Annotated in this window: 41 protein-coding genes, 2 tRNA genes and 1 other RNA gene; 29 read left to right on the forward strand and 15 right to left on the reverse strand. The window is 75.2% G+C overall.

The genetic code is table 11. From position 1 onward, the window contains the following. The first annotated feature begins 107 nt into the window (after window positions 1–107). Both ACI79D_RS21260 and ACI79D_RS21265 read left to right on the forward strand, forming a co-directional pair. The gene (locus ACI79D_RS21260; RefSeq protein ID WP_456920491.1) at window positions 108–572 is read left to right on the forward strand and encodes a nucleoside deaminase; all 465 of its coding nucleotides are present in this window, start codon (window positions 108–110) and stop codon (window positions 570–572) included. Window positions 573–582: 10 nt separating this feature from the next. Beyond that, a tRNA-Ser gene (locus tag ACI79D_RS21265) sits at window positions 583–667 on the forward strand. Window positions 668–721: 54 nt separating this feature from the next. On the opposite strand, the gene ACI79D_RS21270 is transcribed toward ACI79D_RS21265, so the two are convergent. Next, window positions 722–2,323: a serine/threonine-protein kinase gene (locus ACI79D_RS21270; RefSeq protein WP_456920492.1), complete on the reverse strand. Its 1,602-nt coding sequence runs from the start codon at window positions 2,321–2,323 to the stop codon at window positions 722–724. A 35-nt stretch (window positions 2,324–2,358) separates the two neighbouring features. After that, window positions 2,359–2,706, reverse strand: a complete 348-nt coding sequence (locus ACI79D_RS21275) for a hypothetical protein (RefSeq protein ID WP_456920493.1) — start codon at window positions 2,704–2,706, stop codon at window positions 2,359–2,361. Between the two features lie 157 nt (window positions 2,707–2,863). Between ACI79D_RS21275 and ACI79D_RS21280 the strand changes: the two genes are divergently transcribed. Then, a tRNA-Ser gene (locus ACI79D_RS21280) sits at window positions 2,864–2,951 on the forward strand. Window positions 2,952–3,018: 67 nt separating this feature from the next. Here ACI79D_RS21280 and ACI79D_RS21285 read toward each other — a convergent pair. Continuing rightward, window positions 3,019–3,957 (reverse strand): DMT family transporter, encoded by a 939-nt coding sequence (locus ACI79D_RS21285; protein WP_456920494.1) that lies wholly within the window; start codon window positions 3,955–3,957, stop codon window positions 3,019–3,021. 197 nt (window positions 3,958–4,154) lie between these two features. On the opposite strand from ACI79D_RS21285, the gene ffs reads away from it, so the two are divergent. Together ffs and ACI79D_RS21295 are read left to right on the forward strand one after the other, a co-directional pair. Next, window positions 4,155–4,250, forward strand: an RNA gene (gene ffs, locus ACI79D_RS21290) — signal recognition particle sRNA small type. Window positions 4,251–4,325: 75 nt separating this feature from the next. Continuing rightward, the gene (locus ACI79D_RS21295) at window positions 4,326–6,671 is read left to right on the forward strand and encodes a DNA polymerase III subunit gamma and tau (protein WP_456920495.1); all 2,346 of its coding nucleotides are present in this window, start codon (window positions 4,326–4,328) and stop codon (window positions 6,669–6,671) included. A gap of 57 nt (window positions 6,672–6,728) precedes the next feature. Here the strand turns inward: ACI79D_RS21295 and ACI79D_RS21300 are convergent, their stop codons facing one another. Together ACI79D_RS21300 and ACI79D_RS21305 are read right to left on the reverse strand one after the other, a co-directional pair. Next, window positions 6,729–7,211, reverse strand: coding sequence for an SRPBCC family protein (locus tag ACI79D_RS21300; RefSeq protein WP_456920496.1), 483 nt, complete (start codon window positions 7,209–7,211; stop codon window positions 6,729–6,731). After that, the gene (locus tag ACI79D_RS21305; RefSeq protein WP_456920497.1) at window positions 7,208–7,585 is read right to left on the reverse strand and encodes a metalloregulator ArsR/SmtB family transcription factor; all 378 of its coding nucleotides are present in this window, start codon (window positions 7,583–7,585) and stop codon (window positions 7,208–7,210) included. Before ACI79D_RS21305 ends, ACI79D_RS21300 begins: the two co-directional genes overlap by 4 nt. 140 nt (window positions 7,586–7,725) lie before the next feature. Here ACI79D_RS21305 and ACI79D_RS21310 point away from each other — a divergent pair, with 140 nt between their 5' ends. The 6 genes from ACI79D_RS21310 (at window position 7,726) to ACI79D_RS21335 (ending at window position 14,467) form a co-directional block, all read left to right on the forward strand. Next, complete coding sequence (locus ACI79D_RS21310; RefSeq protein ID WP_456920498.1) at window positions 7,726–8,061, forward strand: YbaB/EbfC family nucleoid-associated protein; 336 nt, start codon at window positions 7,726–7,728, stop codon at window positions 8,059–8,061. A gap of 33 nt (window positions 8,062–8,094) precedes the next feature. Continuing rightward, on the forward strand, window positions 8,095–8,694 hold the full coding sequence (gene recR / locus ACI79D_RS21315) for a recombination mediator RecR (RefSeq protein ID WP_456920499.1): 600 nt from the start codon (window positions 8,095–8,097) through the stop codon (window positions 8,692–8,694). A 164-nt stretch (window positions 8,695–8,858) separates the two neighbouring features. After that, the gene (locus ACI79D_RS21320) at window positions 8,859–10,502 is read left to right on the forward strand and encodes an ABC transporter substrate-binding protein (protein ID WP_456920500.1); all 1,644 of its coding nucleotides are present in this window, start codon (window positions 8,859–8,861) and stop codon (window positions 10,500–10,502) included. 109 nt (window positions 10,503–10,611) lie between these two features. Further along, window positions 10,612–11,715, forward strand: a complete 1,104-nt coding sequence (locus ACI79D_RS21325) for an ABC transporter permease (RefSeq protein WP_456920501.1) — start codon at window positions 10,612–10,614, stop codon at window positions 11,713–11,715. Then, window positions 11,715–12,779, forward strand: coding sequence for an ABC transporter permease (locus ACI79D_RS21330; protein ID WP_456920502.1), 1,065 nt, complete (start codon window positions 11,715–11,717; stop codon window positions 12,777–12,779). The genes ACI79D_RS21325 and ACI79D_RS21330 overlap by 1 nt, the downstream gene beginning before the upstream one ends. Next, the gene (locus tag ACI79D_RS21335) at window positions 12,776–14,467 is read left to right on the forward strand and encodes an ABC transporter ATP-binding protein (protein ID WP_456920503.1); all 1,692 of its coding nucleotides are present in this window, start codon (window positions 12,776–12,778) and stop codon (window positions 14,465–14,467) included. The genes ACI79D_RS21330 and ACI79D_RS21335 overlap by 4 nt, the downstream gene beginning before the upstream one ends. A gap of 50 nt (window positions 14,468–14,517) precedes the next feature. On the opposite strand, the gene ACI79D_RS21340 is transcribed toward ACI79D_RS21335, so the two are convergent. Next, complete coding sequence (locus tag ACI79D_RS21340) at window positions 14,518–14,877, reverse strand: Rieske (2Fe-2S) protein (RefSeq protein ID WP_456920505.1); 360 nt, start codon at window positions 14,875–14,877, stop codon at window positions 14,518–14,520. 111 nt (window positions 14,878–14,988) lie between these two features. Between ACI79D_RS21340 and ACI79D_RS21345 the strand changes: the two genes are divergently transcribed. The 3 genes from ACI79D_RS21345 (at window position 14,989) to ACI79D_RS21355 (ending at window position 20,001) form a co-directional block, all read left to right on the forward strand. Beyond that, entirely contained in the window at window positions 14,989–17,031 is a 2,043-nt protein-coding gene (locus ACI79D_RS21345) for a TPM domain-containing protein (protein ID WP_456920506.1), read from the forward strand. Between the two features lie 86 nt (window positions 17,032–17,117). Beyond that, complete coding sequence (locus ACI79D_RS21350) at window positions 17,118–19,157, forward strand: TPM domain-containing protein (protein ID WP_456920508.1); 2,040 nt, start codon at window positions 17,118–17,120, stop codon at window positions 19,155–19,157. 76 nt (window positions 19,158–19,233) lie between these two features. Next, entirely contained in the window at window positions 19,234–20,001 is a 768-nt protein-coding gene (locus ACI79D_RS21355; protein ID WP_456920509.1) for a VOC family protein, read from the forward strand. 155 nt (window positions 20,002–20,156) lie between these two features. Here the strand turns inward: ACI79D_RS21355 and ACI79D_RS21360 are convergent, their stop codons facing one another. Beyond that, window positions 20,157–20,591: a PPOX class F420-dependent oxidoreductase gene (locus tag ACI79D_RS21360; protein ID WP_456920510.1), complete on the reverse strand. Its 435-nt coding sequence runs from the start codon at window positions 20,589–20,591 to the stop codon at window positions 20,157–20,159. Window positions 20,592–20,683: 92 nt separating this feature from the next. On the opposite strand from ACI79D_RS21360, the gene ACI79D_RS21365 reads away from it, so the two are divergent. After that, window positions 20,684–21,754, forward strand: a complete 1,071-nt coding sequence (locus ACI79D_RS21365) for an SDR family oxidoreductase (protein ID WP_456920511.1) — start codon at window positions 20,684–20,686, stop codon at window positions 21,752–21,754. A gap of 6 nt (window positions 21,755–21,760) precedes the next feature. On the opposite strand, the gene ACI79D_RS21370 is transcribed toward ACI79D_RS21365, so the two are convergent. From ACI79D_RS21370 to ACI79D_RS21380, 3 genes are all read right to left on the reverse strand, one after another. Further along, window positions 21,761–22,729, reverse strand: a complete 969-nt coding sequence (locus ACI79D_RS21370) for a pirin family protein (RefSeq protein ID WP_456920512.1) — start codon at window positions 22,727–22,729, stop codon at window positions 21,761–21,763. Between the two features lie 37 nt (window positions 22,730–22,766). Continuing rightward, on the reverse strand, window positions 22,767–23,678 hold the full coding sequence (locus ACI79D_RS21375) for a DUF5996 family protein (protein ID WP_456920513.1): 912 nt from the start codon (window positions 23,676–23,678) through the stop codon (window positions 22,767–22,769). A gap of 92 nt (window positions 23,679–23,770) precedes the next feature. After that, window positions 23,771–24,760 carry a pirin family protein gene (locus ACI79D_RS21380; RefSeq protein ID WP_456920514.1) on the reverse strand — a complete coding sequence of 330 codons (990 nt, stop codon included), beginning with the start codon at window positions 24,758–24,760 and terminating at the stop codon, window positions 23,771–23,773. A gap of 176 nt (window positions 24,761–24,936) precedes the next feature. Between ACI79D_RS21380 and ACI79D_RS21385 the strand changes: the two genes are divergently transcribed. From ACI79D_RS21385 to ACI79D_RS21405, 5 genes are all read left to right on the forward strand, one after another. Beyond that, window positions 24,937–25,959, forward strand: a complete 1,023-nt coding sequence (locus ACI79D_RS21385; protein ID WP_456920515.1) for a methylenetetrahydrofolate reductase C-terminal domain-containing protein — start codon at window positions 24,937–24,939, stop codon at window positions 25,957–25,959. Further along, complete coding sequence (locus ACI79D_RS21390) at window positions 25,956–26,720, forward strand: class I SAM-dependent methyltransferase (protein WP_456920516.1); 765 nt, start codon at window positions 25,956–25,958, stop codon at window positions 26,718–26,720. The genes ACI79D_RS21385 and ACI79D_RS21390 overlap by 4 nt, the downstream gene beginning before the upstream one ends. A gap of 69 nt (window positions 26,721–26,789) precedes the next feature. Continuing rightward, window positions 26,790–28,415 carry a circularly permuted type 2 ATP-grasp protein gene (locus tag ACI79D_RS21395; RefSeq protein ID WP_456920517.1) on the forward strand — a complete coding sequence of 542 codons (1,626 nt, stop codon included), beginning with the start codon at window positions 26,790–26,792 and terminating at the stop codon, window positions 28,413–28,415. Beyond that, window positions 28,409–29,359 carry an alpha-E domain-containing protein gene (locus ACI79D_RS21400; protein ID WP_456920518.1) on the forward strand — a complete coding sequence of 317 codons (951 nt, stop codon included), beginning with the start codon at window positions 28,409–28,411 and terminating at the stop codon, window positions 29,357–29,359. Before ACI79D_RS21395 ends, ACI79D_RS21400 begins: the two co-directional genes overlap by 7 nt. Next, entirely contained in the window at window positions 29,356–30,306 is a 951-nt protein-coding gene (locus tag ACI79D_RS21405) for a transglutaminase family protein (protein WP_456920519.1), read from the forward strand. The genes ACI79D_RS21400 and ACI79D_RS21405 overlap by 4 nt, the downstream gene beginning before the upstream one ends. On the opposite strand, the gene ACI79D_RS21410 is transcribed toward ACI79D_RS21405, so the two are convergent. Further along, window positions 30,303–31,085, reverse strand: a complete 783-nt coding sequence (locus tag ACI79D_RS21410) for a hypothetical protein (protein WP_456920520.1) — start codon at window positions 31,083–31,085, stop codon at window positions 30,303–30,305. The genes ACI79D_RS21405 and ACI79D_RS21410 overlap by 4 nt on opposite strands. A 197-nt stretch (window positions 31,086–31,282) precedes the next feature. On the opposite strand from ACI79D_RS21410, the gene ACI79D_RS21415 reads away from it, so the two are divergent. Next, window positions 31,283–33,100, forward strand: coding sequence for an ABC-F family ATP-binding cassette domain-containing protein (locus tag ACI79D_RS21415; protein WP_456920522.1), 1,818 nt, complete (start codon window positions 31,283–31,285; stop codon window positions 33,098–33,100). Window positions 33,101–33,319: 219 nt separating this feature from the next. Here the strand turns inward: ACI79D_RS21415 and ACI79D_RS21420 are convergent, their stop codons facing one another. Further along, on the reverse strand, window positions 33,320–34,018 hold the full coding sequence (locus ACI79D_RS21420) for a hypothetical protein (protein WP_456920523.1): 699 nt from the start codon (window positions 34,016–34,018) through the stop codon (window positions 33,320–33,322). Window positions 34,019–34,203: 185 nt separating this feature from the next. Between ACI79D_RS21420 and ACI79D_RS21425 the strand changes: the two genes are divergently transcribed. The 8 genes from ACI79D_RS21425 (at window position 34,204) to mnhG (ending at window position 42,600) form a co-directional block, all read left to right on the forward strand. Continuing rightward, entirely contained in the window at window positions 34,204–35,391 is a 1,188-nt protein-coding gene (locus ACI79D_RS21425) for a sensor histidine kinase (protein ID WP_456920524.1), read from the forward strand. Beyond that, a complete protein-coding gene (locus ACI79D_RS21430) occupies window positions 35,388–36,047 on the forward strand; it encodes a response regulator (RefSeq protein WP_456920525.1) in 660 nt (219 codons plus the stop codon). Before ACI79D_RS21425 ends, ACI79D_RS21430 begins: the two co-directional genes overlap by 4 nt. Window positions 36,048–36,203: 156 nt before the next feature. Then, complete coding sequence (locus ACI79D_RS21435) at window positions 36,204–39,080, forward strand: Na+/H+ antiporter subunit A (RefSeq protein ID WP_456920526.1); 2,877 nt, start codon at window positions 36,204–36,206, stop codon at window positions 39,078–39,080. Further along, window positions 39,077–39,565: a Na(+)/H(+) antiporter subunit C gene (locus ACI79D_RS21440; RefSeq protein ID WP_456920527.1), complete on the forward strand. Its 489-nt coding sequence runs from the start codon at window positions 39,077–39,079 to the stop codon at window positions 39,563–39,565. Before ACI79D_RS21435 ends, ACI79D_RS21440 begins: the two co-directional genes overlap by 4 nt. Continuing rightward, window positions 39,562–41,301 carry a Na+/H+ antiporter subunit D gene (locus ACI79D_RS21445; protein WP_456920528.1) on the forward strand — a complete coding sequence of 580 codons (1,740 nt, stop codon included), beginning with the start codon at window positions 39,562–39,564 and terminating at the stop codon, window positions 41,299–41,301. Before ACI79D_RS21440 ends, ACI79D_RS21445 begins: the two co-directional genes overlap by 4 nt. After that, window positions 41,298–41,882, forward strand: coding sequence for a Na+/H+ antiporter subunit E (locus tag ACI79D_RS21450; RefSeq protein WP_456920529.1), 585 nt, complete (start codon window positions 41,298–41,300; stop codon window positions 41,880–41,882). Before ACI79D_RS21445 ends, ACI79D_RS21450 begins: the two co-directional genes overlap by 4 nt. Beyond that, window positions 41,879–42,205, forward strand: coding sequence for a monovalent cation/H+ antiporter complex subunit F (locus ACI79D_RS21455; protein ID WP_456920530.1), 327 nt, complete (start codon window positions 41,879–41,881; stop codon window positions 42,203–42,205). Before ACI79D_RS21450 ends, ACI79D_RS21455 begins: the two co-directional genes overlap by 4 nt. Further along, complete coding sequence (mnhG, locus tag ACI79D_RS21460; RefSeq protein WP_456920531.1) at window positions 42,202–42,600, forward strand: monovalent cation/H(+) antiporter subunit G; 399 nt, start codon at window positions 42,202–42,204, stop codon at window positions 42,598–42,600. Before ACI79D_RS21455 ends, mnhG begins: the two co-directional genes overlap by 4 nt. A gap of 4 nt (window positions 42,601–42,604) precedes the next feature. Here the strand turns inward: mnhG and ACI79D_RS21465 are convergent, their stop codons facing one another. The 3 genes from ACI79D_RS21465 to ACI79D_RS21475 all read right to left on the reverse strand — a co-directional run bounded on the left by ACI79D_RS21465 (window position 42,605) and on the right by ACI79D_RS21475 (window position 46,011). After that, window positions 42,605–43,345: a VOC family protein gene (locus ACI79D_RS21465; RefSeq protein ID WP_456920532.1), complete on the reverse strand. Its 741-nt coding sequence runs from the start codon at window positions 43,343–43,345 to the stop codon at window positions 42,605–42,607. A 110-nt stretch (window positions 43,346–43,455) separates the two neighbouring features. Beyond that, on the reverse strand, window positions 43,456–45,201 hold the full coding sequence (leuA, locus tag ACI79D_RS21470; protein ID WP_456920533.1) for a 2-isopropylmalate synthase: 1,746 nt from the start codon (window positions 45,199–45,201) through the stop codon (window positions 43,456–43,458). A 174-nt stretch (window positions 45,202–45,375) separates the two neighbouring features. After that, window positions 45,376–46,011: a helix-turn-helix domain-containing protein gene (locus ACI79D_RS21475; protein WP_456920534.1), complete on the reverse strand. Its 636-nt coding sequence runs from the start codon at window positions 46,009–46,011 to the stop codon at window positions 45,376–45,378. Window positions 46,012–46,237: the final 226 nt, after the last annotated feature.

Below are 46,237 nucleotides of genomic sequence, written 5' to 3' on the forward strand. Positions count from 1 at the left end.
CCCCGGGGGCGCCGCCGCCCGGGGCGCGGGGGGCGCGGGGGGGGGGCGGGGCGTGGGGGGGGGCCCCGGGGGGGGGGCCCGCCCACGACCTTCCCGGAGACGACCCGGTGACCCCCGACGTGGACGCCGCCATGGGGCGCGCGCTCGAGCTCGCCGCCGCCGCGGTGGAGTGGGGCGACACGCCGATCGGCGCCGTCGTCCTCGGCCCGGACGGCGCCGTCCTCGCCGAGGCGGCCAACGAGCGGGAGAAGCGCGGCGACCCCACCGCGCACGCCGAGGTGCTCGCCCTCCGCGCGGCCGCGCAGGCGCACGGCGACGGCTGGCGGCTGACCGGGACGACCCTCGTCGTCACCCTCGAGCCCTGCACCATGTGCGCCGGCGCCAGCGTGCTGGCCCGGGTGGACCGGGTCGTCTACGGCGCCGACGACCCGAAGGCCGGCGCGGTCGGGTCGCTGTGGGACGTCGTCCGCGACCGCCGGCTCAACCACCGCCCGCAGGTCACCGGCGGTGTCCGTGCCGAGGAGTCCGCCGCGCTGCTACGCGCGTTCTTCCGCCGGAAACGGGACCTGTAGTCTCTTCGGCGGTGGCGTGTCCGAGCGGCCGAAGGAGCACGCCTCGAAAGCGTGTGAGGTGCAAGCCTCCGTGGGTTCAAATCCCACCGCCACCGCCCAGTGCGAAGCCGCCTCCGGGATCCGGAGGCGGCTTCGTCGTTCCCGGGCCCTCAACCGACGGTGTCGACGTACCGGTCGAGGTCGACCAGCCACCCGCCGTCGTCGGCCGGCACCAGCCGGACCTCGTGCCGCTCGACCTCCTCGCGCCCGTCGGTGCGGGTGAAGCGCACCTCGGTGGTCGCCGTGACCGTGCCGTCGTCCCCGGGCTCGGCGGCGCGCACGTCCTCGAGCTCCACCTCCGACCACGGCGCCCAGAAGTCCTCGTAGTAGGCGCGGTCGGCCGCGGCGCGCAGCGTCGGCCCGGTCATGGCGTACGCCGCCTCCGGGTCGTCGGGGAGGTGGCCGTAGTACTCGTCCAGGGTCTCCTCGACGACCGCGGTCGCGTCCTCGTCCACCGGCGCGCCGTCCTCCGCGGGGCCGGCCGTGTCCGGTGCCGCGGCACCGTCCCCACCGGCCGGGGAGGACGACGCCGGAGCGGGCTGCGCGCCGGTCCCGCCGGGGTCGTTGCGCGTGGTGAGCCAGAGGGTGGCGCCCCCGGCGAGCAGGACGGCGACCAGCAGGACGGCGACCAGCGGGGCTCTCCGCCGGCGCGCCGGGCTGTGGTACGACGGCGGCGCGGCGGGCGGCGGAGCGGCGGGCGGTGGAGCCGGTGGCGGCTGCGGGTGCCGGGCGGGCGCGGACGTCGGCGCACGGCGTGGAGGTGGCGGCCGGCGAGGTGTGGCCGCGGCGGCTGCCGGAGGGAGTTCGGCGGTCCGGGCCCGGTTGGTGGACGAGCGCAGCTTCGTGCGGGCCAGCAGGACGGTCGTCGGGTCGCCGTCCGGCCCGACGGCGAGCTGGGCGAGCTCGTCACGCACCTGCTCCATCGTCGGGCGCTGCGCCGGGTCGGTCGCGAGCATCCGCAGGAGCGGCCCGGTCATCCAACCGGCCCGCCGCGGGGACTCCGGCCGGCCGGCCGCGACGCGGTGCAGCAGCCGCAGGGCGTTGTCGTCCATCCCGAACGGGGGCTGGCCCTCCAGGCAGGTGAAGAGCGTCGCGCCGAGGGAGAAGACGTCCGAGGCCGGCGTCATCTCCGCACCCTGCGCGACCTCGGGGGCGAGGAACGCCGGCGTGCCGGTGATCTGACCGGTCTGGGTCAGCGTGACGTCGCCGCGGGCGTGCGAGATGCCGAAGTCGGTGATCTTCACCAGGCCGTCGACGTCCGGGCCCGAGCCGATGAGGACGTTGGCCGGCTTCACGTCGCGGTGGACGACCCCGGCCGCGTGCGTGGCGGCCAGCGCGTCGGCGATCTGGGCACCGATCTGGGCGACCACGTCCACCGGCAGGACGCCGTCCTCGTGCAGCACCTCCGCGAGGCTGCGCGAGGGCAGGTACTCCATGACCAGCCACGGCGACCCGTCCACCTCCGCGACGTCGAAGACACGGATGGCGTGGGGGTGGGTCAGCCGGGCGGCGATGCGGCCCTCGCGCAGCGCGCGCTGGTGCTGTTGCTCCACCGCGGCGTCGTCGGCCCCGCTGGGTGGCAGGACCTGCTTGAGCGCGACGTGCCGCCCGAGCCGGTCGTCGTGGGCCAGCCAGACCGCGCCCATGCCGCCGCCGCCGATCCGTGACACCAGGCGGTAGCGGCCGGCGACGAGGTCGTCGGGTGCGGTCATCTCCGGTCCCCGTCCCGCGGGGTGGCTGGCGCCGGTCAGACCCCGGAGGGGACGCCGTAGCGCCGGGCGTACTCCTCCTGGGCGCCCGCGGGCAGTGCGTCGTACAGCTCCCCGAGCTCGCGGGCGGCGTCGGGGGAGAGGTCGTCGAACAACCGCTCCCAGGTGGGTGGCTCGTCGTAGCTGCGGGTGAGCAGTAGCTCCCAGGCGCGGGTCTGCCGGTCCCGCTTGCTCCGCTCGGCGGCGAACTCCGACAGGTAGCGGTCCTTGGCGGTGTCCTTCTCGGCCTTGGTGGCCGACGGCGGCAGCCCCGAGGGGTCGGCGCCCTTGAGCACCGCGACGATGGCGTCCACGACCTCGGGCCGGGGCTGGTCGGGCTCGGTCATGGGTGGTGCCTCCTCGTGGTGCTGCGTGCCGGGGGAGCGGCTGGTTCCGACCAGCCTTCCCTACCCTGCCGACGGGAAACACCCCCGCCCGTCCCGCGCCGCTCGGGTGCCGCGGCGCACCTCCTCCCGGCCGCCCGGTATCCTGGGGCGCGCAGTTGGAGGATTCGCCTAGTGGCCTATGGCGCTCGCTTGGAAAGCGGGTTGGGGGCAACCCCTCGGGAGTTCGAATCTCCCATCCTCCGCCACCGGGAAGGCCTGCCTGCAGGGTGCCGCCGCGAGCTCGCGAGCGGTGGGGGCAGGCAGGTCCTGATCTCAGGCCGGCTCGGGGACGACGTCCGGCCGGGTGCGGACCCCGAGCCGTCGCAGGTAGAGGCCCGCGACCGCGCCGAGGACCAGCACGCCGCCGGCGAGCGCGCCGAGCGGCAGCCGTTCGCCCAGGAACGCGGTGGCCAGCACCGTCGCGGTGACCGGCTCGAGCAGGGTGACGATCGCCGCGACCGCCCCGGGCACGGTCCGCAGCCCGCGGAAGAACAGCGCGTAGGCCGCCGCGCTCGGTACCGCGCCCAGGTAGATCAGCGTGGCCAGGGCCACCGGCTCCGCCGTGAGGTGCAGTCCCCCGGCCAGCGCCACCGGCGTGAGCAGCAGCGCCCCGCCGACGAACCCGGCCAGGGTCACCGGGACGCCGGCCGGCAGGCCCCCGCTGGCGAGGGTGACCACCGCGTAGCCCAGCGCCGACCCGACTGCCAGCAGGGCGCCCAGCAGCACCGCCGTCCCGGTCGAGGCCCCGGCGGTCAGGCCGACCAGCAGGCCCAGCCCGGTCAGCGCGGCGGTCAGCGCGAGCATCGTGGCGCGGTCGGGCCGGCCGTGGCCGAGCAGCGCCGCGCCGACGGTGATGAGCAGCGGGGCCAGGCCGAGCGCGACCAGCGTGGCGATGCTCACCCCCGCCGACGCGACGGCGGCGAAGTAGGCCAGCTGGTAGGCGGCCAGCCCCGCCGCGACCAGCGCCAGCCGCAGGGCGACCGGCCCGGTCAGCGGGACGGCGACCGGGCGACGCCGGCGGGTGAGCAGGTGGGCGACGAGCAGGACGGCGGCGCCGACGGCCATGCGGTGCCAGGCGATGTCCAGCGGGCCGAGGTCGGTGCGGTCGGCGACGATGCGGCCGCTGACGCCCGAGGTGCCCCAGCAGAGGGCGGCGGCCACGACGAGGGGGAAACCGCGCGCGGCGGACGCGCGGGGAGTGGGGGTGGGCATGACGCTCCTGGTCGGATCCGGATCGGGGAGTCGGTCCGGAGCACGGCGCAGGGGCCGGGCGCGGTCGCGCCGGGCGGTCAGCAGCCCGCGGTGCTCCGGGTCAGGAGCGCGGCGGGGGCAGGACGAGCGTCTGCGGCATGGCTGGGAGCGTAGCGAGGGCACCCACGATCGGCCGACCGGTTTCCTCTACAGTGGAGGCCGACCCCCCGCGTGGCGTCATCCTGTGAACCTCCCCAGGGCCGGAAGGCAGCAAGGATAAGCAGGCTCTGGCGGGTGCGCGGGGGGTCCTCGCGTTCCCGGGGCCGGGCGTGACGCAGGGCGCGGCGGAGGTCCACGGTGTCGTCCGACCTGCCACGTAACCTCGTCGCGTGGCTCTGGCGCTCTACCGGAAGTACCGCCCGGCGACCTTCGCCGAGGTGGTCGGCCAGGAGCACGTGACGGCCCCGCTCGTCAACGCCGTCGACGGCGGGCGGATCAACCACGCGTACCTCTTCAGCGGGCCGCGCGGGTGCGGCAAGACCTCCTCGGCGCGGATCCTCGCCCGCTCGCTGAACTGCGAGCAGGGGCCGACGTCCACGCCGTGCGGGGTGTGCGCCTCGTGCGTGGCCCTGGCGCCGGACGGGCCGGGCTCGCTGGACGTCATCGAGATCGACGCGGCCAGCCACGGCGGTGTGGACGACGCCCGCGACCTCCGCGAGCGCGCCTTCTTCGCCCCGGTCAGCAGCCGCTACAAGGTCTACATCGTCGACGAGGCGCACATGGTGACCACGCAGGGCTTCAACGCCCTGCTCAAGGTCGTCGAGGAGCCGCCGGAGTTCCTCGTCTTCGTCTTCGCGACCACCGAGCCGGACAAGGTGCTGCCCACCATCCGCTCGCGCACCCACCACTACCCGTTCCGGCTGGTGCCGCCGACGACGCTGCGCGGCTTGCTGGAGCGGACCTGCGCCGCCGAGGGCGTCCAGGTCGAGGCAACGGTGTTCCCGCTGGTGGTGCGGGCCGGCGGCGGCTCGGTCCGCGACTCGCTGTCCATCCTCGACCAGCTGCTGGCCGGCGCCGGGTCGGAGGGGGTCACCTACAAGAGCGCGGTCGGCCTGCTCGGGGTCACCGACGACGCGCTGCTCGACGAGACGATCGACGCGCTGGCCGCCCACGACGCGCCCGCCGTGTTCCGCGCCGTCGACCGGGTGGTCGAGGCCGGGCACGACCCCCGCCGGTTCGCCACCGACCTGCTCGACCGGCTGCGCGACCTGATCGTGCTCGATGCCGTCCCGGACGCCGGGGGCAACGGCCTGCTCGACTGCCCGCCCGACCGGCTGGACCTGATGAGCTCGCAGGCGCAGGCCCTGGGCGCGGCGACCCTGTCGCGGATGGCCGACACCGTGCACGAGGGCCTGACCGAGATGCGCGGGACGACGGCGCCGCGGCTGCTGCTCGAGCTGGTGTGCGCCCGGATGCTGCTGCCCGGCACCGACGACTCAGCGGCGGCCACCCTCCAGCGGCTGGAGCGCCTCGAGCGGCGGCTGTCGATCGCCGGCGAGCACGCCGGGCGGCCGGTCGCCGACGCGCCGGTGCGCGAGGCCCGTCGGGAACCGGCGGAACCCGCTCCCGTGGCGCCCGAGCAGCCGGCCGGTCCCCGCCGGGAGTTCGTGCGCAGGTCCCAGGCGGCCGCACCCGCTCCGGCCGCTCCGGCGCCGGCCGCCGCTCGACCCCCGGCGCCGGCCGCCGCCGCAGGCCCGGACACCGCCGCTCCTGCGCCCGCCGCTCCGGCGCCGACCACTCCCGCACCCGCCGCCGTCCCGGAGCCGCCCCGCGCCGAGCCGGCCCGGACACCGGCTGCCGACGACTGGCCCGCGACCACCCCGCCCGGGTCCGGCGCGCCGTCCTCCCGCCCGGCTCCGGCCACCGACGACTGGCCGGCGACCACCCCGCCCGGGTGCGGCGCGCCGTCCCGTCCGGCGCCCGCGACCCCGCCGGCGCCCGCCGCGCAGCCGGCGCCCGCGGGGGAGCCCCGCCGGCCGCGGGTCGCCGCGGGCGACCCCGACATCCCGCTGCCCCCGGAGCCGACCGACGACGAGGACGGGTGGGCCGGCCCGGCCCGTCCCGCGGCGCCCGCCGCGGTGGTGCCCACCGAGCAGCCGCGCCCGGCCGCGCCCGCGGCGCCCCGGGCTGCCGCCAGCTCCTCGCCCGCGCCGCGCGGGGCCGAGCCGACGCCGGTGGTCTCGGCCGACCCGGCCCCGGCCTCGGCCGCCGGTGACGGCGAGCTGACCACCAGCGACGTCCGCCGGGTGTGGCCGGAGCTGCTCAAGGTGGTGCGCGGCCACAAGCGCACCACCGAGGCCCTGCTCAAGAGCGCGCAGGTGCAGGACCTCGCCGGCGGCGTGCTGACCCTGGCGGCGACCTCGCCGGCGCTGGCCAAGATGCTGGGCGACGACCTCAACAAGGACGTCGTCCGGCAGGCGCTGCAGGAGCTGCTCGGGGTGCGCTGGAAGGTGCAGGTCGTCGTCGAGGGAGCGGTCCGCAGCGCCGGGCCGGCGGCCTCGCCGGAGGTGGCTCGTGAGGCGGCGCGCGCCGCGGAGGCCGCCGAGGCCCGCGAGCTGATGGCCGAGCGGGCGGCCGAGGGCTCCGGCGACCGGGAGCCCGCGCCGGCGGTCGACCCCGAGCAGGCGGCCCTGGCCCTGCTGCGCGCCCAGCTCGGCGCGCGCCCCATCGACTGAGGACCCCCCCCCGCCCCCGCCGACCCCCAGATCGGCGGCGGGGGTGGGGCTCCACCCTCAGCTCCGGGCGAGGACCTCGTCGAGGCGCTCGTAGCCCTCGACGACGCCGACCTCCATGCCGCTGGCCACGAACGCGTCGCGGTCGGCGAAGGAGTCGACCAGCGAGGTCGTGGTCAGCCGGGTGCGGCCGTCGCCGAGGTCCTCGAGGACCAGCTTCTCCAGCGCCACGCCGTCCGGCATGCCCTCGAAGGTGAACGTCTGCACGATCAGCTCGTCCGGCCGCACCTCGTGGAAGCTGCCGTGGAAGGCGTACTCCTCGCCGTCCTGCCGGTGCACGTAGCGCCAGGAGCCGCCGGTGCGGCAGTCGTAGTGGTCGATCGACATCTCCAGGCCGCGCGGACCGAGCCACTGCACCAGCAGGTCGGGGTCGGTGTGCGCGCGGAACACCTTGGCCGGCGGGGCGTCGAACTCCCGGGTGATCCGGACCAGGGGCACCTCGGGGTCGAGGGCGATCTGGGTCTCGTGCGTGGTGGTGGTCATGACGGGGTTCCTCCCTCGGGTGGTGCAGTGCGGGTGGTGGGCGACGACGGCTCGTCGGGCATGTTCCGGAGGACGTCGTCCAGACGGCGGTAGCGCTCCTCGGCCTGGCGCCGGTAGCGCTCGAGCCACTTCGTCATGAGGTCGAAGACCTCGGCTTCCAGGTGGACCGGGCGGCGCTGGGCGTCCCTGCTGCGGCTGACCAGGCCGGCGTCCTCCAGCACCCGCAGGTGCTTGGAGACCGCCTGCACGCTCACGTCGTAGGGCTCGGCGAGCTCACCGACGGTCGCGTCGGCCACCGCGAGACGGGCGACCATGTCGCGCCGGGTGGGGTCGGCCAGGGCCGCGAAGACTCGGGAGAGCGGATCGGCGGCCACGTCGGTTCCTCCTCTCTTCGTCAACCGTTCGGTTGACGAAGAGAGTGGCCCGGTCCGCCCGCGTTGTCAACCTCTTGGTTGAGGAAGGTGGTCGGCCCGTCGTCCCGGCGGGTGTCGTACCCGCGGCCTACGCTCGGGTCATGTTCCCCGGAGGCCAGCCCGACATGGCACGCCTGCTCGAGCAGGCGCAGCAGATGCAGCAGCAGTTGGCTGCCGCGCAGGAGCAACTGGCCCAGGAGACGGTGACCGGCTCGGCCGGTGGCGGCCTGGTCACCGCGACCATGACCGGCCAGGGTGAGCTCAGCGCGGTCACCATCGCCCCCGAGGCGGTCGACCCCGACGACATCGAGACCCTGCAGGACCTCGTCGTCGCCGCCGTCCGCGACGCCTCGCGCCAGGCCAACGAACTCACCGCCAGCCGCATGGGTCCGCTCGCCGGCGGCCTGGGCGGCGGCCTGGGGCTGCCCGGCCTCTGAGCCGCGCCGCCCTGACCCGACGAGAGGAACACCGTGTACGAGGGGGCCGTCCAGGACCTCATCGACGAGCTCGGCCGGCTGCCCGGCGTCGGGCCCAAGAGCGCGCAGCGCATCGCGTTCCACCTGCTGGCCGCCGAGTCCGCCGACGTCGGCCGGCTGGTGGCCGCGCTGCAGCGGGTGCAGGCGGAGGTCCGCTTCTGCGTGACCTGCTACAACGTCGCCGAGGGCGAGCAGTGCCGCATCTGCCGCGACCCGCGGCGCAGTGACGACGTCATCTGCGTGGTCGAGGAGCCCAAGGACGTCGTCGCGATCGAGCGCACCCGCGAGTTCCGTGGGCGTTACCACGTGCTCGGCGGCGCGATCAGCCCGATCGAGGGGGTCGGCCCCGACGACCTGCGGGTCAAGGAGCTGATGACGCGGCTGATGAACGGCACGGTGACCGAGCTGATCATCGCCACCGACCCCAACCTCGAGGGCGAGGCGACCGCCGCCTACCTGGCGCGGCTGGTCGCCCCGATGGGACTGGCGGTCTCCCGGCTGGCCAGCGGCCTGCCCGTGGGTGGGGACCTGGAGTACGCCGACGAGGTCACGCTGGGCCGGGCGTTCGAAGGCCGCCGCCGCATCGACGCCTGAGCCTCCTCGGAGCGGTCGCAGTCACGAGCGGATAACAGTGCCGGCCGGGCCTTCGGGCTGGGCGGGCGCTGTGCTACGCATGAGTAACCAACACCCGTACCCCGCTGTGACCTGGAACATCTCCGGCGTCCGCGAGGGTTCCCAGGAAGAACGAAGGTAGGCGGATGAGTTCCGTTCTGACCGGCCGGCGGCGTGTGCGCGCCGCCACGGCAGGCCTCGCGGTGACCGCGCTGGCCCTGACGGCGTGCGGCGGCGGTGACGGCGACGGCGGCGGCTCCAGCGGCGGTGGCGGCGAGGCGCTGACGATCGGCACCAGCGACAAGATCACCACGATCGACCCCGCGGGTTCGTACGACAACGGCTCCTTCGCCGTCATGAACCAGGTGTTCCCGTTCCTCATGAACACCAACTACGGCAGCCCGGACGTCGAGCCCGACATCGCCGAGTCCGCCGACTTCACCTCGCCCACGCAGTACACGGTGACCCTCAAGCCCGGTCTGAAGTGGGCCAACGGCAACGACCTCACCTCGTCGGACGTGAAGTTCACCTTCGACCGGATGGTCGCCATCAACGACCCGAACGGCCCGGCCGCGCTGCTGGCCAACCTCGCCGGCGTCGACGCCCCCGACGACACGACGGTCGTGTTCAACCTGAAGAACGGCAACGACCAGACGTTCCCGCAGATCCTGTCGAGCCCGGCCGGCCCGATCGTCGACGAGGACGTCTTCTCGGCGACCGCGCTGACCCCGGACCAGGAGATCGTCGACGGCAACGCCTTCGCGGGCCCGTATGTGATCACCAACTACGACCAGAACAACCTGATCTCCTACGAGGCCAACCCCGAGTACCAGGGCCTCCTCGGGGCGCCGAAGACCTCGCAGGTCAACGTCAAGTACTACGCCGACTCCTCGAACCTGAAGCTGGACATCGAGGAGGGCAACATCGACGTCGCCTTCCGCAGCCTGTCGGCGACCGACATCGACGACCTGCGCGGCAACGACGAGGTCGAGGTCGTCGACGGCCCCGGTGGCGAGATCCGCTACATCGTCTTCAACTTCAACACCCAGCCCTTCGGCGCCACCCAGCCCGACGCCGACCCGGCCAAGGCGCTCGCCGTCCGCCAGGCGGTGGCCCACCTGCTCGACCGGCAGGAGATCGCCGACCAGGTCTACAAGGGCACCTACACCCCGCTGTACTCCTTCGTCCCCGAGGGCCTGACCGGCGCCACCACGCCGCTGAAGGACCTCTACGGCGACGGCAACGGCGCGGCCGACCCCGACAAGGCCGCCCAGGTGCTGCAGGCCGCCGGCGTGCAGACCCCCGTGCAGCTGTCCCTGCAGTACTCCAACGACCACTACGGCCCGTCCTCGGGTGACGAGTACGCGCTGATCAAGGACCAGCTGGAGTCCACCGGCCTGTTCCAGGTCGACCTGCAGACCACCGAGTGGGTGCAGTACTCCGAGGACCGCGTGGCCGACGTCTACCCGGCGTACCAGCTCGGCTGGTTCCCGGACTACTCCGACGCCGACAACTACCTCACGCCGTTCTTCCTCACGGAGAACTTCCTGGGCAACCACTACGAGAACCAGCAGGTCAACGACCTGATCCTGCAGCAGGTGACGACGCCGGACCCGGCGCAGCGCACCGGCCTCATCGAGCAGATCCAGCAGCTCGAGGCGCAGGACCTCTCGACGGTGCCCTACCTGCAGGGTGCCCAGGTGGCCGTCGTCCGTACCGGTGTGGCCGGCGCGGCGGACACGCTCGACGCGTCCTTCAAGTTCCGCTACGGGGCCCTGAGCAAGGGCTGATCCGACCAGAGGGACACTGGCGACACCGGCCCCGGGTGACCCCGCCACACGGCGCGGTCGCCCGGGGCCTCCCGTGTGCGGGGGAGCCGCACCGACGGAAGTGACATCCATGACCACAGCAGCGACGGAGCTGGCGGCCGGCGACCCGGTCCGGGAGGACGCGCCCGCGGAGCGACGACGCCGACGCGGCGGAGGCGGCCTGGGCAGCTACCTGCTGGTCCGCTTCCTGCTGATCTTCCCCACCGTCTTCATCCTGGTGACGACGGTCTTCTTCCTCATGCGGTCCACCGGTGACCCGATCACCGCGGCCCTCGGCGGCCGGCTCACCGCCGCCGAGCTCGCCCAGCGCGTGCACGAGGCCGGTTACGACCGCCCCCTCCTGGTCCAGTACCTGGAGTACCTGGGCAACGTCTTCACCGGCGACTTCGGGACGACGCTGTCCGACCGGCGCCCCGTCGTCGAGGTGCTCACCACCTTCGGGACGGCGACCCTCGAGCTGGCCTGCTACGCGCTGCTCGTCGCCTTCGTGGTCGGCATCCCGTTCGGCCGGCTGGCCGCCTACTCCCGGGACAGGTGGCCCGACGCCGTCCTGCGGGTCTTCGCGATCCTCTGCTACGCCACGCCGGTCTTCTTCGCCGGCCTGGTCCTCAAGCTGGTCTTCGCCAGCGGCCTGGGCTGGCTGCCCGTCGCCGGCCGGGCCTCGACCGGCGCGGAGATCCAGCTGCAGTTCCTCGACGACCCGACCGGGATCTACCTGATCGACGCGATCCGGACCGGCGACCCCGACGTGGTGCTCGACGTGCTCGAGCACGCGGTGCTGCCCGCCATCGCGCTCGGCCTGCTGACCGCCGGGGTGTTCCTCCGGCTGGTGCGCACCAACGTGATCGGCACGTTCGGCTCCGGCTACGTCGAGGCGGCCCGCTCCCGCGGCGTGGCCGAGCGGCGGCTGCTGCGCAAGCACGCCTACCGGCCGGCGCTCATCCCGATCATCACCGTCATCGGCCTGCAGATCGCCCTCCTCCTCGGCGGCGCCGTGCTCACCGAGACCACCTTCGAGTGGAAGGGCCTGGGCTTCCAGCTCGCCGAGTACCTGCAGGCCCGCGACTTCGTGGCGGTGCAGGGCATCGTCGCGCTGCTCGCCGTGATCGTCGCCGTCACCAACTTCATCGTCGACGTGATCGCCGCGCTCATCGACCCCCGGGTGAGGTACTGATGGCCACCGCCGTCGCTCCCGTCGAGGAGACCCCCGGCACCGACCCCGCCCGCCGCGGCTGGCGCCGGCTGCCGGTCGTCCACCAGCTGCGGCAGAGCGTCGGGCTGCAGCGCGGCATGCTCGTCGCCGGGCTGGTCCTCATGGGCGTGTTCCTGCTGACCGCGGTGTTCGCGCCGCTGCTCGCGCCGTACGGCTACAACCAGCTGCGCGACGCCGACGGCGCGTTCGGTGCGCAGCAGCCGCCGTCCGCCGAGCACTGGCTGGGCACCACCGTCGGCGGCTACGACGTCCTCTCCCGCGTCGTCTACGGGTCGCGGACCGCGCTGATGGTGATCGTCGTCGCGATCGTGCTCTCGCTGTTCGCCGGCGTGCTGCTGGGCCTGGTCTCCGGCTACTTCGGCGGCTGGCTGGACCGCGTGCTGGTCGTCGTCTGCGACGCCATCTACGCGTTCCCGTCGCTGCTGCTGGCGATCATCATGGCCATCGTCATCAGCGGCGGTCAGTCCAGCCTGCTCGGCGGCATCCTGGCCGCGGCGATCTCGATCACGGTGGTGTTCATCCCGCAGTACTTCCGGGTGGTGCGCGCCGAGACGGTGCGGATCAAGGGCGAGGCCTTCGTCGAGTCCGCCCGGGTGGTCGGCGCCGGCCACTGGCGGATCATGACCCGGCACGTGCTGCGCAACGCCACCCGCACGCTGCCGCTGATCCTCACGCTCAACGCCTCCGAGGCGATCCTGACCCTCGCCGGTCTGGGCTTCCTGGGCTTCGGCATCGAGCCCACCGCCGCGGCGGAGTGGGGCTTCGACCTGAACAAGTCGCTGTCCGACGTGACCAGCGGCATCTGGTGGACGTCGATCTTCCCCGGCCTGGGGATCGTGCTCGTCGTCCTCGGCCTGACGCTGGTCGGCGAGAGCCTCAACGACCTGGCCGACCCGCGGCTGCGCAGCCGGCGGGCGGTCGAGGCCGGCGACGCGGCCGAGACCCCGGTCGTGCCCGGCGGTCCGCTGGGCGCCGGGCCCGCCGGCCTGTCCGGGCTCGAGACGATGGGAGGGAACCCGCTGTGACCAGCGTCCGCGAGGACGTCGTCGGCATCGAGAACCTGTCGGTCTCCTTCGCCACCGACGCCGGCCCGATCACCGCCGTCCACGACGTCAGCCTGTCGGTGGCCGCCGGTGAGGTGCTGGCCGTCGTCGGCGAGAGCGGGAGCGGCAAGACCGTGACCGCGCGCAGCATCCTGGGCCTGCTGCCCGAGACCGCGCGGACCCGCGGGGCGGTCCTGCTGCGCAGCAAGGACGGCGCCGAGCAGCGCGACGTCGTCACGCTGTCGCCCCGGCAGCTGGGCGACGTGCGAGGACGGGACGCCGCGATGGTGTTCCAGGAGCCCTCGACCGCGCTCAACCCGGTGTACCCGGTGGGCTGGCAGATCGCCGAGGGGCTGCGGGCGCACGCACGCTACAGCCGCAAGGAGGCCCGCCAGAAGGCGATCGAGGTGCTCCGGCGGGTCGGCATCCCCGACCCCGAGGAGCGGGTGGACCACTACCCGCACCAGTTCTCCGGCGGCCAGAAGCAGCGCATCGTCATCGCCCAGGCGCTCGTGCTCGACCCGGGCGTGATCATCGCCGACGAGCCGACGACCGCCCTGGACGTGACCGTGCAGGCGGAGATCCTCGACCTGCTGCGCCGCTGCCGCGACGAGTTCGGTGCCGCGATCGTGCTGATCACGCACAACATGGGCGTCGTCGCCGACCTGGCCGACCGGGTCGCGGTCATGTACCAGGGCCGGATCGTCGAGCAGGCCGACGTCCGCACGCTGTTCACCGCGCCCCGGGAGCCCTACACCCGGCAGCTGCTGGGCTCGGTGCCCCGCCTCGGGGAGGGCCGGGCGCGGGCCGAGGAGCGGGCGGCCGGACGGCCGGCCGGCTGGGCCGCCGCGACGCCGGTGGTGGAGGCCCGCGACCTGCGGATCGTCTACCCCGGGCGGCTGCGCAAGCCGGACTTCGTCGCGGTGGACGGCGTCAGCTTCGCCATCCGCCCCGGCGAGGTGCTCGGTCTGGTGGGGGAGAGCGGCAGCGGCAAGACGACGATCGGGCGGGCCATCGCCGGGCTCACCAAGGTCACCGACGGCTCGCTGCAGGTGCTGGGCACCGAGATGCGCGGCGTGAAGGAGAAGGCGTTCCGGCCGGTGCGCCGGCGGATCGGGTTCGTCTTCCAGGACCCCGCCTCCAGCTTCAACCCGCTGCTCACCATCGCCGAGGCGGTCGCCGAGCCGCTGGTGGTCAACGGCCGGGCCGTCGACCCGCGCGCCGCCCGCGGCCGGGTCGACGAGCTGCTGGAGGCGGTGCAGCTGCCGAAGAGCTTCGGCGACCGCTTCCCGCACGAGCTCTCCGGCGGGCAGCGGCAGCGGGCCAGCCTGGCCCGGGCGCTCGCCCTCGACCCCGAGCTGCTCATCGCCGACGAGCCGACCTCGGCGCTGGACGTCTCGGTGCAGGCGCGGGTGCTGGAGCTGTTCGCCGAGCTCCAGCGGGAGCTGGGCTTCGCCTGCCTGTTCATCAGCCACGACCTCGCCGTCGTGGACCTGCTCGCCGACCGGATCGCGGTGCTCTACCGCGGCCGGCTGGTCGAGGAGGGCACGGGCGCGGAGGTGCTCGGCGCGCCGCAGCACGCCTACACCCAGCGGCTGCTGGCCTCGCTGCCGGTGCCCGACCCCGAGGAGCAGGCCCGCCGCCGGGCGCTCTGGGAGCAGCTGGGCTGAGCGGACGAGCGGAGTGGGAGGGGCGCGTTCTCCGCGCCCTCCCACTCCGCTCACTCGACGACGACGTCCTCGCCGCGGCGCAGCGCCTTGCGCACGCGCAGCCGCAGCACGCGCCCGTAGGCCCGGACGAACTGCGTGTAGCCCGGCGTGGGCCCGTGGTAGCCGAGGAAGCCGCGCGGGCCGGCCACCATCTCCCCGGTGCGGACGTCGTAGCGGCTCTGGTGCCAGGGGCAGACCAGGCACCCGTCGGCGTCCAGGGACCCCTGGGACAGGTCGGCGAGCTGGTGCCGGCAGCGGCGCGACACGGCGAAGTAGTCCCCGCCGCGGTTGCCCACCGCCCAGTCGCCCACCCGGCGCACGGACCCCGGCGGTAGGTCGGCGGCGGGGATGCGGTCGGGCTCGGTGCTCATCGGTCCTCCACGGTCTCGGGGGACCTGCTGCTACCCCGTCGGGCGCCCCCGGACCCCTGCCGCGTCGATAGGGTCGCGGGGCTCTCGCTCCGTCGTCCCCAGGAGGTGCCCGTGCGGCGGCTCGTCGTCGTCCTGGGGGTGCTGACGCTGCTGCTGCTCGCGGGCGGCCCGGCGCTCGCCGTCCCCCCGTTCCGGCTCGACCAGCCGGTCGTCGACCAGGTCGGCGCGCTCGACGGGGACTCCTCGCGGGTCGAGGACGCGCTGGACCGGCTGCGGGCCGAGGACGGCACCCAGCTGTGGGTCGCCTTCGTCGACTCCTTCGACGGCGCCTCCGGGCAGCAGTGGGCCGACGACGCCGCGGTCGCGTCCCAGCTGGGCACGACCGACGTGCTGTTCGCCGTCGCCGTGGACGACCGCGCGTACGGCCTGTCGGTGGACGAGGGCTTCCGGCTGTCGGACGACGAGCTCGACGACCTGCTGGCCACCGACGTCGAGCCGGCGCTCTCCGACGGGGACTGGGCCGGCGCGGTCGTCGCGCTCGCCGACGGCCTGGGCGGGTCCGGCGGCGGGGTCCCCACGGGGCTGCTGGTCGCCGGCGGGGTGGTCGTCGTGGGGGGCGGCGCGCTGCTGGTGGCCCGCTCCCGCCGGAAGCGCCGGACGGCGGCACCGGGCCCCGGCCCGGCGGACCCGCACGCCGGCGTCCCCACCGAGCAGCTGCAGTTCCGCGCGAGCACCGCGCTGCTGGAGCTCGACGAGCAGGTGCAGGCCTCGCAGCTCGACCTGGACTTCGCCCGCACCCAGTACGGCCCCGAGGCGGTGACCGGCTTCGACGAGGCGCTGGCGCAGTCCCGCGCCGAGCTGGCGCGGGCGTTCACCCTGCGGCAGCAGCTGGACGACGAGTTGGGTGGGCGGGGGACCGGCACGGACGAGCCGGCGAAGCGGCGGCTGCTCACCGAGATCCTGGCCCTGGTCGAGGCCGCCGACGCCCGGCTGGACGCCCAGGCCGCGGCCTTCGCGCAGCTGCGCGACCTGGAGCGCACCGCGCCGCAGGTGCTCGACGCCCTCGAGCCGCGGATCGCCGAGCTGCGCGGGCGGCTGCCGGCCGACGAGCAGCGGCTGCGGGACCTGCAGCAGCGGTACGCCGCGGCGGCGCTGGCCCCGGTCGCGGACAACGTGGCGCAGGCGCAGGACCGGCTGACCGCCGCCCAGGCCGAGGTCGCGGAGGCCCGCGCGGACCTGGCCGCCGGGCAGCCCGGCGCCGCGGTGAGCGACGTCCGCGCCGCCGAGGACGCCGTCGCGCAGACGCAGACACTGCTCGATGCGATCGGGCGGCTGGCCGCCGACCTCGACGCCGCCGCCGTGCGGGTGGCCGCGGCCCGGACCGAGACCGAGGAGGACCTGGCCGAGGCGCGGGCGCTGGTCGCCGCCGGGGACCGCTCCGGCCTGGAGCCGCAGATCGCCCGCGCGGAGGCGGCGCTGACGGCGGTCGGGGCCGCGCTGTCGCCGCCGGACGGCCGACCCGACCCGCTGGCCGCCCTCCGCGGGCTGGAGGAGGCCGACGCCGCGCTGGAGGAGGCGCTGCGGACGGCGCGCGACGCGCAGGCGCAGGCCCGGCGGGCCGCGGCCGCCCTCGACCAGGCCCTGCTCGCGGCGCGCTCGGGCATCACCGCGGCGAGCGACTTCATCAGCACCCGCCGCGGCGCGGTCGGGCCGGAGGCGCGCACCCGGCTGGCCGAGGCCCAGCGGCACCTCGACGCCGCCGTCGCCTCGGGGCAGGGCGACCCCGTCGGCGCGCTCCGGGAGGCGCAACAGGCGAGCGCGCTGGCCCAGCAGGCGCTCGCCTCGGCGCAGGGCGACGTCTCGTCGTGGGGGAGCGGCGGCGGGGGCTTCGGCGGGTACCCGCCGGGCGGCTTCGGGGGCGGGCGTCCCGTGGGGGGCGGCGTGGACCTGGGCAGCCTGGTGCTCGGCGGCATCCTCTTCGGCGGCGGCGGCGGCGGCGGCGGCGGCGTCGGCGGGGGCGGCGGGTCGCGTGGCGGCTACCGCAGCAGCGGCTTCGGCGGAGGCGGCCGCCGCTCCGGGGGCGGCACCCGCCGGTCCAGCGGCGGGGGACGGCGGTCCGGTGGCGGCCGGCGCGGGGGCGGCGGGCGCTTCTGAACCCCGTCCGGGAACCGCGGGGAACCGCCGTCCGTGCCTAGAGTCCGGACGTCCTGACGGGCGTCCCAGTACACCGGAGGTCCCACGTGCGCCGCCTGACGATCGTCATGGCTCTCCTCACCGCGCTGCTGCTCGCCGGGTCGCCGGCGCTGGCCTCACCGCCGACCGGGCTCGCCGAGCAGGTCAGCGACGAGGCGGGCGTCCTGGGCGGGGACGCGGCAGCCGTCGAGAGTGCCGTGGACGACCTGGAGCAGCAGACCGGCACCCGGCTGTTCGCGGTGTTCGTCGACAGCTTCGACGGCGTCGACCGCTCCACGTGGGCCCGCGAGACCGCGCAGCGGTCCGGGCTGGGCGCCGACGACGTGCTGCTGGCCGTGGCCGTCGACGACCGGCGGTACGGCGTGCACTACGGCGACTCCATCGACGCCTCACAGCTGCAGGCCGTGCTGGACGACGACGTCGAGCCGCGGCTGTCCCAGGGCGACTGGGCCGGCGCGGTCACCGCGCTCGCCGACGGGCTGGCCGGCGGGGGAACCTCGACCTCGGCGTCCTCAGGCGGTTCGAGCGGCTCCGGGGCGCTGACCCTGGCCGTCGTCCTCGGCCTGCTGCTCGTCGGCGGCGGGCTGTACCTCTTCTCGCGCCGTCGGCGGCGGGCTCCGCAGCGGGAGCTCGCCGCGGCGCCGACGCGGCTGCCGCAGCGCGACCCGCACGCCGGCGTCCCCACCGAGCAGCTCAACTACCGGGGCAGCACCGCCCTGCTGGAGCTCGACGAGCAGGTGCGCGGGGCCCAGGTGGACCTCGACTACGCCCGGACGCACTTCGGCGAGGACGCCGTGCCGGGGCTGGCCGAGGCCCTGGACCGCTCGCGGGCCGAGCTGGCCCGGGCGTTCACCATCCGGCAGGAGCTCGACGACGAGATCCCCGAGGACGAGCCGACCCAGCGCCGCATGCTGACCGAGCTCCTGTCGCTCACCGACGCGGCCGGGCAGCGGCTGCGCGAGCAGGCCGCGGCGCTCGAGGAGCTCCGCGAGCGCGAGCGCACCGCCGGGCAGGCCGCCGAGGAGCTCGGCCGCCGGATCGAGCAGCTGCAGCAGCGGCTGCCCGAGGAGGAGCAGCGACTGGCCGACCTGCAGGGCCGCTACGCCGCGTCGGCCGTGGCGTCGGTGGCGGAGAACGTCGCGGAGGCGGGGGTGCGGCTGGCGGCCGCCACCCGGGAGGTCGAGCTGGCCCGGCAGGACCAGGAGTCCGGACTGGCCGGTCGCTCCGTGGGGCGGCTGCGCGGCGCGGAGAACGCGGTGGGGCAGAGCGGCACGCTGCTCGACGCGATCGCCCGCCTCGCCGGCGACCTCGCCGCCGCCGAGCAGCGGGTGCCGGCCGCGCGGGCCGACATCGAGGAGGACCTCGCCGAGGCCCGGGCGATGCTCGCCGCCGGCAGCCGCAGCGACCTGCGCCCGCAGGTGGCCCGCGCCGAGGCCGCGCTGGCCTCCGCCGAGGGCGCGCTCTCCCGCGCCGACGGCGCGCTGCCCGACCCGCTCGCCGCGCTGCGCCGGCTGGAGGAGGCCGACATCGCCCTCGAGCAGGCGCTGCAGACCGCCCGCGACGAGCGCACGCGCGCCCGCCGCGCCGCGGAGGCACTCGACCAGGCGCTGCTCACCGCCCGCTCGGCGGTGGCCGCGGCCGGGGACTTCATCGGCACCCGCCGCGGCGCGGTCGGCAGCACGGCCCGCACCCGGCTGGCGGAGGCCGAGCGGTACCTGGCGTCGGCGGAGCGGCAGGGTGGCCAGGACCCCGCGTCCGCGCTGCGGTCGGCGCAGACCGCCGACCGGCTCGCCCAGCAGGCGCTGGCCGAGGCCGAGGCCGACGTCCGGCGGTGGTCGCAGCAGACCGGGTACGCCGGCTACGGAGGACACGGCGGCAACTGGGGCGGCTACGGGGGTGGCTGGGGCGGCGGTGGCTACCGGCGCGGCGGGGGCATCAGCCCGCTCGGCGCGGGGCTGGGCGGGTTGCTGCTCGGCGGCCTGATCTTCGGTGACCACGACGGCGGCGACCTCGGCGGCGGTGACTGGGCGGCCGGGGACTTCGGCGGTGGGGACTTCGGCGGCGACTTCGGCGGCGGTGAATTCTGAGGGAAGCGCTCGCCGGGGTCTGGGAACTGTCGGACCCGGGTGGAACGGTGTCCTCCCCCACGGACGAGGAGGACACATGCCCACTCGGAACACCCCCTGGCCGGCCGGCACCCCCTGCTGGGTCGACTACGGCGCCGCGGACATCGACGCCGCCAAGGACTTCTACGGCCGGTTGTTCGGCTGGGAGTACGAGGGCGGGGACCCGGAGTACGGCGGCTACCTGAACGCCCACCGGAACGGGCAGCCGGCCGCCGGCATGGGCCCGCTGATGAACCCCGGCGACTCACCGAGCTGGACGACGTACTTCGCCACCGACGACTCCCAGGCGACGGCCACCCGCATCCGCGAGGCCGGCGGCACGGTGGTCGTCGAGCCGATGGAGGTCGGGCCGATGGGCACGATGACCATCGCGGTCGACCCGCAGGGCAACGCGTTCGGCTTGTGGCAGTCCGGCACCCACACCGGCTACCGGATCTACAACGAGCCCGGGTCCCTGGTGTGGAACGAGGCGGCGGTCGACGACCCGGAGGCGGCGCGGCGGTTCTACTCCGCCGTCTTCGGGTTCACCTTCGACGCGGTCCCCATGGACGGCGAGATGGACTACACGACCTTCGCCACCGGTGGGAACCCGCTGGGCGGCCTGGGCAGCCACCAGCCCGGCTCGCCCAAGGGCTGGACGACGTGCTTCTCGGTGGCCTCCACCGATGACGCCGTCGCGGCCGTCGAGGCCGCGGGGGGCAAGGTCACCATGGCCGCGACGGACACCGAGTTCGGCCGCTTCGCCGTCCTCGAGGACCCCTGGGGTGCGCCCTTCTCGGTGATGCAGGTGCCGTCGGAGAGCTGACGAAGGACCCCAGAAGGACCCCGTCCTCCCCACAGCTCGCAAGCTCGCGGCGGTGCCCTGGACGGGGCCATCGACCCTTCGCAGGCTCAGGACGGGACCCGGGACGGGCCGGTGGCGGGTGCGTGGAGGGCGCGCCCGCCACCGGGTCGGGGCCGTCAGGCGCGCAGCTGGCCGTAGGTGTGCTCGGGACGGAAGCGGACCACCAGCCGGCGGTCGGCGACCATGGCCGCGCGGTACTCGTCCCAGTTCTCGTGCTCGCCGGAGACGCCGCGGTAGTAGGCGACGAGCTCGTCGACCGTGGCGTCGTCGGGATCGGCGGCGACCGGCGTCAGTTCCGCGGTGCCCTCCACGGCAGCCCACGACCAGAAGTCCTGCGACGACACGTGCAGGGTGACCCGCGGGTCGATCCGCAGGTTGCGGGTCTTGGCGCGGTCGTCGGTCACCGACACCCGGAACAGCCGGGCCTCGGGGTCGTAGGCGTAGCCGACGTTGGACAGCTGCGGCCGGCCGTCGCGCTTGACGGTGGCCAGCACCCCCCACCGGTGCTCGGCGAGGAAGTCCAGCAGGCGGGGGTCCACGGTCTCGGCCATGCCCGCACCAACACCGTCCCGCCGCCGGTTGTGCCCGGGCGGGCGGCCCGTGTCCCGGTGTGGGACCGGTGCCCGCGGGGGAGTGCAGGGGCATGAGCGACGAGCAGCGGACCGGCAGCGTGCTGGTGACCGGGGCGGGCGGCGTGATCGGTGCGCACGCGGCGGCGGAGTACGCGCGGCGACCGGGCTGGCGGGTCCGGGGGGTCAGCCGCCGCACGCCGCGGCAGGCCACCTGGGAGCACCTCGCGGTCGACCTCGGCGACGCGGACAGCGCCCGCACGGGGCTGGCCGGGCTCGGCGACGTCACCCACCTGGTGTTCGGCGCCTACGCCGAGCGGCCCACCGCGCGGGAGCTCTCCGAGGTCAACGTCGGGCTCCTGCGCCACACCCTCGACGCCCTCGCCGCCGCGGGGGCGCCGCTGGAGCACGTGACCCTCTACCAGGGCGGCAAGGCCTACGGCGCCCACATGGGCTTCTTCAACACCCCGGCCAAGGAGCGGGACCCGCGGATCGTCCAGCCGAACTTCTACTACGACCAGGAGGACCTCCTCCGCCAGGTCGCCGGGGAGCGCGGGTTCCGGCTCACCGTCTTCCGGCCCGAGGGCGTCATCGGCTACGCCGTCGGCAACCCGATGAACCTGCTCATGGTGATCGCCGTGTACGTCGCGATCACCCGGGAGCTCGGCCAGCCGCTGCGGTTCCCGGGCAGCCTGGCCGCCTACGACGCGCTCTACCAGGTGACCGACGCCGAACTGCTCGCCCGCGCGACCGTGTGGGCGGGCGGCGAGCCGCGGGCCGACGGCGAGGTCTACAACGTCACCAACGGCGACCAGGTGCGGTGGCGGCACCTGTTCCCGGCGTTCGCCCGCCACTTCGGCATCGACCACGCCGAGCCGCAGCCGGTCCCGCTGCCCGACGCCATGGCCGACCGGCGGGAGGTCTGGGAGCGGCTGACCGCCCGGCACGACCTCGTGCCCACGCCCTACGAGGACCTGGTGCGCTGGGAGTTCGGCGAGTTCATCTTCCGGTCCGGCTTCGACAACGTCAGCTCCACGGTCAAGCTGCGCCAGGCCGGCTTCGCCGACTGCCTCGACACCGAGGACCGCTTCCTCGAGCTGTTCGACCGGCTCGCCGCCGAGCGGGTCATCCCGCCGCTGCGGTAGGACCCGTCAGCGCTCGCGGCCGCGCGCCTTGAGCGGCACCGGCGGCAGCGGCGGGGCCGGCAGCCGGTCGCCGTCGTAGCCGACGACCACGCCGAACCGCTCGTCCTCGTCGTTCCACCGCTGCGCGTACTCGATGATCTCCTCGCCGCTCCGGCCGACGAAGTTCCACCACATGACGATGCGCTCCTCGAACGGCTCACCGCCGAGCAGCAGCAGCCGGGCCGCCTCGGCCGCCCGCAGCCGCACCGTGCGCCGCCCGGTGCCGAGGTAGAGCATCGCCCCGTGCCCCAGGGGTGCGCCCTCCACCTCGACGGAGCCGGAGTTGGCCAGCACCGCGTACTCGAAGTCCGGCTCCAGCGGCAGCTCGACGTCGGCGCCGGCGGTGAGGTCGAGGTCGGCGCCGACCAGCGGGGTGTGGGCGGTGCCGGGGGAGGTGACCCCGCCGAGCGAACCCATGAGCACGGTCGCGGAGACCCCGTCGGAGGTGAACCCGGGCAGCGCGGTGTGGTGGTCGAAGGCCGGCGCCACCTCGCGGGCGGCGTCGGGCAGCGCCACCCACAGCTGGGCGCCGTGCAGGAACCGGGGGTGCGGGGCCGGGGACTGCTCGGAGTGCGCGATGCCGTGGCCGGCGGTCATCAGCGCCAGCTCGCCAGGGTGGATGCGGGCGTCGCTGCCCAGCGAGTCGCGGTGGTGGACCTCGCCCTCGAGCAGCCACGAGACGGTCTGCAGGCCGGTGTGCGGGTGCGGCGCCACCTGCATGCCCGGCGAGGAGCTGACGTCGTCCGGGCCGTAGTGGTCGACGAACGCCCACGCCCCGACCAGCCGCCGGCCCAGCGTGGGCAGCAGCCGGCGGACGCGGGTGCTCTCCCCGAGCTGCACCTCCTTGCCGGGCAGCAGGTCCAGGACCGGGCCGGCGGGGGTGTCGGCCAGCCCGCCCAGCTCACGGGCGGGCGGACGACGGTCGAGGTTGCTCATGGCGCGGACCTCCGGACTGCGGGTGGGATCGGTGGGGTCACGAGGGTTCCGGCGCGGTCGGGCAGCGCAGCGCGTCGAGGTCCCAGCCGGCCCGCCGCGCCCCGGCGAGGTAGGCGCTCTCCAGGAACTCCAGGACGACGGCCCGGGGGTCGGCCACGGTCCGCACGTCCTCGTAGGGCAGCAGCGCCAGGTGCGCGCCGCGGCTGTCGATCCACCGCGCCGCGGCCGGCCGCAGCGGCTCCTCGACCAGCCCGGCCGGCTCGGGCGCGGTGTAGGAGTAGAACGCCGGCTCGGGCACGTTGTCGTCGCCGAACCAGAAGCCGGCGCTGATCACCTCGTGCGAGTAGGCCTCGCGGGTGACCGGGTCGACGTCCGCCGGCTGCTCCACCCGCCGGTCGGAGAACCGGGTCACCGCGATGTCGAAGGTGTGCCAGAAGTGGTGCACCGGGCTGGTCTTGGCGTAGCTGCGCCCGGCGAACTCCTCCAGCACCTGCGCCACCTGGCCCAGCACCAGCCAGTAGCGGGTCACGAGGTCGCGGTCGTAGGCGGCGTGGTGCTCGTCCTCGGCGAACGGGGTGCGGTCGGCCAGGTCGTACGGGACCGGGAGGTCCACGGTGGCGGGCAGGCCCAGCCCCGACAGGGTGTCCAGCAGCCGACGGTAGAAGGCCGCCACGCTCAGCCCCGGCAGCGGGAACGACGCCCGCCGTCCGTCGGCGACGCTCACCTCCAGCCGGTGGTCGACCAGGTCCAGGTCGACGGCGAAGACCGGGTCGAAGCCCATCGGCCGCGTGGTGAGACCCCGGCCGGTGAGGTGGAACGGGATGTGCCACCAGTGGTTGCGCCGCGGCGCGTTGGCCAGCCGGAGCTTGCCGACGACCTGCAGGAACCGGTGCACGGTCTCCTTGGTGTCGGCCCAGTCGGCCAGCGGCATGGGTGGGAAGACGGACACGAAGGGCTCCTCCCTCGCGGTACCGGTGACGGTCAGCATGCAGCCGTCGGCGGCGGCGCGGTAGCCGCCGCCGACGGTCGGTCAGGGCGTCGTCACTGGCCGGTCTCCCCGCGCACTCCCGCGTGCGGGACTCGCTGCGCGGGGATCGTGCCGAGCCGGCCGGCCTGGAAGTCGGTGAACGCGTCGACGACCTCCTGACGGGTGTTCATGACGAACGGCCCGTACATGGCGATCGGCTCGCGGATCGGCGCGCCGCCGAGGACCACGACGTCCAGCGCCGGGGTCCGCGACTCCTGGTGGACCGCGCCGTGCACGGTGACGGTGTCGCCGGGGCCGAGGACGGCCAGCTGACCGGTGCGGACCGGAGCCCGGTCGATGCCCACCGATCCGGCGCCGGAGAGGACGTAGACCAGCGCGTTGAAGTCCGGCCGCCAGGGCAGGTCGAGGGTGGCGCCGGGGGAGACGGTGGCGTGCACCATCGCCATGGGCGTGTACGTGGACCCGGGCCCCCGGTGGCCACCGACGTCCCCGGCGATGACCCGCAGGAGGGCACCGGCGTCGGGGCTGGCCAGCAGCACCGACTCGTGGGCCCGCAGGTCCTGGTAGCGCGGCTCGACCCACTTCTGCGCGCGGGGCAGGTTCACCCACAGCTGCAGGCCGTGGAACAGCCCGCCGCTGACCACCAGGTGCTCCGGCGGCCGCTCGATGTGCAGCACGCCGCCGCCGGCGGTCATCCACTGGGTGTCGCCGTTGCTGATCGTGCCGCCGCCCCCGTGGGAGTCGGCGTGCTCGAAGGTGCCGTCGATGATGTAGGTGACGGTCTCGAAGCCGCGGTGCGGGTGCCAGGAGGTGCCCTTGGGCTCGCCCGGCGCGTACTCGACCTCGCCCATCTGGTCCATGTGGAGGAACGGGTCCAGGTCGCGCAGGTCGACCCCGGCGAAGGCGCGGCGCACCGGGAAGCCCTCGCCCTCGAAGCCCGACGGCGCGGTCGTCACCGAGCGGACCCGCCGGCGCACCGTGCGGGGCGCGGGCACGGGGACGCGGGGCAGGGCGGTGGTGTCCTCGACGGTCACGGCAGGCATGCCGGCCTCCTTGGTTGAGGGCTCAACTAGTGGCGACTGTAGCGCCGGAGGGGGCGATTGTCTTCCCGCCCGCCCGCGGCCCTGCGTGGCCCTACGGGAGGGGCGAGGGTCGAACGGGGGCGGAGTCGGCCGTGGGGCCGGGTTTGGACGGCGACGGCGGCGGTCAGGCTCCGACCGTGGACGACGACGCCCGCCGGCCGGGGTGCCCGAAGCGGATGGTCTTCGGCCCGTGTGGCGGCGTCCGGGACGACGAGCGCTGCGAGGTCGCCGAGCACCGCTGCGTCTTCGTGGCCGAGCCGGCCCCCCCGTGGGACCCCGTGCACCCGGAACCGGCGCCGCCCCCGCCGGGCAGCCTCCTCGACAGGGCGCGCCGGGGCCCCGTCGTCCTCACCGACCTGTCCGTCCCGCCGTTCGACCCGGTCGCGCTGCGCCGCGTCGTCGGCGTCCTCGCGCCGGTGTCCGACGGCCTGCTCGCCGGCGAGCACGCCAACCGCCCCGACCTGCCGCCCACCCTGCTCGCGGCGGAGGTGCGGGACGCCGGCGGCCGGCCGTGGACGACGCTGGCCTGCCGCGACCGCAACCGCGTGGTGCTCGAGCAGGAGCTGGCCGGGTTGGCCGCGGTCGGTGTCGACGCGGTCCTCTGCGTGACCGGCGACGCCCGCGGCCCCGGCGTCCGGCCCGGCGCCACCCAGGTCTTCGACCTCGACGGACCGCGGCTGGCCGCGCTGGCCGCCGCGGCCGGGCTGCCGGTGGCCGTGCCGGAGTCCCCGGCCGCCCCGCCGGTCGCCGACCGCCCCGGACGGGTGGCCGCCAAGCAGCGGGCCGGGGCCCAGGTGTGCGTGCTCAACCATGTCCGCACGCCGGCGGAGGTGGCGGCGTTCGTCGCTGCCGCCCGGGCCGTCGGCGCGACCCTGCCGTTCGTCGCCGCGGTCGCCGTCTACACCGACGAGCGCTCGGCGCGGGTGCTGCAGCGCTTCCCCGGCCTGCACGTCGACGACGCGACGGTCGAGTCCGTCCTCGCCGCCCCCGACTCGCGGGCGGCCGGCATCGCCGCCGCGGTGGCGGAGGCGCGGGCGCTGCTGGCCGTCCCCGGCGTCGTCGGCGTCAACCTCTCCGGCCTGGCCTCGGCGGCCGGGGAGGACGACGGCGCCCGGGTCAAGGCCGAGGTGGCCACCGCGATCAGGGAGAGTGCCGCATGACCGAGCTCGAGAGCGCTGCGATGGAGTCGGAGTTCGGCACCGTCGCCGGCTGGACCGAGGAGGCGGTGCGGGCGCTGGGCCCGGAGCACGCCGTCCCGGCCGGGTGCCGCGGCAGCGGCAGCGAGGGCGCGCTGCGCTGGCTGGCCGACCGGCTCGCGCTCGCCGACGGCAGTCGGGTGCTCGACGACGGCGCCGGGGTCGGCGGGCCCGCGGGCTGGCTGGCCGCCGAGCGCGGGGTGCGCCCGGTCTGCGCCGAGCCGATGTCCGCGGCGGCGCGGGCGGCCTCCCGGCTGTTCGGCCTGCCGTCGGTGGCCGCGGTGGCCCAGGCGCTGCCCTTCCCGGACGCCGCGTTCGACGCCGCCTGGTGCCTGGGGGTGCTGTGCACGACGTCGGACAAGGCCGGCGCGCTGGGCGAGCTGCGCCGGGTGCTGCGCCCCGGCGGGCGGGTGGGGCTGCTGGTCTTCGTCGCCGACCGCCCGCTGCCGCCACCGCTGCCGGAGGGCAACGAGTTCCCGACGCCCGGCGAGCTGGCCGACGCACTCGACGCCGCCGGGCTGCGGCTGCTGGAGACCGCGGACGCCGACCTCGGCGACAGCCCTCCGGAGTGGTCCGAGCGGGCCGACGCCGTGGACGCCGAGGTGGCCCGCCGGCACGGGGACGACCCGCGCTGGCGGGAGGCGCAGGAGCAGTCCCGCCGGGTCGGCCGGCTGCTGTCCCAGGGCGCGCTGCGCGCCTGGCTGGGGATCGCCGAGGCGGTGTAGCGGACGACACGGTCCGCGGATCACGGCGTCGAAACGCGCGGGACACACGCCCGAACTAGGTTCCCCGTCATGGCGGACCTCTTCGACGGTTACCCCCTCGGGGAGCAGTGGGACGAGATGTTCGGCGAGGTGGGCGCGCCGCGGCCGGCCTACACCGGCCTGTACACCTCCCTGCAGCCGATGGCCGGCGAGGAGCTGTCGGCCCGCGCCGACCTGCTCTCCCAGACCTACCGGGACGCCGGGGTCACGTTCGCCCACGCCGGCGAGGAGCAGCCCTTCCCGCTCGACATCGTGCCGCGGGTGATCGGGGCCGAGGAGTGGTCGCTCATCGAGCGGGGCGTGGCCCAGCGGGTGCTGGCCCTGGAGGCCTTCCTCGCCGACGTCTACGGCGCCGGGCAGGTCTTCGCCGACGGCGTGGTGCCGCGCAGCGTCGTCACCACCAGCGCCCACTTCCACCGCCAGGCGCACGGGCTCGAACCGCCGGGCGGGGTGCGCATCCACGTGGCCGGCATCGACCTGGTCCGCGACGAGGCCGGCGACTTCCGCGTGCTCGAGGACAACCTGCGCTCGCCGTCCGGGGTCAGCTACGTGATCACCAACCGCGCGGCGATGAGCCAGGTGCTGCCCGAGCTGTTCGCCGACCACCGCATCCAGCCGGTCGCCGACTACCCGACCCGCCTGCTGGCCGCCCTCAAGGCCTCCGCGCCGCCCCACGTGTCCGACCCGACGGTCGTCGTCCTCACGCCCGGCGTCTACAACTCCGCCTACTTCGAGCACGCGCTGCTGGCCCGCCAGATGGGGGTGGAGCTGGTGGAGGGCCGCGACCTGGTCTGCGCGGGCAACCAGGTCAGCATGCGGACGACGGACGGCCAGCGTCGCGTCGACGTGATCTACCGCCGCATCGACGACGAGTTCCTCGACCCGGTGCACTTCCGGCCCGACTCGGTGATCGGCTGCGCCGGCCTGCTCAACGCCGCGCGCGCCGGCCGGGTCACCATCGCCAACGCCGTCGGCAACGGCGTCGCCGACGACAAGCTGCTCTACACCTGGGTGCCCGACCTGGTCCGCTACTACCTGGCCGAGGAGCCGCTGCTGGCCAACGCCGAGACGCACCGGCTGGACGAGCCCGACGTCGTCGAGTGGGTGCTCGACTCGCTGGACCAGCTGGTGCTCAAGCCGGTCGACGGCTCGGGCGGCAAGGGGATCGTGATCGGGCCGCGGGCCGACGAGCGGACCCTGGAGGAGCTGGCGGTCAAGGTGCGGGCCCGGCCGCGGGACTGGATCGCGCAGCGGCCGATCGGGCTGTCCACCTGCCCCACGCTGGTCGGCGGGCGGATCGCGCCGCGGCACGTGGACCTGCGGCCGTTCGCGGTCAACGACGGCGACCGGGTGTGGGTGCTGCCCGGCGGGCTGACCCGGGTGGCGCTGCCGGAGGGCGAGCTGGTGGTCAACTCCAGCCAGGGCGGCGGGTCGAAGGACACCTGGGTGCTCAGCCCGCCCCGACCGGCCACCGAACCCGAGGAGGAGCCGACCGCGGACCTCACCCGCATCGAGTTCACCGCCGCCGACCTGGCCGGTGAGTCCGCGGCGCCCGACCCCGGCCCGGCGAGCGAGCTGCTCGTCGACCAGTCCCAGCAACAGCAGCAATCAGGGGCAGAAATGGCCATTTCTGCCCCCGGGGAGGCGTCGTGCTGAGCCGGATCGCGGAGTCGCTGTTCTGGATCGGCCGCTACGTGGAGCGCGCCGACGACACCGCCCGCATCCTCGACGTGCACACCCAGCGGCTGGTCGAGGACCCGTGGATCGACGAGCGCCGCGCGTGCGCCAACCTCCTGTCGCTCATGGGCTCCCCGGTGCCCGAGGAGGAGGCCGACACCGAGCGGGTGCTGGCCACCCTCGCCTTCGAGCGGGGCAGCCCGAGCTCGATCGTCGGCGCGCTGTCGGCGGCCCGCGAGAACGCCCGCGGCGCCCGCGAGGTGCTCTCCGCGGAGATCTGGGAGTCGCTCAACGTCACGCACAACGCGCTGCCCCAGCAGCGGACGATGGCCCGCCGGTACGGCCCGCACTCGCTGTTCCGGTTCGTGCGCGAGCGCTCGGCGATGGTGTTCGGGCTGGCCGACTCCACGATGAGCCGGGACGAGAGCTGGCTGTTCCTCGTCCTGGGCCGGTCGCTGGAGCGGGTGGACATGACCGCGCGGATCATCTCCACCCGGGTGCTGGCCGGGGACGCCGCGCCGTCCTGGACGCTGGTGCTGCGCTCCACCGGCGCCTACGAGCCCTACCTGCGCACCTACCGCGGCGTGGTGGACTCCAGCCGCGCCTCGGAGTTCCTCCTGCTCGACCGGCTGTTCCCGCGGTCGGTGTTCGCCTCGCTGGAGCAGGCCGAGGCCTGCCTGGCCGAGCTGGAGCGATCCCCGCTGCGCGACGCCACCCGCATCGGCGTCGCCGGCGAGGCGCACCGGATCGTCGGCCGGGCGCGGACCATGCTCGAGTTCATGGCCACCCCCGACCTGCTCGCCCAGCTGCCCACCCGCCTGGAGGAGCTGCAGCGCACCTGCTCCCTGGCGAGCGGGGCGATCACCAACCGCTTCTTCACCGAGCAGGCGCCGCAGGTGTGGGTCCCGGAGGGGGTGGCGTGAGCCAGTCGCAGAGCCCGGCCGGGCAGACCCAGTCACTCGGCGGGCAGGTCCAGTCGCAGGGCGGGCAGACCCAGGTGCAGCGGTCCGGCCCCCGGCCGCCGGGCGACCGGTGGCGGCTGCAGGTGGTGCACCGCACCCGGTTCCGCTACGCCGGCCCGGTCCGCTCCTCGTACAACGAGGCGCGGCTGACCCCGGAGAACAGCAGCCGGCAGACGACGCTGCGCTCCCGGGTCGAGATCGAGCCGGCCGCCACCGCGTTCGCCTACCGCGACTACTGGGGCGCCACGGTCACCGCCTTCGACCTGCACACCCCGCACACCGAGCTGGTGGTCACCGGGACGTCGATCGTCGAGGCCGGCCCGGAGCCGGAGCAGCACGAGCACGTCGGCTGGGCCGAGCTGCGCGACCGCCAGGTGCTCGACCGCTTCGGCGAGCTGCTCGCGCCCACCGCGCTCACCGCGATGGACGACGACGTCGTCGCCGAGGTCCGTGCGGCGGTCGGCGACGTCCCGCCGCACGAGACCGGGGCCGCGGTCTGCCGACTCGCGCGCGACCGGATGGCGTACCTGTCCGGCGCGACCAACGTGAAGACCAACGCCATGCAGGCGTGGGACTCCGGCAAGGGCGTCTGCCAGGACATATCCCACGTCACCGTCGGGCTGCTGCGCGCCCTCGGGCTGCCGGCGCGGTACGTCTCCGGCTACCTGCACCCCAAGCGGGAGGCCGGGGTGGGGCACACGGTCACCGGCGAGAGCCACGCCTGGGTGGAGTGGTGGGACGGCGGCTGGTGCGCCTTCGACCCGACCAACGCCACCGAGGTCGGCACCCGCCACGTGACCCTCGGCCGGGGCCGCGACTACGGCGACGTCCCGCCGTTCAAGGGCATCTTCTCCGGCCCGGGCAGCGAGGGGCACACGGTCACCGTCGAGGTCACCCGCCTGGCCTAGCGCAGCAGGCGGGCCACGCCGGTGGGCCGGTCGGGGTCCACCTCGTCGGGCAGCCGCTCGGTGCGCGGACCCAGCCGCGGCGCCCAGTGCGCGGGAGCGGCGTCCAGCCAGGCCGCGCCGGCGTCGGTGAGCCGGCCGTCGGATCGCAGCGGCGCCCAGCCGCGCAGCACCCGCAGCGCCTCGGCGACGGTGACCAGCGCCTGCCCGACGCCGCGCCGGCGGACGTCGGGGGCGACGGTGACGGTGTCGACGACACCGGAGCGGGTCCACCAGCGCACCTCGCCGACCCGATCGGTCATCCGCAGCGCGCGGGCGGCGACCTGGTGCGGGCCCACCAGCGACCCGGGGCGGAACCCGCCCCCGCGGAAGGCCAGCAGCGACACCGCGGGCATCCCGCCGGGGGCGTGGTGGACCTCCGCGAACCACAGCGGCGGGCACAGGCCGGCGAGCGGCTCGCCCAGCTCCACCCGCACCACCGCGCCGTCGCCGACCCGGTGGCGCAGGTCGACCAGCCAGCCGGCCGAGCGCCGTCCCCGGGAGTGCAGGGCGGTGAGGTCCACCGGCGTCCCGTCGGGAAAGCGCTCGGAGCGCACCGCGACCAGCGCGTGCTCGGTCGAGGCCAGGCCCCGCTCCGCCAACCGGGCCCACCAGACCGAGGCCGGGGCGGCCGCCGTGTCCCGGGACGCCCGGCGGACGGCGACCAGCGTCGCCTGGGCCGCCTGCTGCGCACCGCGGACCGGGTGCGCGGTCCCTCCGGCGAGAACAACCGCCGCGGTCATCGTCTACCTCCTGGGGAGTGCTGCGGGATCGAGGGGCCCGACTCTCGGACGGGCTGCTTGCGAGGCCCTTGCGGGGGACTTGCGCCGCCCGGAGCGGGGCGCAGCGAGCCTCCGGCCGGCGGCGTCCCGGGAGCCAGGGGCCGCTGTCCCGGGGCGGTCGGGAACCTCGCCCGGAGCGGGCGGATACTGGGGCTCCCATGAGCGCACCCGTCAACCTGGTCAACCTCGAGCGGGTGCAGAAGGCCCACGGCACGACCCTCCTGCTCGACGACGTCTCCCTCGGCATCGCCGCCGGCGAGCGGATCGGCGTGGTGGGGCGCAACGGCAGCGGCAAGTCCACGCTGCTCGGCGTCCTCACCGGCCGGGAGGAGCCCGACGCGGGCCGGGTCACCCGCCGCGCCGACCTCGCCCTCGGCGTGCTCGACCAGTCCGGCACCCTGCCGCCGGGCGCCACCGTGCGCGACGTCGTCCTGCCGGCGGACCTGTTCGCCGCCGAGCACGAGTGGGCCGCCGACCCGGCCGTGCGCAGCGTGCTCACCGGGCTGGAGCTCGACCGGCTGGGCCTGGACTCCCCGGTCGCCCCGATGTCCGGCGGCGAGCGCCGGCGGGTGGCGCTGGCCGCGCAGCTGATCCGGCCCCTGGACCTGCTGGTGCTCGACGAGCCGACCAACCACCTCGACGTCGAGGGCGTGGCCTGGCTGGCCGAGTACGTGAAGAGCCGGGTCGGTGCGCTGGTCGTCGTCACCCACGACCGGTGGTTCCTCGACGAGGTCTGCACCCAGACCTGGGAGGTCGCCGACGGGAAGGTGCACGCCTACGACGGCGGCTACGCGGCCTACACGCTGGCCAGGGCCGAGCGGGCGCGGATCGCGGCGGTCACCGAGGAGCGCCGGCAGAACCTGGTGCGCAAGGAGCTGGCCTGGCTGCGGCGCGGCGCGCCGGCGCGCACCAGCAAGCCACGGTTCCGCATCGAGGCGGCCGAGGCGCTGATCGAGGACGTCCCGCCGCCGCGCGAGTCGATGGCGCTCAAGGGGTTCGCCGCGCGCCGGCTCGGCAGGACCGTCTACGACGTGGAGGACGTCGACTACGCGGTGCCGACCGACGACGGTCCGCGCACCCTGTTCGACCACCTGACCTGGCACGTCGGCCCGGGTGACCGGATCGGCGTGGTCGGCGTCAACGGTGCGGGCAAGACCTCGCTGCTGCGGCTGCTGGTCGGCGAGACCGAGCCCGACCGCGGCCGGGTCGTGCGCGGCCAGACGGTCGCCCCGGCCTACCTCTCCCAGCACGTCACCGAGCTCGACGGCCGGCTGCGGGTGCTGGAGGCGGTGCAGGAGGTCGCCCGGATCGCCCGCATCGGGAACCAGGAGATCTCCGCGTCCTCGCTGGCCGAGCGCTTCGGGTTCCCGGCGTCCCGGCAGTGGACGCCGGTGGGTGACCTCTCCGGCGGCGAGCGGCGGCGGCTGCAGCTGCTGCGGCTGCTCATGGGCGAGCCGAACGTGCTGCTGCTCGACGAGCCCACCAACGACCTCGACATCGACACGCTCACCGCGCTCGAGGACCTGCTCGACGGCTTCGCCGGCACCGTGCTGGTGGTCAGCCACGACCGGTACTTCGTCGACCGGGTGTGCGACTCGGTGGTGGCCCTGATGGGCGACGGCTCCCTGGCGGCGCTGCCCGGCGGGGTCGAGGAGTACCTGGCCCGCCGGGCGGCGGGGGAGGCGCAGCTGCCCGCGGCGGGCGCCCGGACGGCGCCGATCGCGCCCGAGGCCGCCGACGCCGCGCCGGCCCGCTCGGCCGGTGAGGTGCGGGCGGCGCGCAAGGAGGCCGCCCGCCTGGAGCGGCGGCTGGAGAAGCTGACCGCCGAGGAGGAGCGGCTGCACGGCGAGCTCGCCGCCGCCGCGACCGACCACGCGCGGGTCCTGGAGCTCGACGAGCGGCTGCGGGCGGTGCTCGCCGAGAAGGAGCAGGTCGAGCTCGACTGGCTGGAGGCCGCCGAGGTCGCCGAGGGCTGACCGCCGGCCGGGCAGGTCCCTCTCCCCGCACAGTCGTGCTCTGCCCACCCTGCTGGGCAGGGCACGAAGGGATCCTCGTGCTCTGCCCACGGAGGTGGGCAGAGCACGACCTCCCGGGAGGGAGGTGTCCGGCCGGTGCGCGGGACGCCGAGGACCTCGTGCTCTGCGCACCGACAGCTGGCAGAGCACGAGGTCCTCCCGTAGTGCAGGCGCCGGAGATCAGGCGGCGGACTGCTCGGCGCGGCGGCGGGCGATCATCCGCAGGCCGACGACGACCACCGGGACGGCGCCCACCGCGGCGAACGCCCCGTGGGCCAGCGGCGAGAAGGGCACCGCGGCCGAGGCGGCGAGGCTGGCGACCGCCGGCGCGAGCAGCCACCAGCCGGTCACCCCGGCGCGGGCCAGGCCGACGTAGACGACCAGCGGCCCGAGCAGGCCGAACAGGGTGACCGTGCCGACCACCGCCATGCCCGCCGAGCTCGACACGTGGGTGAAGACCTCGAGCGCCGTGTCGGCATCGAGCAGCCGGCCGACGCCGCCGGTCCAGAAGTCCGACAGCACCAGGCCGGCGACGGTGACCAGGCCGAGCGCCGACAGCAGCGCGCCGACGACGGTGGCGATCCGGCCGCGGACGCCGCGGACCAGGGCGGGTGCGGCCAGCCACGCCAGGGCCATCACCAGGTTGCCGTAGTGGAGGAGCATCGCCGAGAGGGCTGTCCGGCCCTCGTCGCGGGCCAGGGCGGCGATGTAGTCGGCGTCGGCCATGGAGTCCTGCGGCGGTGAGGTCACCATGCCGGCGGTGTAGAGCAGCGAGCCGACGACCAGCGCGCCGCCGGCGATGGGCAGCAGCAGCGAGCCGGCGCTGCGGGTCTCGGCGGGGGTCGTGGGGGCGGGGGTGGTGCGGACGTCGGTGGTCATCGTTCCTCGTCAGGTCGGTGCACCGCCTCGGTGCGGTGTCGCCGAGAAAGCTAGGAACCCGGCTCTGACCTGCGCGTCCGTCGTGGAGCGCCGACCTGTCTCCGTCGTGAGGCGGACCCCGGCACACCCGCGTTCGGCCGCGCGGGGGATCCCCGCGGCGGCGCGCGGCCCCTAGCGTGCAGGCCATGCCGTGGTCCCCGCCCGCCCGCTTCCGCCGCCTCCTCTGGCCGGCCGTGGGCGCGCTGCTGGGAGCCCTGTCGGTGTTCGAGTGGTTCGTCGAGGGCTTCGACCGCAACCAGTTCGCGCTGGCTGCGCCGGGCATCCTGGTCGGAGCGCTGCTCGCCGTCTGCCCCCGGTGGCCGGCGGTCACCCCGGTGCTGGGTGCCCTCACCGTCCTGCTGAACCTCCTGGGCGGCGCTCCCGGGCCGGGCGGCTCCCAGCTGGTCGGCATGGGTCTGCTGGTCGGCCACGCGGTGGCCGTCCTCCCGGCGCGCCGGGCCGTCGGGGCGGCGGGGTCGGCCGTCGTCCTGGCGACCGGGCTCGGGTCGGTGTTCGCGCCCAACCCGTGGGAGTCGGTCTTCTACCTCCTCGTCCTGGGGGCGGCGGCGTCCGTCGGCGCGCTGGTGGCCCAGTCCCGGCGGCGCGCGCACGAGCTGCAGGTGCTCGCCGCCCGGCTGGCCGAGCAGCAGGAGACGATCGCCGCGGCGGCCACCACCGCCGAGCGCGCGCGCATCGCCCGCGAGGTGCACGACTCGGTCGCCCACGCGGTGAGCGTGATGGTGCTCCAGATGGGCGGGCTGCGCCGGCTGCTGCCCGACCACCCCGAGGCGCAGGAGGTGCTGCGCGGCCTGGAGAAGCTGGGCCGCGACTCGGTCGACGAGATGCGCCGCGTCGTCGGCATCCTGCGCGAGGGGGCCGGTGGGGAGGGAGCTGCCGAGCCGGCGCCGCTGCCCTCGCTGTCCCGGCTCGACGCGGTCCTCGACGAGCTGCGGGCCGGCGGCATGCCGATCGAGCTGGCGGTCACCGGCGACCCGGTGGAGCTGCCCCCGCTGGTCGACGTCTCGGCGGTGCGCGTGGTGCAGGAGGCGCTGTCCAACGTCGTCCGGCACGCCGGGGCCGCGGCCACTCGGGTGACCGTCGACCACGCCGCCGACCGGGTCACGGTGACCGTCACCGACGACGGGCGGGCCCGGGTGGCGACGCCCCCGCCGGTGCCCGGCACCGGCGGGCACGGCCAGCTGCACATGCGCGAGCGGGTCTCCGTCGTCGGCGGCCGGCTGGAGGTGGGGCCGGTGCGCGGTGGTGGCTACCGGGTGCGCGCGTCCTTCCCGCTCCCCGCCGAGCGGCCCGCGCCCGCGGAGGTGCCCGCATGACCATCCGGGTGGTGCTGGTCGACGACCAGGCGATGGTGCGCACCGGGCTGCGCATGGTGCTCGCCGCCGAGCCGGACATCGAGGTGGTCGGCGAGGCGGCCGACGGCGCGGCCGGGGTGCAGGTGGTCACCGACGCCCGGCCGGATGTCGTCCTGCTCGACGTGCGGATGCCCGGGATGGACGGGCTGGAGGCCGCGCGGCGCATCGTCGCCGCGGACCTGCCGACGCGGGTCGTCGTCCTCACGACGTTCGACGAGGACGAGTACGTGGCCGCCGCGCTGCGGGCCGGGGTCAGCGGCTTCCTGCTCAAGGTGGCCCCGCCGGAGGACCTGGTGGCCGCCGTCCGGACGGTGGCGGCCGGTCAGGGACTGCTCGACCCGGCCGTGACGCTGCGGGTGATCGAGTCCTTCGCCGCGGCACCGGCGCCCGACCCGGCGCGGGCGGGGGCGCTGGCGCAGCTGACCGAGCGGGAGACCGACGTCCTCGCCCTGGTCGCGGCCGGGTTGTCCAACGCGGAGATCGCCGCGCGGCTCTACCTGGGCGAGGCCACGGTCAAGACGCACGTGAGCCGGGTACTGCTCAAGCTGGGCCTGCGGGACCGGGTGCAGGCCGTCGCCTTCGCCTACGAGAGCGGCCTGGTCACGCCCGGCAGGTAGGGGAAGGCCCCCGCTGCCCCACCACTCGCACGCTCGCGGCGGCCCATGCAGCGGGCCGGACCGAAACGCCCTGACGGGTAGACTGGTGATCACCGCCGGCCGTCGTCGACCGACGTCACTGGTGTCCCCGAGCCGCCCATCGACTCCCGGAGACACATGCTCGTTCTGCTGCTCCTCCACCTGCTGGCTGCGCTGCTGGCGCCCGTCCTCGTGCGGTGGTGGGGGCGGCAGGCCTTCCTCGTCCTCGCGCTGGTGCCCGCCGCCGCGTTCGGCTGGACCCTGCTGCAGCTGCGCGCCGTCCTCGCCGGTGACGAGGTCCGCGAGACCGTGCCCTGGATCCCGGCGCTCGACCTCGACGTAGCGCTGCGGCTGGACGCCCTCGCGCTGGCCTTCGCCGCGCTGGTCACCGGCGTCGGCGCCCTGGTCCTGCTCTACTGCGCCCGCTACTTCGGGCCGGACGACGAGGGCACCGGCCGGTTCGCCGGGTGCCTCGCCGCCTTCGCCGGGTCGATGCTGGGCCTGGTCCTCGCCGACGACCTGCTGCTGCTCTACGTGTTCTGGGAGCTCACCACCGTCTTCTCGTTCCTGCTGATCGGCGGGTCGGGACGGCGGCTGGCCGCGCGGCGGGCGGCGTCGCAGGCGCTGGTCCTGACCACCGCCGGCGGCCTGGCGATGCTCGTCGGCCTGATCATGGTCGGCCAGGCCAGCGGCTCGTTCCTGCTCTCGGAGGTCGTCGCGAACCCCGGCACCGGCCCGGCGATGGTCGCCGGCACGGTCCTGGTGCTGGCCGGCGCGGTGACCAAGTCGGCGATGGTGCCGTTCCACTTCTGGCTGCCCGCGGCCATGGAGGCGCCCACGCCGGTCAGCGCCTACCTGCACGCCGCCGCGATGGTGAAGGCCGGCATCTACCTCGTCGCGCGGCTGGCGCCGGGCTTCGCCGACGTCCCGGGGTGGCGGCCGCTCGTGCTCGGCCTGGGTGTGGCCACGATGCTCGTCGGCGGCTACCGGGCGCTGCGGCAGAACGACCTCAAGCTCCTGCTCGCCTTCGGCACCGTCAGCCAACTGGGCTTCCTCATGACGCTCGTCGGCGGCGGCAGCTACGAGCTCGCCGCCGCCGGGCTGGTCATGACCATGGCGCACGCGCTGTTCAAGTCCACGCTGTTCCTCACCGTCGGTGTGATCGACCACGCCACCGGCACCCGAGACCTGCGCGAGCTGTCCGGGCTGGGGCGGCGGCTGCCGGTGCTGGCCGTGATCGGCGGGCTGGCCGGCGCGTCGATGGCCGGGCTGCCGCCGCTGCTCGGGTTCGTCGGCAAGGAGGCGGCGTTCACCGCGCTGTGGGACGTCGGCCTGCCGAACCGGACCGCCGCGGTCGTCGTCCTCACCGGGCTGGTCCTCGGCTCGGTGCTCACCGTCGGCTACACGGCCCGCTTCCTGTGGGGCGCGTTCGCCCGCAAGCCCGGCGTCGAGGACACCGAGCCGGCGCACCCGCCCGGCCCGCTGTTCGTCGCCGCGCCGGCGGTCCTCGCGCTGACCGGGCTGGTCGCCGGGCCGGCCAGCCCGCTGCTCGAGCCGCTGGTCGCGGGGTACGCCGAGACGCTGCCGCTGCTCGGCCCCGAGGCGGAGCACCTCGCGCTGTGGCACGGCTGGCAGCCGGCCCTCGGGCTGTCCGCGCTGACCCTCGTCGGCGGCCTGGCGCTGTTCGCCGTCCGCGCCCGCGTGTCCCGGCTGCAGCGGCAGGTGGCCGTGGGCGCGTCGGCCGACGAGGGCTACTGGAACGTCATCCAGGGCCTGGACCGGCTGTCGGTGCTGGTCACCGGCACCACCCAGCGCGGCTCGCTGCCGGCCTACCTCGGCACGATCCTGGTCGCGGTGCTCGCCCTGCCCGGCACGCTGCTGCTCACCCGGGCGCCGTGGCCGGGGGAGTGGCGCGCCTGGGACACCCCGGTGCAGGCGCTGGTCGGCGTCGTCGTCATCACCGCCGCGGTGCTGGCGCTGCGCATCCGGCAGCGGCTGTCGGCGGTGCTGGTCGTCGGGGTCACCGGCTACGGCGTCGGCGTCCTCTTCGCGCTGCAGGGCGCCCCCGACCTGGCGCTCACCCAGTTCCTCGTCGAGACGCTCACCCTCGTCGTCTTCGTCCTCGTGCTGCGCAAGCTGCCCAAGGACATCAGCGAGCGCCACCGGCCGCGGGAGCGCGCCGTCCGCGGGGTGGTCGCGGTGGCCGTCGGCGCGTTCATGGCCGTGGTCGGCGGCGTCGCCCTGGCCGTGCGCACCGCGACGCCGGTCTCGGCGGACTACCCGGAGCAGGCCTACGACTTCGGCGGCGGCAAGAACGTCGTCAACGTGACGCTGGTCGACATCCGCGCCTGGGACACCCTCGGCGAGATCTCGCTGCTGGTCGTCGCCGCCACCGGCGTCGCCAGCCTGGTCTTCCTGCGCGGCCGCACCGGCGGGGTGGAGCGGATCGACCGCAGCGCGCTGACGCGGCGCCGTCCGACCGGTGGCCGGGCGCCCCGCAACCGCTGGCTGGCCGCCACGGCCACCCTCGACCCGGCCCGCCGCTCGGTGGTGCTCGAGGTCGTGACCCGGATCCTGTTCCACACGATCACGGTCTTCTCGGTCTACCTGCTGTTCTCCGGCCACAACGAGCCCGGTGGGGGCTTCGCCGGCGGGCTGGTCGCCGGGCTGGCCCTCGTCCTGCGGTACCTGGCCGGTGGACGCTACGAACTGGGCGAGGCCGCGCCGGTGGCCCCCGGTCTGCTGTTGGGCAGCGGCCTGCTGCTCGCCGCGGGCACCGGCGCCGCGGGGCTGCTGCTCGGCGCCGAGGTCCTGCAGACGGCGATCCTCGAGACCGACCTGCCGGTGCTGGGCCACGTGAAGCTCGTGACCTCGCTGTTCTTCGACACCGGCGTCTACCTGATCGTCGTCGGGCTGGTCCTCGACGTGCTGCGCAGCCTCGGCGCGGAGCTGGACCGCCAGGAGGACGAGGACGACCCGATCGAGCTCGACCCCGGAGAGGTGGTGGTCCGATGACCCCGACGATCGTGCTGCCGGTGATCATCGGCGGCCTCTACGCCGCGGGCGTGTACCTGCTGCTCGACCGCAGCCTCACCCGCGTCCTGCTGGGCTTCCTGCTGCTCGGCAACGCCACCAACCTGCTGCTGCTGTCCACGGGCGGTCCGGCGGGGCTGGCGCCGATCCTGGGCTACTCCGAGCCGGAGGACATGAACGACCCGCTCCCGCAGGCGCTCATCCTCACCGCCATCGTGATCACCTTCGGCGTCTCGGCTTTCGTGCTCGCGATGATCCACCGGTCCTGGCGGCTGGTGCACCAGGAGGTCGTGGGGACCGACGAGGAGGACCGCCGGGTCGCCGCGCGGTCGGGCACCGACGCCGACGAGCTCGACCCCGACGACCTCGCCCCGGACGACCGCATCGCCGGGCACGCGGACAGCCTGCACGACGAGCGCCGGGGCACCCCGGCCGACGACGTCGACCTGCCGGCGGGGGCGCGATGACCGGCGTCCTCGCCCCGCTGCCGGTCCTGCTCCCGCTGCTCGGGGCCGCCACCACCCTGCTCGTGTCCGGGCACCCGCGGTTCCAGCGGCTGGTCAGCCTCGCCGTCCTCACCGCGGTGCTCGCCGTCTCGGTGACCCTGCTGGTCGTGGCCGACGCCGAGGGCGCCACCTCGGTCGCCGTCGGGGGCTGGCCGGTGCCGCTGGGCATCGTGCTCGTGGTCGACCGGCTCTCGGCGCTGATGCTGGTCGTGGCGTCCACCGTCACCCTCGGCGTGCTCGTCTTCGCCGTCGGCCAGGGCGCCGCCGACGGGTCGGAGGAGACGCCGCTGTCGATCTTCCACCCCACGTTCCTGGTGCTGGTCGCGGGCGTGAGCAACGCCTTCCTCGCCGGCGACCTGTTCAACCTCTACGTCGGCTTCGAGATCCTGCTCATGGCCTCGTACGTGCTGCTGACCCTCGGCGGCACCGCTCCGCGGATCCGCGGCGGCATCACCTACGTCATCGTCGGCCTGACCAGCTCACTGGTCTTCCTGGCCGCCATCGGGCTGGTCTACGCCGCGACCGGCACGGTCAACATGGCCGACCTCGCGCTGCGCCTCGGCGAGCTGCCGGAGGGCACCCAGGTGCTGCTCCAGTCGATGCTGCTCATCGCCTTCTGCATCAAGGCCGCGGTGTTCCCCCTGTCGGCCTGGCTGCCCGACAGCTACCCGACCGCGCCGGCGCCGGTCACCGCGGTCTTCGCCGGGCTGCTCACCAAGGTCGGCGTCTACGCGATCATCCGCACGCAGACCCTGCTGTTCCCCGGCGGCGCGCTCGACGACCTGCTCATGTGGGCCGCCCTGGCCACCATGCTCATCGGCATCCTCGGCGCGGTCGCGCAGACCGACCTGCGGCGGCTGCTGTCGTTCACCCTGGTCAGCCACATCGGCTACATGGTGTTCGGGATCGCCCTGGGGACGGCGGCCGGGCTGGCCGGCGCGATCTTCTACGTGGCCCACCACATCGCCATCCAGACGACGTTGTTCCTCGTCGCCGGGCTGGTCGAGCGGCAGGGCGGGACGACGTCGGTGAACCGGCTCGGCGGCCTGGCCCGGCGCTCGCCGCTGCTGGCGGTCCTGTTCTTCGTGCCGGCGATGAACTTGGCCGGCATCCCGCCGCTGTCGGGCTTCATCGGCAAGCTCGGCCTGCTCCAGGCCGGCGTGGCCGAGGGCGGGGGGCTCGCGCTGACCCTGGTCGCCGGCGGGGTGGTCACCAGCCTGCTGACGCTGCTCGCCATCGCCCGCGTGTGGACCCGCGCGTTCTGGCGGTCCCCCACGCAGGCACCGGCCGACGACACCGCGGCCGCGGCAGCCGCGGCCGCCGGTCCCGACGGCGGCGCGCCGGCCGCCGACGGCGGGCCGGGCCGCGCCGCCTCGGACGGGGGCCGGTCGAACGGGAGCCCGGACGGCCCGCCGCGCACGGCGCTGCAGGACGCGTGGGCGCGGCACACCGCCGTGGCGACGGCGGCCGAGCCCGACCTGCCGCCGCCGGCGGCGGGGGTCCGGGCGCTGCGGCCGCTCCCGGTGACGATGGTGGCGGCGACCGCGGCCCTGGTCGCGCTCACCGTGGCGCTCACCGGCCTGGCCGGGCCGCTGTACGGCGTCGCCGAGCGGGCGTCGGCCGACCTGCTGGACCGCACGCCCTACATCTCGGCGGTCTTCGGCCCGGCGTCCGCTGACGACGGGGGGCAGCCGTGACGGTCGAGCCCGCGGTCACCCGGCTGCGGCACCAGATCCCGCTGCTGGCCTGGCTCGTGCTGGTCTGGATCCTGCTGTGGGGCACCTGGTCGTGGGCCAACGTGATCTCGGGCGTCGTCGTGGCGCTGGTGGTCACCGTGTTCCTGCCGCTGCCGCACGTGGTCGGCGGCGTGCGGCTGCGGCCGCTGCCGCTGCTGGCCTTCCTGGGCGGTTTCACCGTCGACCTGGTGGTGTCCGCCGCGCAGGTCGCGTGGCTGACCCTGCGGCCCGGTGGCGCGGAGCGGTCGGCCATCGTGCAGGTCCAGCTGCGCACCGACTCCGACCTGCTGCTCGCGATGGTGGCGGAGTCGCTGTCCCTCGTGCCCGGGTCGATCGTCCTGGACCTCGACCGGGAGCAGAAGCTGATCACCCTGCACCTGCTGGGCGTGCGCGACCTCGACGCGGTGGCGCGGGAGAAGGAGCGGGTGCTGGCCACCGAGGACCGGATGGTCCGGGCGTTCGGCTCGGCTGCCGACGTCGCCGCGCTGGACGCCGACCCCCGCCGGCCCGAGCGCCGGCCGGCCGGGAGGAGGACGCCGTGATCGTCGACTACCTGCTCTACGGCCTGATCGGTGCCGGTGCGGCGCTGACCCTGGTGCGGCTGGCCCTCGGTCCGTCGCTGCTCGACCGCGTGGTCGCCACCGACACCCTGCTGGTGATCATCTCAGCGGGGCTGGCGGTCTACGCCGCGCTGGAGCGCAACGCCAGCGTCGTCCCGGTGCTGGTGGTGGTGTCGCTGCTGGCGTTCGTCGGCACGGTGTCGATCGCCCGCTACGTCGGCGGGATGCTCGTCCGGGCCCGCACCGACGACGCCCGCGACCTCGGCCTGCCCGTCGCGGCCGAGGAACGGGAGGCGCAGTCGTGAGCGGCCTGGCCGACGTCGTGGCGATGGCCTGCCTGCTGACGGGGGCGTTCCTCTGCCTGACGGCGGGCCTGGGCCTGCTGCGCTTCCCCGACGTGCTCTCCCGGATGCACGCCGGCACCAAGCCCCAGGTGCTCGGCGTGCTGCTGGTCATGGTGGGTGCCGCCATCCGGCTCTCGGGCTGGTCGGCGACCTGGATGCTGCTGCTGGTGGCCGCGTTCCAGCTGATCACCGCGCCGGTCAGCGCGCACATGATCAGCCGGGTGGCCTACCGGCGGCGGCACGTCCGCCGCGACCTGCTGCTGGTGGACGAGCTCGGCGCCGGCGGTCACCAGGACCGGCTGTACCGCGGGGACGAACCCGGCGACGCACCGCCGGAGTCGGTCCCGGGCGGCTGACCGGCTAGCCCAGCTGGCCGAGCCAGAACGGCAGGCCCTGGTCGTCCCGGCAGTACGCGGACAGGCCGAAGGGCTGCCGCTCGATCTCCCCGGCCTGCCCGCCGGCGGTGCGCACCGCGGCGACGGCGACCTCGATGTCGTCGACCGCGTACATCGGCACGGCCCCGAGGTCGTGGGTCGCGCCGCCGGCGACGCCGATCGCCGGGGTCACCGACTGGTCCTCCCAGCCGTCCTCCACCCGCCCGGGGCTCATGGACCAGTCGAGCACCGCCCCGTAGAAGTCGCGGGCACGGGCGCCGTCCGGCACCCGGAGGGTGAGGTACACGGTGTCCCCGCAGTGCACCGGGGGCCGGGAGGCGGCCGGGGCCCCGGCGGGGGTCTGCAGCATCCATCGGTGACCGAACGGGTCGACGACGACGCCGGTGCGGCCGTACGGGGCGTCGGCCGGTTCCCGCTCGACCGTGGCGCCGGCCGCGGCAGCGCGGGCCACGGCGGCGTCGGCGTCCCCGACGGCCAGGTGGAGGCTGACACTGACCCGACCCTGCTCCGGCACGGTGAGCCCGAGCTCGGGGTGCTCGTCGGCGAGGTAGACCGTGCACCCGCCGACGTCGAGCTCGGCGTGACCGATGCGGTCGTCGTCGGTGACGTAGGGGTCCCCGACGAGGCGGGCGCCGAGCGCCTCGGCGTACCAGTTCACCGCCGCGCGGGCGTCCCGTACGACGAGGTAGGGCGTGAGCTGCGACATCGGGCCGGCCTCCCGTGGGCTCGGGTGCGGGTGCCACGACGGCACCCGCTGGCCCCTCCGCAGGGTCCCGCCCCGAGCCTGCGAGGGGTGGGGGCGGAGGGGTCCTTCTACTACCGCTGGGCCCGGTTCACCGCAGAGACGACCGCGCGCAGCGAAGCGGAGACGATGTTCGGGTCGATGCCGACGCCCCACAGCACCCGCTCGCCCACGGCGCACTCGACGTAGGCGGCGGCCTGCGCGTCACCGCCGGCGCTCATCGCGTGCTCGGCGTAGTCCAGCACCCGGACGTCGACGTCCAGGCTGCGCAGCGCGTCGACGAACGCCGCGATCGGTCCGTTGCCGCGGCCCTCGACCGTGACCGGGACGCCGTTGTCGACCAGCTCGACCGACATCTCGTCCAGGTGGGCGCCGTGCGCCCGGTGGGTGTGGCCGGCCAGCGAGAAGCGGCCCCACGGGGCGTCCGGGTCGGGCAGGTACTCGTTGGAGAACGCCGACCACATCTGCGCGGCGGTGACCTCGCCGCCCTCGTCGTCGGTGTGCCGCTGGACGACCGAGCTGAACTCGATCTGCAGCCGGCGCGGCAGGTCCAGGTGGTTCTCGGTCTTCATGATGTAGGCGACGCCGCCCTTGCCGGACTGGCTGTTCACCCGGATCACGGCCTCGTAGCTGCGGCCGACGTCCTTCGGGTCGATCGGCAGGTACGGCACGGCCCAGGGCATGTCCTCGACCGGCTTCTCGGCCGCTCGCGCGTCGGCCTCCAGGGCCTTGAACCCCTTGTTGATGGCGTCCTGGTGGGAGCCGGAGAAGGCGGTGTAGACCAGGTCGCCGCCGTAGGGGTGCCGCTCGTGCACGCCGATCTGGTTGCAGTACTCGACGGTGCGGCGGATCTCGTCGATGTCGGAGAAGTCGATCTGCGGGTCGATGCCCTGGCTGAACAGGTTCAGCCCCAGGGTGACCAGGTCGACGTTGCCGGTCCGCTCGCCGTTGCCGAACAGGCAGCCCTCGATGCGGTCGGCGCCGGCCCGGTAGCCCAGCTCGGCGGCGGCGACGGCGGTGCCGCGGTCGTTGTGCGGGTGCAGGCTCAGGACGACGGCGTCGCGGCGGCCCAGGTTGCGGTGCATCCACTCGATCTGGTCGGCGTAGACCGTCGGCTCGGCCATCTCCACCGTGGCCGGCAGGTTGATGATCGTCGGCCGGTCGGGGGTGGGCTCCCACACGTCGGTGACCGCGTTGCAGACCTCGACGGCGAAGTCCAGCTCGGTGCCGGTGAAGGACTCCGGCGAGTACTCGAAGAACACCTCCGTGCCCGAGAGCTGCTCGGCCAGCTTGCGGACCAGCTGGGCGCCGTGGACGGCGATGTCGACGATCCCGGCCCGGTCGGAGTTGAACACGACCCGGCGCTGCAGGGTGGAGGTGGAGTTGTACAGGTGCACGATCGCCTGCTTGGCGCCGCGCAGGGACTCGTAGGTGCGCTCGATCAGCTCGTCGCGGGCCTGGGTCAGCACCTGGATGGTGACGTCGTCGGGTACCAGGTCGTCCTCGATGAGCTGGCGGACGAAGTCGAAGTCGGTCTGGCTGGCCGCCGGGAAGCCGACCTCGATCTCCTTGTAGCCCATCCGGACCAGCAGCTCGAACATCCGCCGCTTGCGGTCGGGGGTCATCGGGTCGATCAGCGCCTGGTTGCCGTCCCGCAGGTCGACGGCGCACCAGCGGGGCGCCGTCGTGGTGACGGTGTCCGGCCAGGTGCGGTCGGGCAGCACGATCGGGGTGAAGGGCGCGTAGCGGTGGATCGGCATTCCGGACGGCTGCTGGGCGTGCCGGACGTGCGGGTGGTTCTCGCTCATGTTCCTGCTCACGGGGGTTCGCTCCTCTGGCGCGGGCTGGACTCGGCTCCGGTGGGGCGGTCAGCAGGCGCCGGGGACGCTTCCGGTCACGGCAGGTCTCCGCGGCGAGGGGGCCGACCTAGGAGAGGGCCTCGCCGCGGCGGGTAAGCAGGAGGCTGCCGCGCACGCCCCCACGGTAGCAGCGCGTCAGGCGAGGTCGCAGCCACACGGGCAGTCGGGCGCGTGCACGGGGCTGCCGGTGCCGTCGTCGAGCTCGTCGCACCGGGGTGGGCAGGTGCAGTCGAAGCGCACCTCGATGCGGCTCAGCTCGCCGGCCTCGAACCGCCGTCGCCGCTCGGCCTCCCGCGCCTGCCACCGCGCCAGGCGGCGTGCCTCGGCGCGGGCCGACGGCGCATCGCCGGCGCGGGGGAGCTGGTGGTCGTCGGGCGTGCCGGTGTGGCGCCGGACGGCGTCGCGCCGGCGCCGGTCGCGGTCGAACGTGTACCAGACCCGCTCGCGGCTGTACCGGTGCTCGTCGTGCCACCAGCCCTCGTCGGAGTACCGGGTGTCGAGGTGGGCCGGGTACAGCCGGCCGCTCCTGTCCCGGACGGCGTCGGGGTCCATGCCCGGCACCTCGCGGCCGTGCTCGTCGACCAGCACCAAGCGGAGCCCGGCGAGCGCGGCGGCGCGCGCCAACGTGCGAGCGTCGAGGCCGGAGCGGCCACTCTCCGCGGCCGCCACCGCCGACTTCGAGACCCCGATCCGGGCGGACAACTCCCGCTGCGACATGTCGGCGAGGCGACGGATCCGGCGCACCATCCCACCCACGTCTGCCTCATCCATGGCCGAGAGGCTCGTGGCAGACGGCGTCGCGGGGGAGGGGACACCTCGGTCTGTGGAAGGTCGTGCTCTGCCCACAGCCCTGGGCAGAGCACGAGCTCCTGCGGGGCTGTACAGCGGAAGCACCCTTCGTGGGCGGGCCCCCCCGGGGGGGCGGGCACGCCCCTCCCGGGGCACCGGGTGGGGGGGGCGGGGGGGGGCTGGGCGCCCCGGGGGCGGCGGGGGGTCC

The sequence above is a fragment of the Geodermatophilus sp. SYSU D00708 genome (assembly GCF_054050115.1).

Excerpts from the sequence above, each read along its gene's own strand:
- ACI79D_RS21310 (WP_456920498.1), top strand. The coding sequence starts at position 7,726 with ATGTTCCCCGGAGGCCAGCCCGACATGGCACGCCTGCTCGAGCAGGCG.
- ACI79D_RS21355 (WP_456920509.1), top strand. The coding sequence starts at position 19,234 with ATGCCCACTCGGAACACCCCCTGGCCGGCCGGCACCCCCTGCTGGGTC.
- ACI79D_RS21445 (WP_456920528.1), top strand. The coding sequence starts at position 39,562 with ATGACCGGCGTCCTCGCCCCGCTGCCGGTCCTGCTCCCGCTGCTCGGG.
- ACI79D_RS21440 (WP_456920527.1), top strand. The coding sequence starts at position 39,077 with ATGACCCCGACGATCGTGCTGCCGGTGATCATCGGCGGCCTCTACGCC.
- ACI79D_RS21430 (WP_456920525.1), top strand. The coding sequence starts at position 35,388 with ATGACCATCCGGGTGGTGCTGGTCGACGACCAGGCGATGGTGCGCACC.
- ACI79D_RS21465 (WP_456920532.1), bottom strand. The coding sequence starts at position 43,345 with ATGTCGCAGCTCACGCCCTACCTCGTCGTACGGGACGCCCGCGCGGCG.
- ACI79D_RS21275 (WP_456920493.1), bottom strand. The coding sequence starts at position 2,706 with ATGACCGAGCCCGACCAGCCCCGGCCCGAGGTCGTGGACGCCATCGTC.
- ACI79D_RS21415 (WP_456920522.1), top strand. The coding sequence starts at position 31,283 with ATGAGCGCACCCGTCAACCTGGTCAACCTCGAGCGGGTGCAGAAGGCC.
- ACI79D_RS21360 (WP_456920510.1), bottom strand. The coding sequence starts at position 20,591 with ATGGCCGAGACCGTGGACCCCCGCCTGCTGGACTTCCTCGCCGAGCAC.
- ACI79D_RS21270 (WP_456920492.1), bottom strand. The coding sequence starts at position 2,323 with ATGACCGCACCCGACGACCTCGTCGCCGGCCGCTACCGCCTGGTGTCA.
- ACI79D_RS21410 (WP_456920520.1), bottom strand. The coding sequence starts at position 31,085 with ATGACCGCGGCGGTTGTTCTCGCCGGAGGGACCGCGCACCCGGTCCGC.
- ACI79D_RS21395 (WP_456920517.1), top strand. The coding sequence starts at position 26,790 with ATGGCGGACCTCTTCGACGGTTACCCCCTCGGGGAGCAGTGGGACGAG.
- ACI79D_RS21325 (WP_456920501.1), top strand. The coding sequence starts at position 10,612 with ATGACCACAGCAGCGACGGAGCTGGCGGCCGGCGACCCGGTCCGGGAG.
- ACI79D_RS21285 (WP_456920494.1), bottom strand. The coding sequence starts at position 3,957 with ATGCCCACCCCCACTCCCCGCGCGTCCGCCGCGCGCGGTTTCCCCCTC.
- ACI79D_RS21425 (WP_456920524.1), top strand. The coding sequence starts at position 34,204 with ATGCCGTGGTCCCCGCCCGCCCGCTTCCGCCGCCTCCTCTGGCCGGCC.
- ACI79D_RS21390 (WP_456920516.1), top strand. The coding sequence starts at position 25,956 with ATGACCGAGCTCGAGAGCGCTGCGATGGAGTCGGAGTTCGGCACCGTC.
- ACI79D_RS21370 (WP_456920512.1), bottom strand. The coding sequence starts at position 22,729 with ATGAGCAACCTCGACCGTCGTCCGCCCGCCCGTGAGCTGGGCGGGCTG.
- ACI79D_RS21330 (WP_456920502.1), top strand. The coding sequence starts at position 11,715 with ATGGCCACCGCCGTCGCTCCCGTCGAGGAGACCCCCGGCACCGACCCC.
- ACI79D_RS21475 (WP_456920534.1), bottom strand. The coding sequence starts at position 46,011 with ATGGATGAGGCAGACGTGGGTGGGATGGTGCGCCGGATCCGTCGCCTC.
- ACI79D_RS21420 (WP_456920523.1), bottom strand. The coding sequence starts at position 34,018 with ATGACCACCGACGTCCGCACCACCCCCGCCCCCACGACCCCCGCCGAG.
- ACI79D_RS21380 (WP_456920514.1), bottom strand. The coding sequence starts at position 24,760 with ATGCCTGCCGTGACCGTCGAGGACACCACCGCCCTGCCCCGCGTCCCC.
- ACI79D_RS21320 (WP_456920500.1), top strand. The coding sequence starts at position 8,859 with ATGAGTTCCGTTCTGACCGGCCGGCGGCGTGTGCGCGCCGCCACGGCA.
- ACI79D_RS21435 (WP_456920526.1), top strand. The coding sequence starts at position 36,204 with ATGCTCGTTCTGCTGCTCCTCCACCTGCTGGCTGCGCTGCTGGCGCCC.
- ACI79D_RS21300 (WP_456920496.1), bottom strand. The coding sequence starts at position 7,211 with ATGACCACCACCACGCACGAGACCCAGATCGCCCTCGACCCCGAGGTG.
- ACI79D_RS21340 (WP_456920505.1), bottom strand. The coding sequence starts at position 14,877 with ATGAGCACCGAGCCCGACCGCATCCCCGCCGCCGACCTACCGCCGGGG.
- ACI79D_RS21365 (WP_456920511.1), top strand. The coding sequence starts at position 20,684 with ATGAGCGACGAGCAGCGGACCGGCAGCGTGCTGGTGACCGGGGCGGGC.